Below are 56184 nucleotides of genomic sequence, written 5' to 3'. Positions count from 1 at the left end.
GGTCAGGGGATAAGGAACATCGCCATCGGCGCAACCTTGGCATTGCTTACTATCATCCTGGTGGGCATTGCCATTGCGTTCATCTATATCGCCTATGTGGCGATGGGGATCCTTCTGGCGATAGGACCGTTCTTCATCATGCTGCTCATCTTCGAGCAGACACGACGCTTCTTCGACGGATGGCTGGGCCAGATGGTGACGTTCGGTGTGCTTTTCCTGCTCGTCGCCGCCACAGCAATCATCTGCTTCGAAGTTCTTGAGCAATTCACCCGCGACGGCCACGGGGCCAACGTTGGTCAGGTTCTGAAAATCATGGTGAGTTTCTTGTGCATGATCGCTGTGATGGTGCAGACGCGCACGATCGCTTCGAGTATCGGCGGAGGCGTCGCCATGCAGACACAGTCGGCCGTTGGCCGGGTGATGAACGTCGCCACGGGCGGTGTTCGTGGCGCGGCGGGGCGCGCGGCCTCTGCGGTATCCGGCGCTGGCCGCATTGCGGGTGGGGCCTCGTCATTGGCAAGGGGCGGCACACCGGTAGCTAACCGCGCACGCCAGACTTTCAAGTAAACGTTAAAAAGGAACCTCCCATGCCAAGGACTCTGGCCACCATTGCTTTTGCGCTCGTATCGACCCTGCTGATAGCCGGTTGCTCAGGACTTCAGAAGGCGCCGCGTTGTAAGGGGACCTACCAGCCACTCAACGCGCCGGAGCATTACCTTCCCGGCAAGGGGCGCACATCGTGACCACGCGCGCGGTGGACGCGTTCGCCGACGCCTCGGCCTTCTGGGAAGCCAGCGAGGTGGCACGCTCTCGCCGTAGCGAGCGGACAGCGTGGATCTTCGCGGGCATGGGCCTGGCATGTGGACTGGCGGCCTGCATCGCGGTGGCCTTGCTGACCCCGCTCAAGACCGTCGAGCCATTCGTCGTCCGTGTCGACACCAGCACCGGTGGCGCGGACATTGTCTCCCGCCTGGACGAAACGACAGTGAAGTACGACGAGGCCATCGATCGCTATTTCCTGGCGCGGTATGTCAACTATCGTGAGGAATATTCGGGGAATCTTGCATATCCGAACTACGAAGCGGTATCCCTGATGTCCACCCGCCAGGCCGGCCAGGCCTACTACGCGGTGATCAATCCGAAGAACCCCGACTCGCCCTCTGCTGTGTACAAGAAAGAAGGCGTCGTGGAAGTCGGCATCGTTTCCATCGCGTTCCTGCCCAACCACGTCGCCCAGGTGAGATTTACCCGAACCGAGAAAATGGCGAATTCCGAACCACGTGGTTCGCACTGGATAGCCACGATCTCCTACCAGTACGTCAAGGCGTCGATGGATGCGAAATCGCGCCTGGTGAACCCGGTGGGCTTCCAGGTCACCGATTACCGACTCGACCCGGAAACCACGGCGGTAACGAAATGACCTATCTTCGCTCCTCCATCCTTTGCCTGGCACTGCTTGCCGCCGCAGGCGCCCAGGCCGAAAGCGTACCGGCTAGCGGGAACTTCGACGCTCGCATCAAGGAAGTGCAATACAACCCCTCCGACGTAGTGCGCGTGGTAGGTCATTACGGCTATTCCACCGACATCGAATTCGCTGCCGGCGAGACCATCAAGAACATCGCGCTGGGCGATACGCTTGCATGGGACGTTGCCCCGGCCGACAACCATCTGTTCGTCAAGCCCCGAGAGGACAACGCTGCCACGAACATGACGGTCATTACCGACCGGCGCATCTACCAGATTGCGCTGGACGCGCGCCGCACGGCGCGTACTGGCGGCAAGTCCAGCCACGTGTACTTCCTGGTTCGCTTCCGCTATCCGGAGGACGATGCCGCACGCATGACCGCCGAGGCGAAGGAACGCGAGACCGTGGCCCGACAGCGCCAGGTGGAATCGGCCTTGCGCAAGAAGCCCGACGTGCGCAACTGGACCTACTACGCCTGCGGCGACAAGGCTTTGTGGCCAGCCGAAGTATTCGACGATGGCCGCTTCACCTGGATGCGCTTCCCTGCTGCCCAGCAGATTCCCGCCGTCTTCGAGATCGGGCCGGGCAAGGCCGAAAGCGTTGTCGATGGCGCCATGGAGGGTGAGTACTACGTGGTGCATCACACGGCAAAGCGCTTCGTCCTTCGCCAGGGCAAGGCCGTGGCCTGCGTGGAGAACCGCGCCTACAATCGGTATGGCATTGCCACTCCCACCGGCACGCGTAGCAGTGAGATTGAACGCGTGGTGAAGAAGGTCGAGGCCAACGGGGCCGTGACGACCCAGGGCGCGCCCCGCCCAGTTATTTCGCCACCGATAAGTCCTATCGTGATTGATCCGGCGCTCATCACGCCGACAGTTCGGCCCCTCGCCGAACCGGCGCCCGACGTCGAAGCGCCCAAACCGACCCGGCAGGAACGCCTTCGCGCCCGGCAAGGAGCAACGCCATGAAGCCGGCTCCCGAGGCAACGACCGACGACGACCAGCAGGCTCGCGGTATCCCGCAGGTCGGTGGCAAAAAGAAGGGAAACCGGTGGACGACACTGCTGGTGGTAGGCGCGAGCGCAGTGTTGATCATGGCGCTGGGCAGCAAGGTTGCGATCGATCGTCTTCGCAACCGCGACCATGACGCGAACGACAAGACGCTCCAGCGCGGGCTGCCAAACCTGGCTCGTGGCGCCTTCGATGCCAACGATCTGAAGCCGCCGGTGGTGGTCAAGCCGCCTGACGAACCTGCGGCGGCCACGCCAGCTCAGGTCAAGGCGAAAGCAGTCCATGACGACCTCGCGGAGCGGCGCAAGCGAGCACCGCTGATTGCCCTGGGCGGAAAGGCAGGCGGCGCATCAGGGTATTCAGGTACGGCAAATAACCAGGGCGTAGCCGACGACAGTCGCGGTTCACTCGGTGGCGCGTTGCAGGCTACGCAAAGGGCAGCAGCGCGCGGCTACCAGTTGAGGGATCCGTCGCTAACGATTACCCAGGGTGCCTTCCTCGACTGCACGCTGGTCACGGCGATCAACAGCACGCTGCCGGGCATGACCACCTGCGTGCTCAGCCGCGACGTGTTCTCCACGGACGGCCGCACCTTGTTGCTTGAACGCGGCTCCCGTCTGGTCGGCCAGTATCAGGCCGGTCAGATACGCCAGGGAATGAAACGCATCTTCCTGCTGTGGACGCGCGTGCAGACACCCCAGGGCGTATTAGTAGATCTTGACTCACCGTCGGTGGATTCACTCGGACGCTCGGGTGTCGACGGCAAGGTCAACAATCACTTCTGGGAACGTTTCGGCTCGGCAATGCTGGTATCGGTGGTCGACGACGTCGTGCAGGCGGCCCTGCAGAATCAGCAGCAGGCCAGCAACGGCGGCACTTCGATCAGCTTCAACAACACCGGACAAGCCACGCAGAGCGCGGCGGCAGTGATTGTCCAGAACACGGTGAATATCCCACCCACACTTGATAAGGCCCAGGGCTCCCGCATCGGCGTATTCGTGGCGCGCGACCTCTACTTCGGCGATGTCTATCAGCTGCGTCAGAAGTCCGGCCTTCCATGAAACCGGACCATGCGGCAAGCACGGCGATAACTGCCGTAGAAACCTACCTGCGCCCCATCCGCCACCTGCTCGCCGGCGACGTCACCGAAGTCGTAGTCAACCGCCCTGGCGAAGCCTGGACCGAAGGACGCGAAGGCTGGCTGCGCCACGACATGCCCGAACTCACCTTCGACCACCTGCGCATGCTGGCCAAGTTGATTGCCACTTCTACCCAGCAGACCATCTCGGAGAACGCCCCGGTGGTCTCGGCCGCGCTGCCATCGGGTGAGCGCGTGCAGGCTATCGTGCCGCCCGCGGTGCCCCAGGGGACAGTGAGCCTGACCATCCGAAAGCCTTCCAGCCTTCGGCTCACCCTTGATGACTACGAACGCAGTGGCGCGTTCGAGGCGGTGGACATTGGCGACCATCGTCGCGGTGCGCATGAAACCGAACTTCTGCAGTTGCTCGATGCAGGGAATATCCGCCGGTTCCTCGAGCTCGCGGTCGCTTCGCACTTGAATATCGTGGTATCCGGTGCGACGGGCTCCGGCAAGACCACCATCATGAAAACCCTGGTGGATCTGATCCCCGCCAGCGAGCGACTGATCACGATCGAAGACACGCCGGAACTGGACATCCGCAACCAGCCCAACCACGTGCGTTTGTTCTACTCCAAGGATGGTCAGGGTGTCAGCAATGCGACGCCGAAGCTTCTTCTTGAATCGTGCCTGCGAATGAAGCCCGACCGCATCCTGCTGGCAGAGCTTCGCAGTGACGAAGCTTTCTATTTCATTCGAAACGTCAACTCCGGTCATCCGGGCTCGATCACTTCAGTGCATGCCACCAGCCCCCGCCTGGCCATCGAGCAGCTGATGCTGCTGGTCAAGGAATCGGCGGGCGGCGCGCATCTTTCGCGGGAGGACATCAAACAGCTGCTCTACATGCTGGTGGATATCGTCATTCAGTTCAGCGTGGTCGACGGACGTCGCCGCGTTACGGGAATTTATTATGAGCCAGACCGCAAGCGCGCCAGCCTGGGTTAAGGCGCTGATGGTGTTGGCCCTGCTCGCACTGGCCTGCGTGGCCTGGCTGTACCTCGCCGGCCACGCATACGTTTGGCTGGCCTTCGGCAAAGACGGCACCGAGGCGACGCTGCTGACATGGCCGCGCTACTGGATGGCCTACAGCGACCTGCCGGCAACGAAATCGCACCTACTCAAATCCGCCCTCGGAGCCACGGTAACCTGCCTGGCACCGTTGGCCATGTTTTTCATCAAGCCGCAGCGGAAACTGCATGGCGAGGCACGGTTCGCTACCCGTGCCGACGTCCGCAAGGCAGGCCTTCTCAACAACGAAGGCGACGGCGTGATCGTGGGCCGCCTCGGCAGCACTTTCCTTACTGCCGGTCTTCGCGACTATCCGCACATCATGCTTGCCGCACCCACGGGGTCGGGCAAAGGCGTGGGCGTGGTGTTGCCGAACCTGCTCAATTACAACCATTCGGTGATTGTGCTGGATATCAAACAGGAGAACTGGACCCTCACCGCCGGTTTCCGCCAGCAATGCGGCCACGAGGTGTACCTGTTCGACCCGGCATCCAGCAGTCGGCGCACTCATCGCTGGAATCCCCTGGCCTATATACGCGACGACCCGGGCCTGCGCGTGGACGATGTGCAGAAGATCGGCAACATCATCTTTCCTGATGTGCCGGGCACCGATCCCATCTGGACGGCCAGCTGCCGCTCGCTGTTCCTGGGCCTGGTGTTGTATGTGTTCGAGACGGAAGGTAAGGTGCGCACGCTTGGACAGGTAGCGCGCGAAGCTTTCGGCGACGAAAACGCGCTATCCGCCGCGCTGGCCGCGCGGTACGACGAAGGGCGACCGCTTTCGCCTGCTTGCGAAAGCGCCTTGGCCGACTACCTCAATACATCCGAGACCACGCGTACATCGATCCGCAAGACGTTCACCTCGCGTTTCGAATTGTTCCTCAATCCAATCATCGATGCCGCCACGGCCGATAACGATTTCGATCTGGAATCGCTCCGCAAGCGGCGCATGAGCATCTACATCGGCATTACCCCCGATAACCTGAGCCGTATGGCGCCCATCCTCAATCTGTTCTTTCAGCAAGTGGTTGATCTCAACACGCGCGAACTCCCCGAGCACAACAAGGCGCTGAAGTACCAATGCCTGCTGATCCTGGATGAGTTCCGGAGCCTGGGAAAACTCCCGCTGATCGTCGAAGCCATCGCCTTCCTCCGCGGCTACGGGCTGCGCCTGCTTCCGATCTTCCAGTCGCCCGGACAGGTGCGCGAGGTATACGGCAAGGATGCCGCCGAATCGTTCTTCCAGAACCACGCGCTTCGCATCAGTTATACGCCGGCGGATTTCGAGACGGCCAGCGAGATCAGCCGCGAGTTAGGTAACAACACGGTGCGCAGTGAATCGCTCTCGCGCCCCACGGCGTTCGGCCAGGGCCAGCGAAGTGTCAGCGAATCGGAGCAGTCGCGCGCGTTGCTGCTGCCCCAGGAGGCCCTGGCCCTGGGCAAGGATGAGGTGCTTTTGTTCCCCCGGGGGTTTCGCCCTATACGCGCAACGAAGATCCGCTGGTACCAGGAAGCGATCTTCAAGGAGCGCGTACTGAAGCCACCGGAGGTACCGGTGGCGCCTTTCCCGTCTCCATCCTATTCCGATGCACAGCCGGCGCCCTCTTCGACGGTATCCGCACCGGCTTAAGCCGTCGTCCTATCCACCCACTCCAGGCAAGGAAGCCTCATGACTTCGATGCACCCTTCGGCAAGCGCACCGGCCAGACTGCCTTCGGCCGGCACCGAACTTCAGCGCGAAGACCTAGCAATGGCCGAGATCGCCAATGCGGTTTATGACTCTTCGGCCACCAATGTCAAAAATGGATGGCGCAAGGTGGAGGGACGCGACCTGCATGCCTATGGCACGAACGAAAGCGAAATGCGTCCAGGCAGCGGTCTGCGTGCCGGTGTGTACACCAACGATTCTGGCCAGACGGTGGTGGCCTTCGCAGGCACCAACCCCCGCTCTGGCAAGGATCTTGCCACCGACGTGAAGCAGGAACTGGGCTTCGCCACGGATCAGTACCGCCAGGCCAAGACGCTTGTAGGAAAGGTAGCGGCGAAAATGGGTCCGAACAATGTGGTCGTGGTCGGCCACTCGCTCGGCGGAGGGCTCGCTTCCACCTCGGCGCTGGAGAACGGCGTCAATGCCGTCGTCTTCAATGCCGCGGGCGTTCACAACAACTCACTTAGCGACCCAGACCGCCTGCGTACCCGTGCCGAACAGGGTGCCGTGCGGCACTATCACGTCGACCACGAAATTCTGCAAAAAGCGAATGCCTCGTCGCCTTTTTCCCACGGCGTTCCCGGTGCGGTGATCAAACTCGAATCCACACATGGACTTCCCAATCCCGAAGCGACCATGGCGCCCCTGCAGATGCATTCAATGGATCGCGTGATCAGCGCCATGCGCACAGACACCCGATTCCTGGGGCGGCACCAGCTGGAATCGGCGCGCTTTGCCGTTTCCGGACTTCCAGCGTATGAAGGGCAGAACCCTCACCATACGGCGGCACGGGAAGAAATCCGCAACCGCGATGCGGGGCGCTCGCAAAGCTACCAGGGATTTGCGCAGCAGGCCGAACGCACACGCCTGCACGTTCGCGATACGCGCCACGCCGCTGCCGATATTTCCCACGGACGCCCCGTAGATTTCGGCATCGTCGACCGGGGCCACCGTGACCACCTGAGCAGCCAGCAGGAAGGCTCGTCTACCGGCTCACGTTTGGGCGCTGCAGGAGATTCGGAGCCGGCAGCCGTGATGCGCCAGACTGAGCGGCGTGGGTCGACGTCCATGTCGACCTCCGTGGAGAAGGCCAGCGGCTTCCTGAGCCGCTTCAAGCCGAACAAGGACAAGGGTAAGGACCGCGAGCGATGACGCGGCTTTGACCACATCGCTGCGACCGCCCAGGTCCGGCCTGGTCTGGCTTGACCTGCCAGGTCATTGCGACCCCCGCCGGTCGCTGCGAACCTCGTATCCATGCCCACTTCCCGCGCCCCCACGAATGGCCTGACCGTCATCGCCACCATGGACACGCCCAGCGTGTCGGTGCGCGATATGGTGTGCCATGGCGGTTGCGTGCATGCGAGCCCCGAGGAATGCACCGATGCCACGCACGTGGTGTTTCCTTATCGGGGTATCTACCTGCGCCATGTGGCCCGCGACCAGGCCGTGGCCGACGCCAACCACGTCCTGTTCTTCAACGCCGGCGAGGGTTACCGCGTAGCCCATCCAATACGTGGCAGTGATGCAAGCCTGTCGTTGCGGCTGGATGCGGCGGTACTGGAGGAACTCGCGCCACAGGCACTGCTCAACAAGCGCTCCGTGCAGGGATTTCGTGTGCAGCACCGTCGCATTGATAGCATGACGCAAGCCCGGGTGGCAGGAATCCGCCATCACCTGGGAAAGGACTCGACCGATCGCCTGCACATCGAGAGCCTCGCGCTTGAACTGGTGTCGCGCAGTCTGGGGCCGCGAACCTCCCAACCCTCGGACGCCACACATGGCCAGCGGCGGCTGGCCGATCGGGTAAAGGTGCTCCTGGCCAGCGATCTGTCGCGCCGCTGGACCCTGGCGGAGATCGGCGCCGGGATGGGGGCATCTCCCGTGTATCTGACCCAGGTCTTTCGTCGTGTCGAGGGCATGCCCCTCTATCGTTATCACCTGCAACTGAGGCTGGCGCGGGCGCTGGACCTCCTGGCGACGCGGCGCGACGTCTCGTCGCTCGCCGCGGACCTTGGTTTTTCCAGCCACAGCCACTTCACGGCGGCGTTTCGCCAGGTGTACGGGACCTCACCCACGACGTTCCGATGCACGCCAGGAACGCCTACCCGCTTAGCAAATAAGGATGGTCTTTATGCCGCATAGGCACACCGGGATGGATCGTCGAACCTTCATGCGTCTGGCCGCGGGTTCACTCGGCGCGGCGGCGCTTTCGGCCTGCATGCCCCAACGCATGGCCCCCGACAGGCGAGCGCGAACACTATCGTCGAATGCGTCGATGGATGCGAAGTCCTTTCATGCCTCACGGCAATATCAACAGACCCGCTTCGGCAACATCGCCTACGTCGAACAAGGCTCAGGCGAAGCAGCACTGTTCCTTCACGGCTTTCCCTTGAATGGATTCCAGTGGCGTGGCGCGTTGCCGAGACTTGCCGGTGCGCGGCGCTGCATCGCCCCGGATTTTCTCGGCCTGGGCTATACGCAGGTCGCCGACGGCCAAAGCGTGGCTCCCGCCGAGCAGGCGGACATGCTGGCGGCTTTCATGGATGGCCTGGGTATCACCCGTGCCGACATCGTGGCCAACGACAGTGGCGGTGCCGTGGCGCAGCTTCTGGCCACGCGACATCCGCAGCGTGTTCGCAGCATGCTTCTGACCAACTGCGATACTGAACACGAATGCCCGCCCGCCGCGATGTCACCGGTCATTGCCATGTCCCGCAAGGGTGCCTATGTCGACACGTGGCTGCGCCCCTGGCTACAGGACAAGGCGCTGGCACGCTCAGACAAGGGGCTTGGAGGCATGACCTTCAGTTATCCCGATCACCCTTCCGATGAAGCCATCGACATCTACCTGTCGCCCCTGGTGGCCAACGCCAGGCGCACGGAGGCGTACGCGCTCGCGCTGGAGGAGAACTCGCTGGCGGGGATCGGGGCGAAGCTGGCGGTAAGCCAGGTGCCCGTACGCATCATCTGGGGTATGGCCGACCCGATCTTCTCGCCCGCCGGGGCGGAATACCTCGACCGCGTCTTCCCGCGGTCCCACGGCGTGCATCGCATTGCCAACGGCAAGCTTTTCTTCCCCGAGGAATTCCCGGACGTCATCGCCGCCGAGGCACGACAACTCTGGGCTGCGTCATGAAACGCCGAAACTCAAGCTGGAAAAATCAGTCTCGTAGTCGGCCTCGGCATCGATCGGCAGGGCGCGCGTCCAGATGACGTTGAGCAGCCATTGGCCCGAGGTGGGGAAGGAGAACGTCGCGCCGCCGGCACCGTCGGTCACATGAACCTCCACGGGACTCTCATCGTGATCGAGGTTGGTGAGCTTCACCGTTGCCCCGGGCAGTGGACGTCCCTGGTAGAGCACCCGAAGCGGTAACGCCCCCGGATGTGGCATGGCATAGGGGTTGACCCCCGGCACGATTTCCAAAGCGAGCCCCACCGGCTTGGTCACCACCGTGGGCACGGCAGGGTCGAACGTTCCCGCCTGCACTATGACCTTGGCATGACGGCTGTAGATCTCGGTTTCATCCACGTCCATGCGGTGTTCCCGCATGCGCCGTTCCAGGGCGGGTGAAAGCCCCTCGACCTTCAAGTAGTCGTTTAAGCGTACCGAGGGCAAATGGCTTTGCGCCCGGTTGTCGGTCTCGAGCACCAGCAGGTGCGACCCCGGGGCCTGCAGGGTAAATTCCCCATCCGCTGAAAGGGCGCCAGGATGCAGGCTGCCACGCAGGTCGACGGCGCCGTCCGAAGGCCCGAAGGCCTGGAAGCGAACGATCCGTGACACGGGAATGGGCGAGCGCTGGCGATAAGGCCCATGACCCACTTGCAGGGTGAAGGGCACACGCTCGCTGGCCACCACGTGGAATGCCTGCGGCTGGACCCAGAAATCATGCGCATGCACGCGGCAAGCGATGGCAAGGAGCAACAGCGCGCACGCGTGTCGCGCTTTTGGCGATGGGCGAGTGTTCATGGCCAGGCCTATTCGAGGTGATCGGGTTGATAACCCGGGGTAACCGGGAGGAAGGACAGGCTGGCCACCAGCACGGCGATGGCGATCAGCCAGCTCGCAAATACCTTCAAGGCCAGTGCAAGCCCGGAGAACCGCCGACGCCCACGCAGGCTGCGAACGACGCAGAGCACGATCGCTATGGTTGCGATGTCCGCGCCAAGCAAAGGCCATGGACTGCCTGGGCCGGTCATGCCCCTGCTGCCCGAGCGACAAAATAAGCACCCAGAACGGCGATGCACGTACCCGTGGCACGGATCATCCGCAGCCCTTGCGGCCATCGCGCCGTCAGGCCAAGGCCGATGCCCAGCACATGCAGGAAGCCGGTCGCCAGCACGAACCCGGCGCTGTAGCCCAGTGGATCGGCTGCCGAAGGCAATTCCTTGCCATGGGCATAGCCGTGGAACAGGCCGAATACCGCCACGGTGGCCATCGCCGCCCATGCGGGCAGGCGCCACGCACCGGCAACGCACGAACCCAGTGCCAGCACGGACACCGCAATCCCCCACTCCACCGGCGGCACAGGTACGCCTGCCATGCCCAGGATGGCTCCGAACACCATCAGTCCGGGAAAGACGACAGGAAGCAGATACAACAACGGCTCGCCGAGGATCGCGCCCCAAAGCCCGACCGACACCATGGCGAGCATATGGTCGGCGCCGCTGAGCGGGTGGAGAAAACCGGCGACGAAGCCGCCGGCCAATCCCGTGCCCGCATGGGCCATCGCGGGCTCCGCAGGACCCAGCAGCAATGTCGCCGCCATCCCCAGGAAGAGGATGGCGCGACGCCGTGGACTATTCACGGTAATCATTGGCTTTGCTGGTCGACGCAGGTGCCGCGGGTACTGTGTCCGCCGCTGCAAGGAAGGGAAAGGTAGCCGTCGAATGCACGCGATCGTCGTGGTGCACGCCATCGTCGATGCCGTCAACGTTGCCCGACGCGAGAAGCGATCGGTAGATGTTGGATGCATCGTAATTGGGCGTGCGGCCGCCACAGTCGCCGGCGAGGTCCGTGCGCGCGGACAGATGGGTGAGTTCCACGGCGAACAGCGACGTGCACGTCGCCGAGGCGCTGTTCACCCATAACCGGTCGTCGGCCAGCAAGGTGGCAAGCCGGAGGTAACGCATACCCGGCGCCGCACCCATGTCCGCCAGCCATTGGTTGCCACGCACACCGTCATAGCCGTCGTACAAGCCCAGGCTGCGCTGAATGTCGGCGATGAATTGCCTGGACGTGGCAGGTTCCGCGCGGTTGTAGCGCTCCTTCAGACGTGTGCCGCGGGCCTCATCCAGCGGCGAAAGCAGGGCGTTCCCGGTTAACGGCCGCCCTGCCCGATCAATGCGCCCATGCGCCGATGCCGTCTCACCCCAGACGGCCAGCAACGGCCCTCCACCGGCGACCACGTGCAGGTCCACGGTGACCACGATGCTTGCCGGTGTCCAGCCCGCCAGGAAATTCTTTCCCGGGCCTCCGTCGGTCTGTCGCCATTGCCACTTGATGGCTTGCACCGTCTTCACGTCGAAGGAAGGAAATCCATCGGCATCGACGTTCACCCCGCGCTTCAGTGCGTTCGCTGCCACGTCGAAAGCGGCGCGTGATCCCCGTACATTGTTGAAGAAGGGATCGTCCCGGCGCCCGGCAAATACCTTCAGTCGTCCGTCGCTGGAGGAGAATCCATCCGGCGCATCCATCCATCCCTCGGCTCGCTCGTTTCCAGCTTCACAGGTGACAGCATGCGAGGCGTTGAAGCGACAGGTAATGTCGGTCTCTACGCTCGTTCGACCGAACTCCTTGCCGCTTCCGACATGAAAGGTATAGGCCAGGCTGTCCGAGAACGTGTGCCCGACGATAGTCATCGCCAGGTTCAGGCGCCGGCCGTCGACCGACGTCCAGGCATAGATGTCCCCGATATCGGCCCGGGCATCGGCCTCCACCGTCGGCGTATCCAGATGGTCCGAAGCCCGGCTTTCCAGTGTCGAGACGGCTCCAAGCAAGCCGATTCCGATGGCGAGGGCGGGCACGAAGGCGTGAGGGCGGGGAGTGTTTCGCATGAACTGCACCAGGAAGATGGGGTGGTGTGCAGTACACGGCCCATGCGCGAAGTGCGCTGTCAGAATCTTTAGCGATCAACGCCGACACAGGCTCGACCACGGAACCGATACCGGTGCAGGAGGTAAGTACTGACCATCGGGGGATGAAGATCTCCGAATGGCCCGAAGGTGACCGCCCGCGCGAGCGGCTAAGGACGCATGGCCCGCGCTCGCTATCCGACGCCGAACTGCTCGCGGTATTGATTGGCAGCGGTACCCGCGGACGCGACGCGGTGTCCATGGGACGCGAGATGATCGCCTCGGCGGGCAGCCTGGCCCGCCTGATGCAGACCATGCCGCATAGCCAGGCAACTCCGGGCATCGGCCCCGCCAAGGCGGCCCGCATTGCCGCAGCCCTGGAGATCGCCCGACGGGTGATCAACGGCGGCGTGGCCGACCGCACATTCCTGAGGGACCCGGCCGCCAGCGCCACCTACCTGAGGTCCCGCCTGGTCCACCTGCCCTACGAGGTATTCGCCTGCCTGTTCCTGGACAATCGCCACCGGGTGCTGGCCTTCGAGGAACTGTTCCGGGGTACGGTGGATGCCGCCGCGGTCTACCCCCGTGAGGTGGTCCGGGCGTGCCTGGCGCATAACGCCTCGGCAGTGATTTTTGCCCACAACCACCCCTCGGGCGTGGCCGAACCCAGCCAGGCGGACATCGCCATCACTCACGCCTTGAGCCGGGCGCTGGAGCTGGTCGGGGTAAGGGTTTTGGATCATCTGGTGATCGGCGAGGGCGAGCCGGTCTCGATGGCCCTGCGGGGCCTGCTTTAGCCCCCGCCCCCAAAAAAAACGGCGCGGTTGCCGCACCGCGCCGTTGGACCGTCATCGTGAGGGGAGAATCCGATGAATCGGCGTGTCCTTGGCAGGGGAGGTGCGTCGGACAAGGAGAATTCTGAGGGCCGCCGATGACATCGCCATGACGGCAGCACTTCTACCCCGTTGCGCAGGCCCTTCGGGAAGTTATGCACAAAGTCGATTTGGCGAGGTTGGCGGACTTATTTCGAGCCAGTCCACACCATAATCCTTCAACTCATTGATTTTGCACGACCGATTGTGTGACCGTCGCATTTCCTTGCGGCGCTGCGGCATGACACGGCGACCGGCGCATTTCTTGCCCACAGAGTTATCCACAGGCTGGGGCCGTTTCGAAAAAGGCTTTCGCCCCCGGGCTTTGGCGGCCCGGTCTGCTAGGATTGCCGGTTCCCCCAGCTACCAGCGCCCGCCGTGAAAGACCAGCTTCGGAACCTCGTGCTCAAGGCCATCGACAGCCTGAAATCGGCCGGCACCCTGCCCGCCGATGCCGCCGTGCCTGCCTTCGTGGTCGAGCGCACCCGAAGCCGCGAACATGGCGATTTTGCAACCAATGTGGCCATGTTGCTTACAAAAGTAGCAGCCCGGAAGCCGCGCGAGGTGGCCGAGGCGCTGGTTGCCGCCCTGCCCGTCGGTGGCGTGGTGGACCGCGTGGAGATCGCAGGTCCAGGCTTTATCAACTTCTTCCTGGGCCGGGACGCCTACAAGAGCCTGCTTTCGGACGTTTTTGCCCGGGGCAACGACTTCGGCCGCAGTACCTCGGGCGAAGGCCGGATGGTGGGCGTGGAGTACGTCTCGGCCAACCCCACCGGCCCTCTTCATGTGGGCCACGGCCGCAACGCGGTGCTGGGCGACTGCCTGGCACGCCTGTTGGGCGCCACCGGCCACGATGTGCGCCGCGAGTTCTATTACAACGACGCCGGCGTGCAGATCCATAACCTGGCGCTTTCCGTCCAGGCCCGGGCCCGTGGCATCGAGCCGGGCGCCGACGGCTGGCCGGAAGCGGGTTACCGCGGCGACTACATCGCCGACGTGGCCCGGGCGTATCTGGCCGGTGAGTCGGTCCAGGCCGACGGCCGTACCGTCACCGGCGCCAGGGATGCGGACAACCTCGAGGCCATCCGCGAGTTCGCGGTGGCCGCGTTGCGCCACGAGCAGGATCTGGATCTTGCCGCCTTCGGCGTCGAAATGGACGTGTACTTCCTGGAATCGTCGCTCTACAGCGGCGGCAAGGTGGAAGAAACCGTCCGCGAGCTGGTGAAGCACGGCCATACCTATGAAGACGGCGGCGCCCTTTGGCTGCGCAGCACCGACTACGGTGACGACAAGGACCGCGTGATGCGCAAGTCCGACGGCACCTATACCTACTTCGTGCCCGACGTTGCCTACCATATGAGCAAGTGGCAGCGCGGCTACCAGGACGCGGTAACGGTGCTGGGTTCGGATCATCACGGCACCCTGACGCGTGTGAAGGCCGGCCTGCAGGCGCTGGACCAGGGCATCCCAAAGGATTACCCGCATTACGTGCTGTACCAGATGGTGACGGTGATGCGTGGCGGCGAGGAGGTGAAACTCTCCAAGCGCGCCGGTTCCTACCTTACCCTTCGCGACCTTATCGACGAGGCCGGGCGCGATGCCACGCGTTATTTCCTGATCGCGCGGAAATCAGATTCCCAGCTGATCTTCGACATCGACCTTGCGCGTTCACAAAGCAACGACAATCCGGTTTATTACATCCAGTACGCCCACGCCCGCGTGAGCCGGGTGCTGGAAGAACTCACCGAGCGTGGCTACACCTACGACCGGGAAGCAGGCATGGCGGCGTTCGGCCAGCTCGACAGCGACCACGAAACTGCCCTGATGGTGGAACTGGCCCGCTACCCCGAGGTGGTGGAAACCGCAGCTACCAATCTTGAACCGCACCTAGTTGCGCAATATTTGCGCGAACTCGCTGGCGCGCTGCACAGCTATTATCACGAGCACAAGTGGATCGTTGACGACACGGGCCTTCGCAATGCCCGCGTTACGCTGGCGCTGGCCACGCGGCAGGTCCTTCGCAACGGGCTTGGCCTGCTGGGTATCAGCGCACCGGAGAAAATGTAATGGCAACACGCAACACCAAAGGCCGCGGCAAGCAGGCTGTACGCAACAAAAGCAGCGGCATGCCCGGCTGGGGCTGGGCCATCATCGGCATCCTGGCCGGTGCCGTGCTGATGGCGGTGGTGCTGAAGGGTTCCTTCCTGCCATTGCAGCGTCCCAACGGCCCCGCGCCCAACCCGCAGGCCACCGCGCAGAAGGCGTCGGATCCTGGACTGGCGGAGTCCGCACCGGATGCGGACAAGCCGAAGAAGCCCACCTACGATTTCTATTCCGTGCTGTCGGAAAAAGAAGTGCGTATTCCCGATGCGGAGATCAGCGCGCAGGCCCAGGCCGAAGCCAAGGCCCGCCAGCAGGCCGCCGCGCAGCAGCAGGCCCAGCAGAAAACCGCCGCAGCCCAGCAGGCCGGCAGCACTCCGCCACCGACGCCTGCCAACTTGCCGGCGGTGAAGACGGAAACCGTCGCTGCCACGCCGGCCGCCACGCCGACGCCGTCGCCGTCCGCCAGCGGTGGTTACCTGCTGCAGGTGGGCGCATTCCCCAGCGCCGGGGATGCTGAATCGCTCAAGGCCAAACTCGCGTTGCAGGGTTTCGTCGCCAACGTGCAAACGGTGAAGGTGGGTGGCCAGAACTACAACCGCGTGCGCCTGGGGCCGTTCAAGTCGGCCACGGAACTGGAATCGACCAAGCAGCGTTTGCAGCAGGCGGGCATCAATGCCATCGCCTTGAAGGTAGGCAGCTAACGCGGCCTGCCATGGCGCGCCTTCGCTGCGAAGGCTGCGCCTTGCCTTAAACCTTGCGCTCGCCCCGCTTGATCCGGATCAGCCCGGAAATGTCGTCGTCGCCGTAGCCTTCGCTCATCAGCTGGGCGAAGTCGGCGAGTGATTTCTCGATGACGGAACGATCGGTGCCTGCATCCACCGCCACGCCGCGCACGATGCCCAGATCCTTGTGCAACAGCGCCAGCTTGAAGCCAACGGAGAATTCGTTGCGCAACATGGTGGCGCCGCGTTTTTCCAGGAACCAGTTGCCGGCCGCGCCGGCGCCCAAGGTGGGCAACAAGGCTTCGGCGTCCAGCCCCAGGGCTTCGCCCAGCGCCAGCCCTTCGGTCACGGCCTGCGCGATGCCGGCCACGATCACCTGGTTCACCGCCTTGGTCGACTGGCCTGCGCCGACACTACCCATGTGGGTCACTTTCACTGCATAGGCTTCCAGCACGGGCCGCGCTTTTTCCAGCGCTGCCGCGTCGCCGCCCACCATCACCGACAGCTTGCCGTTGCGCGCGCCTTCCACGCCGCCGGACACCGGCGCATCGAGGAACGCGATGCCTTTCTCCGCCAGCATCTGCGCTGCGCGCAGCGCGGTGGCGGGCGCGACGGTTGAATGGTCGACCACTACGGACCCTTCGCGCAGGTGCGGCAGCAGCGCGGCCACGTTGTCCAGCACGTCCTGGTCGGCCGTGACGCACAGCGCCACCACATCGCTCATCGATGCCATGGCTTCGATCGAAGGCGCGTCCACGCCCAGGTCGCCAGCGAGGTCGTAGGCCTTCTGCTGCGTGCGGTTACCCACCGCCACCAGCAGGCCCTTCTCATGAAGATGGCGCGCCATCGACGCACCCATCGCACCCAGGCCGATGAAAGAAGCACGCAATGTCATGGGCGGATGTCCTCGGCAAGATAGGTGTAACCGGTAAGGCCGGCGTTGAGTTCATTGAACAGACCATCACCGGTGACGCCGGCCGCGGCCAGGCGGTCCCGGTACGCCTGGCGCAGGGCGGCAAGGTCGTAACCGACGTAGTCGAGCATCAGGTCGGTGGTGTCGCCACGGCGAACATGGGCGAATTCGAAGCCATCGCTGCCGGCCCGCACGTTTACCGCGTCCGTATCGCCGAACAGGTTATGGATGTCGCCCAGGGTCTCCTGGTACGCGCCCACCATGAAGATGCCCAGGCAATACGATTCGCCATCACGCAAGGTATGCAGCGGCAGGCTTACGTCCACGCCCTCGGCATCCACATAGTTGTCGATGCGGCCATCCGAATCGCAGGTGAGGTCGGCGATCACGCCGCGGCGCGTGGGTTCTTCATCCAGGCGCGCCAGCGGCACGATGGGGAAGATCTGGTCGATCGCCCAGACGTCCGGGATGGATTCGAACACCGAGAAATTCACGAAATATTTGTCGACAAGCTTTTCGTCCAGTTCATCCAGCGCCTGGCGGTGCGCACGCTCGGTGGGTAGCAGGCGCGGGCGCACGGCGCTGGCAATGGCGTAGTACATGTCGTCCAGCTGCGCGCGGTCGCGCAGGCCAAGATGGCCTTCGGCATACAGCGAAAGGCCTTCGGCGTGGTGGTGCTGGGCTTCGTGGAACAATTCCAGCGGCGGGCGCTGGCCGAGCTCTGCCCAGGTGTCGCGCAGGTGGCGCAGCACGGCCGGCTCACCTTCGCGCGGCTCCGCCACGATGCCCGCTGGCACGGCTTCCACTTCGGTCACATTCACCACCATCACCGCGTGGTGCGCGGTCATGGCGCGGCCGCTCTCGGTGACGATGCGCGGCGCTGGCAACCCCAGGCGCTCTACCGCTTCGGCCAAGGGGGTGACAATGCTGGCGGCGTACTGCTCGAGGTTGTAGTTCATCGAGTTGTAGCTACGCGAACGCGTACCGTCGTAGTCAACGCCAAGGCCACCGCCTACGTCGACGATGTCGATCGGCGCGCCCGCGGCGCGCAATTCCACGAAATAGCGCACCGCCTCGCGCATGCCGGCGGAGATGTCGCGCACGTTGGAGATCTGCGAGCCCATGTGGAAGTGCTGCAGGCGCAGGGTGTGGGTGAGGCCTTCGGCATCCAGGCGGGCGATCAACTCCAGCACCTGGCCGGGCGAGAGCCCGAACTTGCCCTTGTCGCCACCGGTGTTCTGCCATTTGCCGGCACCGATCGAGGCCAGGCGCACGCGCACCCCCAGCAGGGGCTCCACGCCTAGGGATTTCGACTCCGCCAGCACGTGTTCGAGCTCGGAAAGCTTTTCGATCACGATATGGACGGAAAGCCCGAGCTTGCGGCCGATCAGGGCCAGGCGGATGTATTCGCGGTCTTTGTAGCCATTGCAGACCACCAGGCTGCCCGGACGGGCCATCGCCAGCACGGCCATCAGTTCAGGCTTGGAGCCCGCTTCCAGGCCGAAACCGTGTTCGCCGGCGGCCACCAGTTCGCTCACCACGCCGCGCTGCTGGTTCACCTTGATCGGGTAGACGGCCGTATAGGCGGCCGGATAGCGGGAATCGGCGATGGCCTTGCCGAAGGCCGCCTGCAGGCGGGCAAGGCGATTGGCCAGGATGTCCGGGAAGCGGATCAACAGCGGCAGGCGCAGGCCCTGCGCGCGGGCGGCATCCACGATGGCCGGCAGGTTCAGTTTCGCGCCGCCAGGCCCGTGCGGTTGCATCACCAGCTGCCCGGCCTGGTCGATGTCGACATAACCATCGCTCCAATGCGGCACGGCGTAGGTCTGCCGCGCGCGGTCGATGTCCCAGGAAGTACCCATCGGCCCTCTCTCCTCGTCGTTATCGGATTCCCGGCGTGCCTTGGGCCGGGAATTTATAGCGTCGCAGCGGCGAGCCTAGACGAAACATGCCTGGCGACCGGGAGCCTCGCACGCCGCGGGGCCGTCCAGGATGTACCCGGGTTCCAGGCCCGGGCCGCTTATTGTAACGGTGCAGGATGACAACGGAATGGGATCGAAGGCCAGGTTGCGACGATTTCGACGGACAGCCTGGAGGGCATAAGCCGCTACAATGGCCGTTTTCACCCTCCTGCCCCGGGATCGCGTCATGTCGCAGCTCAGCTGGTTCACCGAAGCCCACCAGGCCTCCGGTTCCTCCATCGGTTTTCGTGTCGAGCGTCTGCTTCATGCAGAGAAAACGCCTTTCCAGACGATCGAGATCTACCAGACCACCGACTGGGGCAACCTGATGGTGATCGATGGCTGCGTGATGCTCACCAGCCGCGACAACTTCCTGTACCACGAAATGATGACCCACCCGGCGCTGTTCACCCACGCCCGTGCCAAGCGCGTGGTGATCATCGGTGGCGGCGATTGCGGCACCCTGCGCGAAGTGCTCAAGCATGAGGAAGTGGAATCGGCGGTGCAGGTAGAGATCGACGAGCGCGTCACCCGTCTGGCCGAGGAATATTTCCCGGAGCTGTGCGAAAGCAACAACGACCCGCGCGCGCAGCTGTTGTTTATCGATGGCATCAAGTACATGGCCGAGGCCGAGCCTGAATCGCTCGACCTGATCATCGTCGACTCCACCGATCCTGTCGGCCCCGCCGAGGGCCTGTTCAACTCAGCCTTCTATACCACCTGCTACAAGGCGCTCCGCCACGGTGGCATCCTGGTGCAGCAGTCCGAATCGCCGCTGGCCCATATCGAGCTGATCAAGGCGATGCGCTCGGCCATGCGTACCTCCGGCTTCGGCGCCGTGCGCACCCTGCCCTTCCCGCAGCCGTGCTACCCCACCGGCTGGTGGAGCTGCACCATGGCCCGCAAGGGCGCGGACCTGGGCGGTTTCCGCGAGCGTGGCGCGATCTCGAAGAACTTCGCCACGAAGTACTACAACGCCGAAACCCACAAGGGTGCACTGGCCCAGCCGGAATTCATGCGCGAGGCGTTGGGGGACTGACCCTCAGCTTTTCGGGCGCGCCGGCACGTAACCTGCCGGCGCCTCGGCCGGAATACCGTAGGCATTGAGCGCGGCCAGTATCACGCTCATCTCGGTACCGCCATTGCGCGCCAGCATCAGCAGCCTTTGTGCCACCGGCTTCTCGCCCTGCGCCCGCACGTTCAGCTGGGCGAAGTTCTGCATCTGCCACACCAGGTTCACCCTGGCACGGCGCGCATCGGCCTGCTGGGCGTCATCGGGCGAGAGCACCTCGCGAAGATGCAAACCCAACGACCGCCCCAACGGGCTGGAACCCCACTCAAGTACCTTGCCCAGGCGCAGGCAATCGTTTCGGATGCCTTCGTCGTCCTTGTGCGCTTCGCAATACCGCGCCGTGGCAGGGAAGGCGGGCAGCGGCTGGGTGGCGCCCAGGCCATAGACGATGGTCAGCTGCACCCCGGCACTGCCGGCGCCGGACAGCGGATCGTAGGTTTCAGGCGGCGGAGGTAGCTGGCTTACCGTGCGGGCCAGCGCCTGCAGGCTGCTGCCGAGGTAATCGTCGTAGCTTTTTGCCTGCGCCGCCCGGGTGAGGTCGGCGCGAACGTCGTCATCCCTGGCGGCAGAAAGATCACGGCCGAGCGCCAGCATCCACACCGCGGCATTGTCCGGCACCTGTTGCTTCAGGCTGGCCATGGCGTCGGCATTCGGGCAGGTGCCCGCCTTGCCATCGCAATCGGCCAGCTGGGCCCAGCTCACCGACGGCCCCGCGCCATCACCCCGGGCGGCCCGCTCCAGCAGGGTGTGATAGCTCAGGGTTTCAGGGGGCCGGGCCAGCGGCCGGGCCAACAGGGCAGCGCCCAGCAGCGGCTGGGCATCGGTGCGCAGGGCCAGCACGCTGGCCAGATCCTGCTGGAATTTAAGCAGTGCAGCCTGGCGATCCCGCGGTGCGGGCGTTTTCGCCGCGAGGGCGGCCAGGGGCAGCGCCGCAGTGGCTAAGGCAAGGGCCAGGGCAAGGGGGCGCAATCCGCGCATGGCTCTACTCCAGGGGGCAAAACCGCAAGGATACGGGTCGTTTCTGAACGGTGGGACCAGGGGGGTATCGCATATGTGAAGAAAACCCTTGCTACTATCGGGTTTCGCTCCAGGCGATGTGGGCCGCCTCCGACAATCTGAGCCCACCGTCTGCCCCACGAATCCTGCTTCAGAACAGGAGCGTTCCATGGAATCCTTTACCGCCCTCACTTCGGCATCCGCACCCTGGTTTGTCGGCTGGGGCACGCTCGCCCTCATCAATGCGGGCCTGGCCCAGGGCAAGAACCGCAGCGGCGTGCTCTGGTTCGTGCTCTCGCTGATCCTTGGCCCGGTGGCCACCCTGATCCTGGTAGTGATGCCCCGCGCGAGGGGGAAATTCTTCTAGCGCCGCGTCGAACCCGGTAGGCTTGGAGGTACCTCCTTTCCAGGCAAGGTCTATCCGATGCTGACGATGCTCGTAGCAAGCAGTAAGGGCGGTTGCGGCAAGACCACGGTAGTCACCCAGGCGGCGTCCCATTACGCCCAGGCCAACAAGCGCGTAGCCATCGTCGACGCAGACCGGCAACAGTCCAGTTACCGGTGGGCAGCCCGAAGGCCGGAGAACGTTCCCGGCGTGCTGGCAGTGGACGGCGGCCGCAAGGCACTGGAGAAACTTCCCGAAGATACCGACGTTGCCATCGTCGATACCCCTGCCGGCGTCACCGAGAAAGAACTCGAGCCCTACCTTGAACAGGCCAGCGTGCTGGTGGTGCCGGTGCTGCCATCGAGCTTCGACCTGGACGCCACCACCGATTTCCTCAAACTGCTGCACGGTATCCCGCGCGTGCGCCGTGGCAAGCTGCCGGTGGCCCTGGTGGGCAACCGCCTGAAGCCATGGACCAACGCCAGCCAGGATGCCATGGTGCAGCTGGCCGAGGCATCACCGTTCCCGGTGGTGGCACAGCTTCGCGACAGCCAGGCCTATGTGTTGCTTACCGCACTGGGTAAAGGCATCTTCGATTACCACTCCGAGAATGTCCGTGGCCACCAGGACGACTGGAGCAAGTTGTTGCGATGGATCAAGCGCAGCAGCTAAGGCACCACGCTCCCACGCAAGACGAACCAGAAGGAAAACACCATGCGTGAACTGATCCTCCTTCGCCACGCGGAAACCGAAGAGCTCTGCTCCGGTGAAAGCGACCGCGACCGACAACTCACCGAACACGGCCGTGCCGAGGCCATCGAAGCCGGCAAATGGCTGGCCGACCACAAACTCAGCATCGACCGCGTGCTGTGTTCGCCGGCCAAACGTACCCGGCAGACGGCGGAACTTGCGCTGCCGAACCTCCCCATCACCGAAGCCCTTGAGATCTACGACGCCACTCCCGGCACCCTGTTCACCCTGATCGACCAGCACCAGGACGCCATCACCCTGGTACTGGTGGGCCACAACCCGGGCATCGAGCAACTCGTCGCCCTGCTGGTGGAAGGCCGATCGGAAGACTATCGCGGCATGCCGCCCGGGGCCCTGGCCCGCCTGCGCGTGGCGGCCGGCCCGCTGGAACCGGGGTCGGCCACCCTGGAGGCGTTCTGGTCGCCATGAAGTACCTGGCGGGGCCGTTCGCGGCCCTGCTGCTCTCCGGCGTCGCGTCCGCGGCTGCCATCCACGGCCCGCTGCACATCGACGAAGCGCACTCGCGCGCGGAGTTCGGTGTGCGGCTGCTGTGGGTAACGAAAGTGACCGGCGTGTTCGAACGCATCCGCGGCACCATCGACATCGACCCCGACGACAACCGTGCCGTGGTGCAGGCGTCCATCGACGTGGAAAGCCTGCAGATGGATTCCAGCCGTTTCCGCAAATGGGTGCTGGCGCCTGAGTTCTTCGACTACACGCGCTACCCCTCGATCGGTTTCGTCTCCACCCGCATCCCCCTTGACGCCCTGGGCAACGGCGACCGCCTCGATGGCCAGCTGACCATGCGCGGGGTGACCCAGCCGGTGCACTTCACCATCCTTCGATCGGATTGCACCGCCACCCACCTGAGCGGCTGCACCCTGCAGGCCCTGGGCGCGATCGACCGCACCGATTTCGACATGCGCGGACGCCGCGGCGCCCTGGCCGACAGGGTCGAACTGGGCCTGTCGATCACCATCGGTCCGTAGACACAGCCATTGCGTCGCGCCCGGCTATGATGGCGCCCATGCGCCGCATCGCTCTCGTCCTCCTGCTGGCCACCGCTGCGTTCGCGCAGGGTTGCACGCTGTCGCACGCCAATATCCGCAAGGCCGACGCGATCGTGATGCAGGCGCAGGATGCCGTGCCCACCTGCCACCAGCCGGATAACTGCGCGGCGCCTTCCGCCCTGCTGGACCAGGCCAACGCCGAGCTTGCGTCTTCCACCGCCGATGCCCCCCACCACGCCATCGGCCTGCTCGAGGACGGCGAATCGGCCATGGTGGCCCGGCTGAACCTGATCCGCGGCGCCCGCCACAGTATCGACGTGCAGACCTACATCTGGCAGCAGGACGATGCCGGCAAGCTGATCCTGGACCAGCTGGTGGAAGCGGCCCGGCGCGGGGTGAAAGTACGCATCCTGGCCGACCAGCTGTTCGCCTTCGGCGACGCGAAACTGCTGGCCACCCTGGCGCGCACCCGTGCCAATTTCGAGGTACGCCTGTACAACCCCACCTTCCGCAAGGCCCATACACCGCCGCTGGAATTCGCCGCCGGTGTCGTGTGCTGTTTCCTGCGCTTCAACCAGCGCATGCACAACAAGTTGCTGCTGGTGGACGATGCCATCGGCATCACCGGCGGCCGCAACTACGAAGACCGCTACTTCGACTGGAACGACGAGTTCGATTACCGCGACCGCGATGTGGTCGTGGGCGGCCCGGTAGCGCGGACCATGGCGACGAGCTTCGACACCTTCTGGAACCACAAGCGCAGCGTGCCGCTGACCCACCTGCGCGACGTGAACCGGCAGATCCGCAGCGACGGGCCCGACGCGCCGCGCTGGGTGGAACCGGCTTACTCCCGGCCCGACCGGGTGAGCGACGCACTGGCCGAGGCCGCCGATCCGCAGTGGGTGCAGGAGCACCTGGTAGCCAATTCCATTCCCGTGGGCCGTGTGGATTACCTCTCGGATCTTCCCGGCAAAACGGAGAAGCCGGCCGATCGCGAGGACCGCGAGCTCACCGGCCGCATCATGGGAATGCTCAGCGCCGCACGCCGCGAAGTGGTGCTGCAGACGCCCTACCTGGTATTGAGTGACCGCGCCAAGAAGCTCTTCCGCGCACTGCACAAACGCCCCGATGCGCCGCGGGTGGTGGTATCCACCAATTCACTGGCCTCCACCGATGCCTTCGCCGTGTATGCCATTTCCTATAAGCACCGGAAGGCGTATTTCACCAAGTACGGCTTCGAGATCTACGAGATGAAGCCGCAGGTTGAAGATAGGCCCGACACCGACGAAGGCGTGAGCTACGACGTTTTCCACGCCCCGTCCGGTGGTCGGCGGAATGCTTCACCCAGCGAGGAACCGGGCCTCTTCGGCAGCCGTAACGGCCGCGGCCGTCGCAACCGTCCCGCCCCGCTACGCACCGCCGGCATGCGCATCGGCCTGCACGCCAAATCCATCGTGGTGGATGACAGCTTCGCCATGGTCGGCACGCACAATTTCGATCCCCGCTCGGACCACTACAACACCGAATCGGGCGTGGTGGTATACGACCGTCCGTTTGCCGATGCGCTGCGCGCCTCGATCATGAGCGACACCCGGCCTGAGAACGCCTGGGTGGTGGCGCCGCGCAAACCCACCATTCCGGTGCTGGGGCAGATCAGCGAAGCGCTGGGGGATGTATCGGAGAAACTGCCCCTGTTCGACCTCTGGCCCTTCCGCTACACGACCAACTACGACCTCAACCCGGGCTGCATGCCCAAGCGGCCGAACGACGCGCAGTTCTTCCAGTGCTATCACGCCGTGGGCGATTTCCCTGAAGTGAACCTGTCGCTGAAGATGATCTACACGCGGTTGCTCACCGCGTTCGGCTCGGCCTCGTCGGGCATCCTTTAGCGATCGATGGTGCGCTGTACGGGATAGGTGCGCTTGGGCATCACCGCCGGTAGTGGCGGCACGGCGGCGCGGGACATGGGCGAACGCAACGACACCCGACGGCGCTCCACCTGGGGCGGCCCGTAGGTGAGCTCGGTGAGCCATGCGGTGGCGGTGACCCCCAGCATCAGCACCAGCAGGCTGAAGCCGAAGGTAAAACGCAATGGCGGCATCACCGAAGCCACGATCTCAAGGACGTTCGAGGATGGCGGTGACGCCCATGCCGCCGGCGGTGCAGATCGAGATCAGGCCACGGCCCGAGCCCTTCTGTTCCAGCAGCTTCGCCAGGCTCGCCACGATACGCGCGCCAGTGGCGGCGAACGGATGCCCCGCGGCAAGGCTCGAGCCATGCACGTTCAACTTCGCCGGATCGATCGAACCCAGGGCCGGCCGGCCCAGTCGACGCTGGCAGTAGTCTTCCGATTCCCACGCGCGCAATGTGCACAGCACCTGGGCGGCGAAGGCTTCGTGGATCTCGTAGAAGTCGAAATCCTGCAGGGTGAGCCCCGCGCGATCGAGCATGCGCGGCACGGCCACGGTGGGCGCCATCAGCAGGCCCTCGCCATGGACGAAATCCACCGCCGCCACTTCACTGTGGGTCATGTAGGCCTGGATGGTCAGGCCGCGTTCGGCGGCCCACGCATCGCTTGCCAGCAGCACCGCCGCCGCGCCGTCGGAAAGACCGGTGGAGTTACCCGCGGTGAGCGTGCCGTGGCCGGTGGTCTTGTCGAAGGCGGGCTTCAACGTGGCGAGCTTCTCCATCGAGGTATCCGGCCGCAGGAAGCCATCACGCTTCAGGCCGCGGAAGGGCACCAGCAGGTCGTTGAAGAAGCCGGCATCGTAGGCCGCGGCGAGCTTGTGGTGGCTTTCCATGGCCAGGCGATCCTGCGCCTGGCGCTCGATATGCCACTCGCGGGCCATCAGTTCGCAATGGTCGCCCATGGATTTACCCGTGCGCGGCTCGGCCACGCCGGGAAACGAGGGCTTCAGTTCCCGGAAGGAGAAGCCGCGCGTGGCCGCACGGAATTTTTCCTTGAGGGTTTTGGCGCGATTGACCGACAGCAGGCGCTTGCGCAACCGCGTGCCAAACACGATGGGCACGTCGCTGGTGGTGTCCGAGCCGCCGGCGATACCCGCCTGGATCTGCCCGGTGGCAATCTTGTTGGCGATGATGATGGCGTTGTCGAGCGACGTACCGCACGCGCGGGCGGTGGTGATGCCCGGTGTGGTGGGGGCCAGGCCCGACGACAGCAGTGCTTCCCGGGCGAGATTCCAGTCCGACGGATGGCGGATCACCGCGCCCATCGCCACTTCGCCCAGCTCCACCCCGTGCAGGCCGAAGCGTTCGACCAGTGCACCCAACACCTTGACGGACATACCGAAATTGCCGACGTCGGCGTAGGCGGTGTTGTTGCGGCAGAAGGGAATGCGGACGCCACCGACGACACCCACGCGCGTTTGCGGTTTTTCCATGCTCAAGACGATCAGCCACCTGGGGGTCGAACATGTGTTCGACGGGGATTCCAAGGCTAACGCGGGCAAGCCCGGTGGGAAAGCCTTAAAACACTCAATGTTAGAATCGCGGTTTATTCCCGTTGGGATTGACGCTGGTGAATGACGTAGTTGCCTGCCCGGCCGTGCTGGCCCTGGAGCTGGCTCCGGGCGAGATGCCCTCGCGCCTGATGCTCACCCGTGAAGAAGCCCAGGAACTGGCCGGCCTCGTCGCCGAAGACCTGCGAAACCTGCTGCCGGGTGTGGAGACATCGCGCCTGGCCGTGGCCGGCGCGTTATTCGATGCCGTGGAATTGCTGCGCCCGGGTTTCCCGGTGCACGCCACGCTCGACGAGCTTGCCCGGCGCATCCCGCGCGTGACCGGCGAGGCCGCCGTGGTGGCCTTTGGCAGTAACCAGGGGCAGATGCCAGCGCAGCCGCTGGTGCCCGACCCCACCTACGCCGGCGGCCCGATGCGCCTGTTGCCCTGGACACTATTGGCCGAGGAAGCCCAGGCCGAAGACCTCGCCGCACGGATCGAAACCGAACTTGTCGGTCGCGGCGAAGCCGGCTCGCGCACGTCTGATTTCCTCATGCGCACCCTGGGCGTGCGCTTCGAGCACGCCCGGTACCTGAGCCGCAACGACGTAATGGCCATGACCTGCGTGCAGTACGAGCACGTGAACCTGGCCCCGCTGTGGACCCTGCTCGAGGCGGCGCTGCTTACACCCTATAAAGAAGAATCCACGCTCACCCTGCGTGGCCTGCCCCTCCGTTACGGAGCCGGCCGGGTGTCGGCGCCGCCGCTGGCCGCCTGGTTTGCCGAACAGCCCGACAACGGCACCGACGACTCCGCGCATCAACTGGCGGGCATCCTCTTCGAACTTCGCCAATACGCGGCGGTGCTCAATGCCCACGGCATCGCCTTCGGATTCGAAGGCACGGCTCCCACCGTCGGCTACGCCATGGAAGCGGTGAACGATCCCAATCCCACCTTCGGCAAACCCAGGCTGTTCGCCCACCCGGCCCGGGGACTGGGGGTGGTAGCGGTGACGGTGGCGCAAACACACGGCTCGGCCGAGCCCCGGATCCTTGCCCACGGTTTTCCGCTGGCGGCCGACGCCATGGAAACCATGCTGCACGCGCTGCATGAGCGCTACCAGCCGGAGGACACCATCACCGACCTGGGCAAGCTGTTCCTTGCACCGGGCCGGCGTTTGGCCATTCCCGCCGCATCGGTCCATTAGCCGGGCCCGCCCAAAGCAGATACGCTGCAAATATCTCAAGGGCGAGTGAAAAGCAGATCATGGGCCGGCTTCCACCCCGGGACGGGAACGATGACCTCGCGTGGACCGCCAACGACCTGACGGCCCAGGTGCTGTCAGTGCTGCCCGGCCTGGTGGCCTACCTGGATTCCGAACGACGCTACCTGTACGCCAATCCCTCGTACCGGCGCTGGATGGTGGCCGAGCCTGAGGCCATGATCGGCCGCACGGTGGCCGAGGTGATCGGCGCGGAACGCTACGCCATGGTCGAAAAGGAACTGGACCTCGCCTACGCCGGCAGGGTCGGCCGGTTCGAGCGTTACATTCCCTATGGCGATAACGAGCGCTACATCAGCGGCAGTTACACACCCGACCTTGCACCCGACGGCAGCGTGCGCGGGGTGATCGTGCTGGTGGTGGACATCACCGAGCGCCACGAACTCGAATTGCAGTTGAAGGAAAGCCAGTCGCGTTTCCAGGGCGCCTTCGAACACGCCTCCATCGGCATGGCGCTGGTGCGCCCGGACGGCGGCTTCATGCAGGTGAACGGCGTGCTGGGACGCATGTTCGGCTACACCTCCGCCGTCCTGGTGACCAAGACCTTTCAGGAAATCACCCACCCGGACGACCTGGCCACCGACTTGCAGCTGTTGGGTGAGCTCGTTGCGGGCGAGCGCGAAACCTATCAGATGGAAAAGCGTTTTTTCCATCGCGATGGGCACACGGTGCACACGATGCTCAGCGTATCGCTGGTACGTGATATCGAAGGCGATCCGCTGTATTTCGTGTCGCAGATCCAGGACATCAGCGAACGCAAGGCGGCGGAAGCGGCGTTGTTCCACGAGCGCGAGCTGGCCCAGGTGACGCTGAAATCCATCGGCGACGCGGTGATCACCACCGACCTTGACCTGCGCATCACCTCGCTCAACCCCATCGCCGAAGCCATGACCGGATGGACCCACGCCGATGCATTGGGTCTGCCGATGGACGATGTGTTCCGCATCCGCGACGTCAATACCGGCCAGCCCGCCGACAATCCGCTGCGGGCGGCGATCAAGGGCAATGTCATCGTGGGGCTGGCCAGCGACACCTCGCTGATCCATCTGAACGGCTTCGACAGCCCGATCGAAGATTCCGCCGCGCCCATCCATGACAACAGCGGACGCGTGATCGGCGGCGTGCTGGTGTTCCACGACGTGAGCGAAACACGTGCACTGGCCATGAAGATGGCGCACCTGGCCAGCCACGACACGCTCACGGGCCTGCCCAACCGCAACGTGCTGCAGTCGCGCATGGAGCAGGCCATCGCCGACGCCCTGCCGCGGCACAAGCACGTGGCGGCGCTATTCATCGACATCGACCATTTCAAGCAAGTGAACGACGTGCTGGGCCACAAGGCCGGCGATCGTTTGCTCAAAGCCGTGGCGCAGCTGATCCGCAGCGAGATCGGCGAGGACGACATCGTCTCCCGGCTGGGCGGCGACGAGTTCGTGGTGATGCTGCCGCACGTGGACAATGCAGCCCAGGCGGTGGGCCTGGCCGAGCGATTGCTTGAGCGCGTGAACGAGGCGGTGTCCACGGAAGTGGCGGATCTGTCGGTGAATTTCTCCATCGGCATCAGCCTGTGTCCGGACGATGCCACCGATGCTGAAAACCTGATCCACAACGCCGACACGGCGATGTACGAAGCCAAGCAGCAGGGCCGCAACGGCTACCGCATGTTCAGCACCAACATGCGCCATCGCGGCGCGGCGCACGCGGCCATCGAAATGGCGCTGCGCAAGGCGTTGGTGCGCAATGAGCTATCCGTGCAGTACCAGCCCAAGGTAGACGTGCGCACCGGCTGGATCGTGGGCGCCGAGGCTTTGCTCCGCTGGATCGTGGACGGCGAGGAGGTGTATTCGCCGGAGGAATTCATCCCCATCGCCGAGGAAGCCGGGCTGATCGTGATGATTGGCGAATGGGTGCTTCGCCGCGCCTGCGAGCAGGCAGAGAAATGGCGTGCGGTGTACAAGCGCGTGCCGGTGTCGGTGAACGTCTCTGCCGTGCAGTTCCAGCACACGCGCTTCTTCGAAACATTGCAATCCGTGCTGGACGACACCGGCCTGCCCCCCGTGCTTCTGGAGCTGGAACTGACCGAGCGCATGGTGATGTCCGGCCACGGCCACGTGCCCGACCTGCTGCAGCGGATCAAGCAACTGGGCGTGAAGCTGTCACTGGACGACTTCGGCACCGGCTATTGCAGCTTGTCGTACCTCAAGCACTTCCCCATCGACACCCTGAAGATCGACCGCGCCTTCATCCGCGACATCGGCGCCGACCACCAGAGCACCACCATCACCGGCGCCATCGTCGCCCTGGCCCACAGCCTGGACAAGAACGTGGTCGCCGAAGGCGTGGAAACCACCGACCAGGCCGAATACCTGCTGGCCGCCGGCTGCCCGGTGATGCAGGGCTTCCTCTACGGCATGCCCATGCCTCCCGCCGACTTCGCCCACCTGCTGGCCGCCGCCGACGACCGCAACGACGAGTACTTTTAGAAGATCTGCTCGAGCATCGCGTAATCGCAGCGTTCCATGCCGAGGCTTGCGTAGGTTGACTGGGCGCGGGTGTTCTCGGTTTCGACGTAAAGGCGTGTGCCTACTGCGCCCGCTTCCATCGCACGCTCCTTCACTGCCTCATAGAGAGCGCGGAAAACACCCCTGCGCCGAGCTTGTTCCGCCACATAAACACTCTGCACCCACCAGAAGTCCCCGTTGCGCCAGTCGCTCCACTCGTAGGTGATCAACAGGCTGCCCGCCGGGATGCCGTCGAGTTCAGCCACCAGGTAAGTGCCGCGACGCGGGTCGGCGAATATGGCTTCGGTGCCCGGGCGAAGCACGGCTTCGTCCAGGTGCTTGTGCTCGGTTTCCAAGGCCATCGCGGCGTTCCACGCCACCAGATGGTCGATGTCCGCCGGGGTAGCGGTGCGGATGGTGATGCTCATGATGCGTCCTTCGGGCGGCGCGCACGGGACGCACCGAGTTTGCGGGTGAGGGTATTGCGGCCCACACCAAGCGAGGCCGCGGCCTGCTGGCGATGACCGCCGTTGCTAACCAACGCGGCCTGCAACAGCGTCTTGTCCAACGCCGCGCGGGCGCGGGCATGGATCTCCGGCTCATTATGCAACAGCGCCGCTTCCGCCCAGCGGCGCAGGGCGTCGGTCCAGTCGCTGGGCGAGGCATCGCGATCGCCGGCGGCGCCGAGGTCCGCCGGAAGAATCTCGCTGCCTGGTGCCACCACGGCCAGTCGCCGGCAGAGGTTTTCAAGCTCGCGTACGTTACCTGGGAAGTCGCGTTGCTCCATGATTTTTTGCGCCGCACGCGACAGTCGCTTGGGCGGCAGCTTGAATTCGTTGGCCGCTGTGCCGAGGAAATGCTTCGCCAGCAGCGGAATATCCGCGCGACGCTGGCGCAGCGCGGGAAGTTCGATGCGCACCACATCCACGCGGTGCTTGAGGTCGGCACGGAAATGCCCGGAGGCCACTCGCGCATCCAGATCCTGATGCGTGGCCGCCACGATGCGTACATTGCCGCGGATCAGCTCACGGCCGCCTACGCGATAGAACTCACCCCCTGCCAGCACGCGCAGCAGGCGAGTTTGCAGGGCCAGCGGCATGTCGCCGATTTCGTCGAGGAAAAGCGTACCGCCTTCGGCTTGTTCGAAGCGGCCGGCATGCCGGCGTGCCGCGCCGGTAAAGGCGCCCGCTTCATGGCCGAAGAGTTCGCTTTCAAGCAACTCCGAAGGAATGGCTGCGGTATTCAGGGCCACGAACGGCTTGTTGCGGCGCGCGCTTTCATCGTGCAACGCACGGGCTACCAACTCCTTACCGGTGCCGGTTTCACCGGTGATCAACACGTTGAGATCGCTGGCGGCGATACGGCCGATCAGGCGGAACACCTCACGCATGGCCACGCTCTCACCCAGCAGCGCATGCGCCGCCACGGTGGTCGGTGCCACCGCTTCACTGGGGGTGGCCGCAGCCAGGGCGCGCTCCACCGCCTCCACCGCCTGGTCCAGGTCGAACGGCTTGGCGACGTAATCGGCGGCGCCCGCGCGGTACGCCGCGGCGGTGGTGGCGACATCGGTAAAGGCGCTCATCACGATCACCGGTGCCACGGCGCGGGTGTGGAGATCCGCCAGCAAGCTAAGGCCGTCTTCGCCCGGCATGCGTACGTCGGTAAGAATGAGCGCGGGCTTGCCGTCGGCAAGGGCGTCGCGCAGTGCGCTCGCGTCACCAAACTCGCGCACCGTATGGCCGGCATCGCGCAGGGCCTCGGCCAGCACGAAACGGACGCCGCGGTCGTCATCGGCGATCCATACATCAGCCATGCGGCTTCTCCATCGGAAGAAAAAGGGAAAACACGGTATCGCCAGGTTCGCTGGCGAAGCGCAATTCGCCGCCATGCTCGCGAGCGATCTCGCGCGATAGCGCAAGCCCCAGGCCCGTGCCCTCGGGGCGACCGGATACCAGCGGCTGAAACAGGTTGTCGCGTAGTGCGTCGGGTACGCCGCGGCCGTCGTCGATCACGTCGATGCGCAAGGCGCTGCGTGCGTGCGGTTCGCCCAGGCGTACGCCATGTTCGACGCGTGTGCGGAAGATGAGCGTGGTGGCACCTGCTTCCACTGCGTTGCGCGCCAGGTTCAGCAACACCTGGAGCAGGCGATCGGAGTCGCCGGAGGAATCGGGAAGGCTGGGGTCGTAGTCGTGGCGGATGCGCGGCGAGGACGGTTCGGAGGTGACCAGCACTTCGAGCCGCTCGAGCAGTTCGTGGATGTTTACCGGTGCGACGCGGGCTACGCCGCCGTGGCGTAGAAGGCGGTCGGCCAGGGCGGATAGGCGGTCCGCTTCAGCTATCACCAGCGAAGCGAGGTTCTTCAAGTCTGCTTCGGCCACGCGGCGTTGCAAAAGCTGTGCGGCTCCCCGTAGACCAGCCAGAGGGTTCTTCACCTCGTGGGCGAAGCCCCGCAAGGTGGCTGACAGCGGCGTCGGCTCGGCGATGTCGCCGATCAGGGGGTGCACCTCTATAAGGACGGTGCCCTCTGCCAGCGGCTGAAGGGCGATGTCGGCGGTGACCGGGCGGCCGCGGGCCAACACGACATGGGCGCCGCGAAGCTGGAGCACCTGTCGCTCGGCCATGGCTCGCTCGGCCAGTTGGGCCAGGGCGGGTTCGCGGACGAAGGCGTCGAGCCTCTGGCCAAGGGCACTACGGGTACCTACACCGAGCCATTCGCCCATGGCGGGATTGAGCCAGCGGACGGCGAGGCTGGGGTCCACGACCGCCAGGCCGGTGCTGATGAGGGTGGCGATTTCGGTCGCTGGTGGTGCGTGCATTGCACCAATGTAGGGATTTTGGAGAGGGTTGGGAAGTTATTTCGTGGCCGCTGCTGGTAGCCAAAACAGCACGGTCGGAGTGCTATAGCCCAACTATGGCGACCGCGGAAGCGTTACTGATGCTAAATCGGGGGGTTAAGTTATCAGAGGTCTGCACGATCGCCTGCAAAGGAGGCTTCGCACACCATAGTCGTGCCCGGAGGCCCATAGTTTCAGCACTCGCTGAAACTATGGGGATTCTAGATTTGGCATGTCCAGAAGCCCGCGAATTTGCCGGATCCGGGCCAAGAGAAGCACACTCGACGACTACTTTGGGCCGACACCGGCGAAATCCGTTCGATTCGACCCCTTGGGTTCACCCTGGCCGGTCGTCTGACCGAATGTGGTGCGCCATCCACAATAGTTTGGCCGGCTTCGCCAAACCTTGACCGACGCCCATCATGACTGTCCACCGCTGGCAGGACTGAAGTCAGGCGTACGTGTAGCCACAGCGCGTTCGAATCCCACCTCTCCGTCAGAAGTCCTCCGAAAATCCCTTGTCTATCAAGGTGTTTTCTGTTTACTGCGTCCCTAGTATGTCATCGGGCGTGCCAGGCGGTGACATGGGCGCCTCGAGTCGCTCAAGTTGACATCGAGTTCGTCAGAGTGCGCGCGCTGTGTCGGCTGCTTTTCGTGCTCCGCGCCTCGACGCTACCTCATAGAAATGGATGGACAGGGCTCACTCCTTTTCCATGATCTGTGTTTCGTCTCGGGAAGCTCGTCGTCGGCAAGCTGTAGTACAAGGCAGCAGTGGCGGAGTCCGGTAAAACTTGCTAGGCCATTTGCCGAACACCAATCCATGGCGCGTTTCGCTGCCGTAGTGCGGGCCTAACAATGAATCGTTGGCGCAATGGCCGTCCCCCGGGCGACGTCGGTTTCCGCTACGTACTGGAGGCGCCATTGACTAGACGGCTCCATTTGCGTACTGCGTCACAGCACCGAATGCGACTAAGAGTACGGTCCTCATTCTGGGGGATTACTTTGTAGTCGAGGTGCCTATAGCACCGCATCTTAATTCAAACCTCTGCGCCAGCTGGCCCTATTAAAGTGGCCGAATATGTGCGTATGTCCACGGACCACCAAAAATACTCTACGGCGAACCAGGCCGCAGCCATTCGTCTGTACGCAGCCGAGCACGGTATGGACGTGGTCCGTACATACGAGGACGACGGAAAAAGCGGGCTTGAAATTGGCCGCCGGTATGGATTGCAGGAACTTTTGCGAGACGTCCAGGGCGGTGGCGTCAACCTCGTCCGTTCAGTGACGGAGGGCGACTTCACGGAGGCGCAGTTCCGCGCCCACCAGGTGGGGACCATCGCTTGGGCTGAGAACAACGCAGCTTTGGGCAAGGCGGCCATGAATTTGGAAGTGGCTTTGCGGGACGCGGACGCACAGCTAGCCGGGGTCACGAAGATCTTCTGACGTATCTTCTGGCTGAATTGGATGCGGTGCTGAAGCCGTTGCGCGAAGAATAAGCGGCGAGTTCGCCGCGTTGCTCTGGACAGATTCCCCGGTAGTGGGTCCGAGCCTCCCCGTCGTGCACCCGCCATGGCGAATTCTGCGCTTTTCGCTCCCTCGTTTTATCTGCCTAAAGCTGTAGGTGCTTTCCTACACAATGAGTGATTATGAGCAGCTTGGTGCTGCTGACCACCTCGTGATCGCTGCACGTGCTTAGGGGCACTACCGTGCGGCCGGGGCATCTAAGAATCATCACCTCTTTAAAAGTAAGTAAGCAGCGCCCGATACGAGAAAGACGGCATACGCTACCATTGTGAGAATTACACTCGCCCGTAGCGAATCTATTCGCCTCAGTCTCCGATCGGTAGCTTCTTTGCAGAGCGATATTAACGGGGCGATCTGCCATTCGACGGCCTGCTTGCTGGAGCTGCGCAAAGCACCGTAGAGATCAAGCGCAACTAGGTCGAGAGCTCGCTGCACGTCATACATATCTGAAGGGGACGAAAGTCCGCGCCAAACCAAACTGACATAGGATGCACGAGGGTCGATAGTCGATTCAGAAGCTATATGAATTATTGGCGTTGAGCGCACAATGTACGCCTTCATTGCTCGTGTCTCCTTTCTGACGCTTCGGAGTATCTGAAGATATGAAACATTCCGCCGATGCTCAGCGATATGACTGGCTTCATATATACCGTGGTCGAGTCCAATGAGATCTAAATTTAAGTCATTAGATCTCACAAGGACCCCTCGATGAGGCCCGATCGGGCCCATTAAGGCAAAAGATACCGGCGAGTTCAGCACAGTAACCTCCTCTGTTTGCTCCGGCCTCATCTCAGGGTGATAGGGACTGGGCGGATTGTGAGAGTCGAATTTGCTCATGACATTTACCAGCCGGAGATTGTATTTGTGAGCAGGGTTTGATCGAGCGTATTCCAGTTACTGAAAATACTAGCTGTGACAGGCTTGTTAGTTAGGTTGTCCCAGAGCTTAATCTGCTCGCTAAACCAGGATTGAAGATCGACTGCATCAGGGCCGCTATTCCAAAGGTCTTTCTTGTTAAAGAGAATATGTACACGCAGAGATCTCAGGCCTTTGTTTACTATATGCCGCCGCAGTTGCTCAAGAAATTGAGAATGTTCAATTAGCCTTTCGGGCTTCATCGATTCGGTGTTGCTGTCGGCATGATCAACAAATATAAGAAGGGCGTTTGCACTATCGGTGATCTGAAACTGCTGAGAAAACTGTTGTCCGGCGGCATCAAGGATTGCAATGTATTTCTTTGACGCGCCTGGGAGCTGAACGATCATCGCATAGGGACTATCCGTTCTCGAGCCATCCGGAACTTTTGCGTTCAAGTTGTCCATGAGCGTGGTTTTCCCGACCCGGGACGCGCCCATTAATGCCACTCTGGTGACAGGTAGCTTGATTCGATCGAGATCGCTCAATGCCAATTTCTCACCACAGCAATCCGAAGCGTCGCGCTTTTTCTCAGGTAATCCTGTCGATAGCACGTAAACAATCGATGCACATAGAAACACCGTGCCGCCAATAGTTACAATAGGAATTGAAATCACCGCGCTTGCTGCAGTTATACCAAGGCTTACTAGCCCAACAATTCCCCCTGTCGAGTTTGTCGATGCGGTGATTCCCTTTCGGTAGTCCGCCCACCATTGCTTGTCCATGCATCCCCCGTTCTGTGCTTCTATTATGCACATAAGGGACTGCCTGGACGACACCAGGGTGCGCGCCATGATGGCCCCGAGGTCGCCCGCATGGCCATGGAATGAGCGCTACTCGACGGCCGGGCGATATTTCCTGGCTGAAGCTACTTGCCAGCATCGGGTTGGGCAGACGTGGCTCACATAGGTGTAGGTAGCTCGCACCTGGCACTACGATAGAAACCTGGCACAAGTTACCGATTGCTTGCTCGTCGACCCGGCGAACCGTTTCGTCCGTGGGGGCCAAGTCGCGTTGTAAAGAACGAAGAGCTGACGGGCTCCGCGGGTGCCGAAGCTACGTTGACCTCGCTTCGCGAAAAAAAGCTACGGAGCCGTCGACAAGGCTCACTTGTCCTTCCATCGGATCGTTCTTACGCGTGATATCTTTGCTTGGCAGCAGAGCGCCAATGATTAGACGATTGAAAGGACCCGCTAGCAGAGCGTCGTGATAGCGGGTCATAGCGCGGTAACCAGCGATGGCGTTCGTCAGGTCCACAGCCGCGCCGGCAATCAGGTCCGCCAACTGGATTTGCGGAAGCTGCGCAGAGTCGGCGAAGGTCAATTCGGAGATGCGAAGGGGCAGCTCCGTTGTTCGATCCCCGTAGCCGATCCGGCGGCTCGTCAGAGGCGTCATCATCAGACGCAGGAAGGCTTCATTGCGACGGAGCGGCTTCGAAATATCGTGCGTCACCTCGAACATGCCTGCGGAGTCCGCCATCCAGAAGTTGACGAGCATGATGAATAGATCAGGCATCGGATCGAAGACGGACAGATCGTCATAGCCCGTTATGAATTCGCCAAGCCGCCCCCGCGTGGCCCACAAGCCGGCCGCCTCGGAACCAAACTCACCGCCTACTGCCAGGCTTGTAGCTTCGTCAAGCACGTCATTGTAGCGCTGGAATGCGGCTCGAGAAGGATTTCGTAGCGCGGCTAATAACGCCGCCAAAAAAAGAATCCATCGCCCGTTCGGGAAAATATGTGGCCCGGCGTAATAGAACATGTGAGCCATGTTGACGTGCGCGTCGCCGGCATAGAGGTCGATACCGCGCTCATACAGCGTCGGCTCGACTATCTTGTCGACCAGATGCACCACCAAGTAGTAGCGCTTATCAGCGACGACTGCCTTGGTCGTTGCCGGCGCAATGAGATCGGATGAAAAAAGGTCAAGTAAGGCCCGTTGCCCTCGGTCCGTACCTTTTAAACGACTATACTTAGCCTCGCGTTGCCCCGATCGAAGCAACGGTGCCAGCAACGCTTGTGCTTGCTCACCAGTAAGCGACGTAGAGGCCAGCCCAGCGACCGGTTGTTCGCCGTTTAAGAGGTCCAGGCCGGTGTTGCCGGATTCGTCAAAGTAAAGTTTCAGCTTGTGCCCCCCAGCCCTGTCTCGAACGCATCTGAGATCTAACGTTAATTGACGGTCACGGCCTTTAGATCACGGTAAGCGGCGTTAAGAATACGCCCATTGCAGCATGCCAGTTGATACACAGCGTCTGCTACCAACTGCGGAGCCGCGCCCGTCATCAGGTTACAAAAATCTGCTCGGACCGTGTGGCAACCGACACTTGGACCTCCGCGCTAGCGATTCCAACGGTCAATCGCGTCGATATCCAATCGCCATACTCAGTGACCCACCCACGATGAATCCTCACTTGTACCTCGGCATATTCATGAATTTGCTGAAAATTGCGCCGCTCACTAGCTATGGCGTATAGGCATGCCCATCTATGGTGTTTTAGCCACTGGACGGAATGGCATAGGTACAAACGCACAAACTATGGTCAATGGCGTTTATTACCCGGTCAGGAGCTGAACTTAGCTGCGACTGATTGGGTAATTGCGCGGACGAACGCGAGGTTGGCCGACTGGCACTTTGACTGCCCTGCAAACCGGTACGATTGCGGTGCAGACGAGGCCCGGTTTCAACTTGGCGACGGCCGAAGCGAGCGCTGGTTCGAGCACAACTTCGGGTGCCGAAGAGAGATGTAGGGCCTTTACTCTAGGCCACGCATAAAATCGCGCGTGAAAATGATCAGCAATAGGCGTGCACCGAAACAATCTAGCGACAAGGTAGCTGCAATCACTCGTCGTCGAGAACCATGCGCTGGGCTTCAAGCAATCGAATCAATTTGCCCAGCTCCTTGGAGCCAAGCTCCCCTTGAACAAGCAGTCGGTAGCCCGTGTCCTTAGACAAGGGTCCACGAAGGAGTTCGCGCTCCCCAGCGACCACCGGAGGTTCCGCCACCAATGGCATTTCCGGTGCGGCTCCGCTCTTCTTTGCGCGGACTTCCACCAGGGTTTCAGTCATCGGAATTCCCGTAGTACTACCTTCAACGAACACCCATCTTTCTTCGTCTAAGACTTGGACGGCTCGTACTCGCCGCGCGGTGTCGAATTGCAAAACTCCTCCGCTTTCCCACTGAATCAAATCGCCGACTTCAGGGTTTCGTTCGACCAGTTCTTCAGCAGAAGGCGTTTTGACGCCCACTTCCGTCTCAATTTTACCTGAACTTTCAATTCGAGCGAAGGCCAGCGATGCCCGCAGGTTTTTGACAACTGAATCAGCCGCGCCCGACGATAAATCTCTCTGAGATACAAGATAGTGCCTAAGCGTGTGATCAGACGGCAACCCTACAGCGGCATATTTCGTAGCCAGTTCGTCAAACAACTTAGGGGTTAGGGCAGCTTTTCTAAGAGCCGCAATCCAATCTTTCGATTGCTCGTCGTGCAGCAGGATATCCAGCGCAAGCTGGCTCACCGAGACGCGTCGTGACTCCCCAAGACCTTCGTCTTTAAGCAGTCCATAGTGCACCAGGGTGGCTACGGTTTGTCGACCGCCACTGCTCTTTTCCGAATAGCCCCACGTCTTCACCGCCGAACTTACAGGGACCGGTGCCCGGCCCTCGCTTTTAAAAAACTTCCGCACACGTCCTACGGCTTCTTCCAAGTCGATATATGGGAACGACGGGCCTCGACTGGCGCCGGTCGAACCTTTCGATTGATCTTCGCTCTCAGCCATGGCCCATCCCTATTTAGATATACGGATGATATCGTGTTAGTTCAGATTGAGCAAGACTAACCCAGTCTCTTATTAGTCTCGTAGTCCTCAGAAGGATTTGACTTATTATGAGACCGGAGTATTCTGTAGGTGTGAACAGGGGTTCAACCGTCGGTCGCGTATTCCCTTGCGCACAAAAAAAGCCCAAGACCGGGGGGTCGATGGGCTTTGGTACAACGGCAAGGAAGTTGAGCGTCCCTCTACCGACTGCACGTCTTTGCGAGACACCTCATTGTACCAACTCTGAGGAGTGCAGGCAACAATCGCTCTTGATTTGCAAGGAGAAATGCGATGATTGCACTGCCGATCAAGCGCAAGAACGTCTTCGTGCGAGCTTACCTCCGCTTCCGCTTCGGCAAGTTGGAATTCGTAACTCAGCACTTCCGTTCTTCGCCGCACCAGTACGTGTTGTTCGCTTAAAAGGAGAGGCGCGCCTTCGAGCGCGCCCTTCCCTACCGTTCTCGGCATCCGTTCTGGGATGACCCGGGCTCTCGCCAGCCCTCCCGTCGGCACATTCCCGTACGAGTGAGAGTCTTTCTGGCGGCGCTTGAAACTGCCTTGTCGGCCGGGCCTTGAGATGGCGGTGAAACACCCTGCTGAGCAAACGCTTTCGCGATCGCATGATACTTTTAAGCATGTATCCAAGCTAATTAGCGATTCATAGTATCTTCCTCTCTTCGTAAAGTATGTCCGTCGCATAGATCAACCCGAGCGGGAATGACACCGCCTTCGTGGGTTTCACGCCACGCGACGTCGACTAACTTACTTTCACGAAGGAAGAGCCATGAACGCCTTACTCCAGCTTCTCGCCAAATCAGGTCTGTTGAAGAAAGACCTCGACTACTACCTGCTTCGTGCAGCCATGGTCGTCATCTTCGCGTGGTTCGGATACGACAAGTGGTTCCAATCAGAAATTACTGCACTCGCACCTTTGATCCAGCAAGGGCCGCTGATCTTCTGGACGATCCCAATGCTGGGCATTCACGGGACGGCCATTCTGCTTGGCACCGCCGAGTGGACATTCGGATCACTTTTGCTACTGGGTTTCTGGAACAAAAAGCTTGGCATACTGGGTGCCCTTGGATCCATCGCAACGTTCGTCTCTACCCTTACCATTCTCCCGTTCGTACCTGATGGCTGGGATGCCGGCGCGGGTGGCTTTCCCGCTATGGCAATGAATGCGGCGTTTCTTCTGAAAGACCTGGTCTTGCTGGTGGTCTCGATCTACCTACTGAGGGCGGACGTGCTCCGCTCGCTCAACCGGCAATGCGAGATCTAAGGCGCGTCAAGGTCGAAGGATTCATTCGTTCGACCTTGAAACCACGCGTATCGGCCGCGTCCCGATCCTCGCCCCGGTAACTTCATCGATGGCCACAGCCTTGATCTCCGTGCCCGTCTCCGCGTCAAGGAAGCGCGTCATCTCCCCGCCGCCACGGTGTTGACGTCCCCAGGCGCCGATCATGAAGAGCACGGGCAGGAAATCCCGGCCGGCCGGCGTCAACAGATATTCCTCGCGAGGGGGATGCTCGGAGTAGCGGTTTTTCTCCAGCAGCCCTCCTCGGTCAGCAGAGGAACTTTCAACATTCGCGTTGGTGCCGAGCTCCATCGAAAGGACACGCGCCCGAGAACATATCGCGGGCCGTGTTTAACGCGGCCTTTCGTTTGAATGGGCGACTCTCCCGTGACAGTCCCTTGGGAGGGTTCCACATGAGCTACGTCGATGGTTTCGTCTTACCGGTACCGCTGGACCGGCTGGCCGATTACAAGAAGATGGCCCGGAAGGCCGGCAAGATCTGGATGGAGTACGGTGCGCTGGCTTACAGCGAATGTGTCGCCGACGACGTCAAGCCAGGTAAATCCACCTCGTTTCCCCAGTCCGTAAAGCTAAAGGAAGGCGAGACCGTGGTGTTCTCCTGGGTGGTCTATGAGAACAAGCGCGCCCGCGATCGCATCATGAAGAATGTCATGGAAGATCCGCGACTTGCCGAATTCATGGATCCCAAGACCCTGCCTTTCGACGGCAAGCGGATGTTCTTCGGCGGGTTCAAGCCCATCGTCGAATTCTGACGCAGCGCTGCGAGAACAGGGGTGCCTTCATACACTTAGTCAGAAGTCACCCCTCAAACCGCCCCGTACAACCCCCGCGCATACTCATACTCCGCCAACATTTCCTCGAAGCTCAATGCACGCGTCCAGATCGCGGCATAGCGAGTAAGGATCGCGCCCTGCTCGGCCGCATCGCCGCCGTCCTTCCATGCGTTGATCAACACCTTGCCGTTGAGCGGTCGGTTGGCGAGGCCAGCGTATGTCTCCTCGCGTAGCGCTTCTTCATAGCTGGGGCAGAGGAAGCGCACGCTGCCTGTGGTCGCGTCAATCGAAACGATGGCGAAGCGGGGCTTGTAGCGTGTGTCCACCGCCTGGGCGGGCCCGCTGGTGACAGCTTTCTCGCTGCCAGTGACGGCCAGGCGGAAGCTGGTGAGTTCCGAGTTGGCCCGTGCCGTATCGTATTCATGCTGCAGCGCGGAGCCTGCCTGATGCGGACTGAAGCCCTGGTAGGTGCTCACCGCACGCCCTGCGTTGATCGACGGCCCCACACCGTAAGGGCTGCTGAAGATGGCCGCGAAGGTGATGCTGGCGGTCTCGTCGATGTCGGTCTGGAAACCCTGCGTGTTGTTCGCCGACTGCACCCCCGACGCGGTGAAGCTGGGCCGGCCGATCAGGGTGAGTGCGGCGCTGCCGCTGCCGGACTGGTCGATGATATCGCTGCGAGCATTGCCGTTGAAATGCCATTCGCCCGCGGGTTGAACCCGACCAACCCAGCCCAGCGCGACGTCGGCGACCAGCGCGTAATTATGCATCGGCCGCTTGGAACCATTGCTGGCCACATAGAAGTCGGCCTCGCCGGCACTGTCGCGGATGTTGCTACGCGGACCAGCCTTGCGACCGGCCAGGGAGGCCGGCTCCGCGGGATCACCCCAACCCAGTGTGACCTTCGCCGCGGTGTCCGGCAGCTCAGTCTTGAGAGACACCTGCAAGGTATCGCTGGCGACTACCCGCACCCCCGCGATGAGATTGTTGTCACCGGGACCTGCCGGCACCAGCTTGTTGTTAGCGTCGCGCACATCCAGGCCGTAGTTGCGCGTCGGTGCAACCCAGCTGGTGTCGAGGGTCAGTACGCCGGCGGGCACGTTGAAGACCAGGTTGATCGTGGTGGCGTTGACCTTGACCGCCGTCAGCATGTCCAGCGCCGGGTTGCGCAAGGCGACCCCCGCCGAACGGTCCTGGATCAGCTGATAGAGCGCGCGCGCGAAATAGCGTCCCTGCCAGCGATGGCTTTCGTTGTTCAGATGGAGCATCGGCTGGCCGCGCGATGATTCGTCGAAATAGTCGAACATGTACTGCGGATTGACCATGCGCATATAGGGGCTGGCCAGGCAGGCATCGCGCTGGGCCAGCGCGATGAACGGATTGCAGAAGGCCAGGCTGGTGGCGCCGTAACTGTTATGGCTGCAGACCTGCGCGATCATCCACAACGGCCGCCAGCTTTGCTCGGGAAGGTACACCTGGCAAAGCTTCAGCCAGTGCGCACGCTCCAGCGCGGTGAGCTTGGTCTTGTAGGTGGCGCGTGTCTCCGAAAGCCCGGTGGAATCGGCTTCGCCCTGTTGCCAGGTGGTTGCCAGCCAGCCGATGTTGCTGCCGTCCTTCTGGCCTTCGGCGCGCATCAGCGCCAGCATCGAGGTAAGGCGAAGCTTGCTGTCGTCCCAGCCCTGGTAACCCCCGGGATTGCTGTCCTCAAGGAAAGTCGCGAAATACCCGATCGGCCTGCCGCCCTCGCCGCTGGTGAAGGCACTGTAGCGACTGTACTGCGCCGAAGCCGGCACACCACTCAAGGTGGCGATGTATTCCACGAGACCGTCGGCGCAGGCATTGGTACCCACTTCGCCACCCGTGCCATGGCCGCCGTCATATTCCACCAGCGGCACCAGGCTCGTCATCGCGCTGGCATCGGTGCCAGGCCGCACGCCGCCATTGAAGGTGACGTTGGCATAGATCTGCTGCAGCGTAAGTGCCGGGCTGCCACCGGTGCCGACCGCGTTGGACTGGCCGTGGAACATGATCAACTCGCGCCGCGAACGAATGATCGTTTCGGCCGCATGAATGACAACGTCGCCTGTGGGGACAACCGTAGCCGCTGCCGCGGAGCCGTTCCATAGCCAGGACAACCCCAGGGTACCGGTGACACTCGCAAGTCCCAGGCCACCGGCACCGACGGCACTGTGCCGAAGAAACTGGCGTCGCGAAGGGTTCAGTTCCATTGGGCCTGCCGCGTCCACTGTGTTGCGCCATGGGCGAAGGTCGAGACTGCCATCCTCGCGACGTACGTGGAGGGAGACACGGTGGAAAATCCAATGCTTTTTCATCGGCATGCACTCCCCTTCGCCGCGCGAACGCGCGGTCAGGTCAACCAGGCTGTGGGTTGTGTGCACCTCACTGAGGAGCGCGTCGATGAAACGGCGAACTCTGGATGAGCTGCCAACACGATGTACCACGCGAGCCGGTCAAAATGTCCATTTGCCTCCGGCGAAAACCACGTTCAGCGTGCTTTTGTGAGCTACTAAGCAATCCGGTATGACAACCGCTTCGCAATTCCCACCTTTGGTGAAATCGCTTTTTGCGGAAAGAGTGCGTAGGCGCTTCAGCTATTTACCAGATCGGCGTAGCTGTCGATGCTCAAGAAGACGGGGACCGGATCCTTCACGGGCAAGCCGGTCACCAGGATTGCGCAGCGGGCAACGTTCCAACGAAAGGCACCCGCAGCCGATGCAATCGACGAACTGATCTCGAAGTTGCGTCAGACGGCGGATGCGTTCTTCCACATCCTCACGCCATGCCTCCGCTAACCGCTGCCAGTCTTCGCGCGACGGCACACGATTGTTGGGGAGGGTCGCCAGCACGGCCTGGATTTCGCCCAAAGAGACACCAGCCTGCTGCGCTACACGTATGAACGCGATGCGACGCAACACACCGCGGCGGTATCGGCGCTGGTTACCAGGGCTGCGCCAACCGCTGATCAGGCCCTTGGCCTCGTAGAAATGAATCGTGGAAACCGCCACCCCCGACCGCCGGGCGACGTCGCCGACACTTAGTTCCTGGGGAGGGGAATTTACCGCCATGGCCATTGACGCAGGCTAGCAGAAGAAATTGCTTGACCTCAAGTAAACATGAGGTTTTAGCATGCGGTTTCCCACCCATGGAGCATTGCCCGATGTCTACGTTTGATTCGAAGCCACTGTTCAGCATCAATGTCTTTACGCCCAAGCCCGGTCGCCTGGACGACTTCATAGCCGCTCAGTTGGACGCCGTCCCCCGGTTTGGCGGAGTCGACGGCTTGTCCGAATCTCGTCTGTATCGAGCCGAAGACGGATCGCGCGCCATCCTCGTGGCAAGGTTCGAGAGCATCGACGCTTTTCATAAATTACAGAACAGGCCCGCGTTCCAGGCTGAGCGGGCCAGGCTCTTGCCGTTGCTTGAGGGCACGCAACCCGGCTTCTATCGCCTAATCCGCGAGGTCACTTATTGATCAATACACTCAAGGGCGAATCCTGCGTCCGTCTTCTGCGAACTTACGCCACGATGGTGGAGTGCTTTGGACTCGGTTATATCGGTTGTCCCGCCGGCACAGGCCGTCTCAAAGTACGTGCGCGAAATACTCTTTCAGGCGATCCTCGTTTACGCCCATCTCACCGTTCCACCAACACGCCGGGTAGGGCATGTCTACGAAACGACGATGGGGCTCTGGGCGGTTATCAGCTGGAATGAAGACATCTGAAAAACCGGGGTGAGTAGAATTCGCCAGTACGTCGCAGAACCCGAGAATGGCAACGATGATATCCCGCTCGCTTTTGTTTGCTTTAAGAGACTCAGGAAATCGAGAGTGCAAGGTTGAAGCCGTCGTCATGGCCGCCGAGCTCCGTATACGCCCAATCAGCTCCTGGAAAATCATGATGTCCTCGGTAGTGGGCGTCGGCGCAGGACCCTCGGCAAAGAGACTCAAATCCATCACGGCATACACGAGATCCCGATGACGCACACCACCCCACTTCATTCTTTCGAAGTTGAGCACGTTGAAATCGTGCTCGTGGCCATTGAAATAGAACCCGCATAACGTACAAGATTTCCCAGACCCCTGAGCTTCATGCGGAATAAAATGCTGGAATACCGAGTAGCTTCCCATGACGGAGCGCCAGTCAAGCCTTCTGGTAGACAGGCTCGAAAGAAATGCGTCGACGACAGTGCGTCTGTCAAGACGATCCACAAGCGCACACGTCGTATTGGCCGCTTGATCGTGATCCATGTACACGGGGTCGAACATCACGCCCTTCGCCTTGGCGTACATTAAGTCATCCGCCGATATAACGCGCTCGGAGTCGCGCTTCCAGCCGGCGGACGACCAGAACGTGTTGTGCAGTATCTTCATTGCCCGCGGATCGACGATGTCGCTCATGGCCAAAGTCACTGGTTAGACTTGCAGGCGGTAACATACATCGCGGCGACCTTTATGGCTCGCCCGGTAGTTCACCACTCCAGGGGGGAGACCAGGTCATGCGTCCAGCCATCGTGGCTCTTGCAGTTTCCGTATGTATCGCCGGTTGCGCGTCTCCATCGTCGCCGAAGGCGGACACCGGTCGCCATATCGACATCGTCACCAGCCCGCCGGCTGCTCCAGACAGTGCCTTCTATGCCATGGACGACGACGGCCAGAAGGTCGTCCACGCCATGCAGATGGTCCAGGACGGCAAGATCCAGGCGGCCATCGACGGCCCGATCAACGACGTGATCGCCAAATACGAAAAGGAGTATGCCGGCAAGCAGGTGTACTCCGCGCGAGGCGGCGCAGAAGGCATCTTGTACGGGCTACTTGGAGCCGCCGACGCGGCCAAATCAAGTACCAAGGCCAGGGCGCATATCATCGTGATCGGCCCCTCCTGGGCCATGGCGTACTGGGCACGATCTTATGCATTGACCGAGATGAACCGCACGACGGAGGCTGAAGCCGACCTTCGCAGGGCCCTGGCGCTCTCGCCGATGGACAGCCAGTTCAAGAACGAACTGGCTTACCTGCTCATGCGTCGCGGCGAGATATCGGAGTCCCTGACGCTATTCCAGGAAGCCGAGGCCAATGCCGAGCTAACATCGCCGTACCCTGTCGATATCAAGTGCGTTGCCCTGCGCGGACAGGGCTATGTCCTGGTCGAGCTTCATCGCCTGGACGACGCGGAGGCCGCCTATCGAAAATGCATGGCGCTGGTGCCGGACGAGCCCAAGTCCAAAGCCGAGCTTGGCTACATTGCCGAGCAGCGCAAGAAGGCCGCGAGCAAATAGTCGAGACGAGGCGCTTCAGACGATAGCGACGTTGATATGGACGAGCGCCTTCAACGGACTCCACACACCCTACTCCGACAAGGCGCGAGACCCGATATACCCGCGAATCCGCTCCGCATCCTCAGCCATCGGGTTGTACACGATCATCCCCAGGTCCGGCCGCCCATCAACGGCGAACGCCGAGAACTCCATATCCAGCACGCCCAACTCCGGATGATGCAACCGCTTCATCCCCTCGCCATACGCATGGACATCATTGGCAAGCCACATCTCCCTGAACTCGGGGCTTTGAGCGGACATGTCCTCCACGAACTGCCCGATCTCGGCAGCGGCGCCTGTGCGCACGGCGTCCGCACGAAACGCACCCACGACGAAACGGGCCATGGCATACCAGTCCTCCTGTGCAGCCCGTACCCGCGCATTGGAAAAAATCAGCCGAAGAATATTCCGCTCGGCGGGAGGCAGCTTGCTGTAGTCGGTAAGAAGTGCCGCGGCGGCGCGATTCCAGGCAACCACATCCCATAGGGCGTTCTTCACGATCGCAGGGCTTATTTCGAACGCATCAAGCACGCGCTGAAGCCGCGGCGTCACTCCCTCGGTGGGCTTGAAATGCACCTCCGGCAGATGGCCCAGACCGATCATGAAGAGGTGCTCGCGTTCGGGCTCCGTCAGCATCAGCCCTTCGGCGATGCGGTTGAGGACCTCCGCCGAGGGCGCGCCGCCGCGGCCCTGTTCCAGCCAGGTGTACCAGGTGGGGCTGATGTTGGCGCGCTGGGCTACTTCCTCGCGGCGCAGTCCCGGCGTTCGCCGCCGGCCGCCCGTGAATCCGAAAGTCGCCGGATCGAGCCGGGTGCGGCGATCCCGAAGGTAGCTTCCGAGCATGTTTCCGGCGGGGGTGGGCATGGCGATCCTGTTGGTTTCTATACCACGATAACGTCACTACTTTACCAGTATGAACTGGCCGATATCGTAGTTACAACCATCACCACGGGAACCTCTCATGCGCATTTTCCTTACCGGCGCGACCGGCTTTATCGGCTCGAAGATCATCCCGGAGTTGCTTGCAGCCGGGCACACCGTGCTGGGCATGACGCGATCAGACGACGGCGCACGAACGCTTGAAGCCATCGGCGTCGACGTTCATCGCGGGACACTGGAAGAACCGGATACCTTGCGCGATGGCGCCGCCAAGGCGGATGCCGTGATCCATACCGCCTTCGACCACAACTTCGCCAACTTCGCGGCGATTTGCGAGAAGGATCGCCGGGCGATCAGGGCGATGGGTTCGGCGCTGCGCGGTTCTGACCGTCCGCTGCTGATCACTTCGGGTACGGGCATGGGTTCCACGCCGGGCAAACCCGCCACCGAGGACGTGTTCAATATCGAACATCCCAATCCACGGAAGGCGTCGGAGATGGAAGGGGCCGAGCAACTGAACGCCGGCGTCGCTGTGTCGGTGGTGCGGCTGCCCCAGGTGCACGACACCTTCCGCCAGGGGTTGATCAGCCCGTTGATCGCGGTGGCCCGCGGTAAAGGCGTGTCGGCCTATATCGGAGATGGCCAGAACCATTGGCCCGCGGCGCATGTACTGGATGTTGCCCGGCTCTACCGCCTGGCCATCGAGCACTGCAAACCAGGCACGCGCTACCACGCTGTTGCCGAGCAAGGCATCTCAGCTCGAGATATCGCCGAAGTGCTGGGTAAGGGTATGGGGCTACCGGTGAAGTCGATCCCGGCGAGCGAGGCGGCCGATCACTTCGGATGGCTTGCTGCGTTCGTCGGTCTGGATATGCTGGCGTCGAGCGATTGGACGCAAAAGGCGCTGGGTTGGCACCCAACCGGACCGACGTTGCTGCAGGATCTCGCACGAATGGATTATTCGAGCCCGCACCTACCGTACGGCAATTAATCCGTAGTGGAAGGGGCAGCTTGCCGTCAGGTCCACGGGATATACGTGCAGGAACCCTGCCTCCGATAGCCACCGCCCGCATTGCTGTGGCGTCGGCCGAATGGACGCCGGCGGGCCTCGCGGCGTCGGAACATCGGTCCGCCAGTGCATGATCGATATCCGCCCTCCCGGCTGGAGAACCCGGCGAGCCTCAAGCAGCAACGCCAGGGGCCGCTCCAGATGCAGGAGGTTGAACACGAGAGCATCGGTCTGACTGGCGGACGGTAGCCCGGTGCCGGCGGTGACGAAATCGCGCTGCAACGCTTGCAAATTCACCAGGCCGCTGCGGACAGCCTTGCCCTGCGTGGCGGCAACCATCTCAGGCTCGATATCCAGTGCGGTAACGCGGCCACTCGCGCGACGCGCGAGGGCCACCGTGAACGTGCCATAGCCACACCCGAATTCGACAGCCTGGCCGACCGGCCGATCAGCGCCCAGGAACGTATTCATCGCCCTTCCGGCGTCGAAGAAAGGCGTCCAGTCAGCTTCAGCGGGCATTCCGCTTTCCCGCACTTTCATCGCCTGGCTTGCCTATCGATGCTCCTCGGCATCAATATCTCCTCTAACTCCATAGCGGGCGGCGTCCCACGGAAGGCATGACCATCATCCCGAAGCAGGCTACATCCAAGTGAATGGCGGCAACAGCGAAGGGCGTCGCGCGCGCCATGGATGAAGGCGGTTCGGGTTCAAGATGGGCCATTGCCGTCCTCGTGGCCGTGCTCGCACTGGGCACCGTGGCCGCCTTTTATGCGCTGCGCCTGGCGCGCCCCACGGTGGGGCCCGTCGTCGCGCTCCCAACCCCGTCCATCGCACCGACCGTCGAACTGTGGCTGAGCACGGCCGATCGCCGACTGAAGCTGGCGCGGCAGCCCGACATCGCGATGGTCGAACGCGGCTCGCTGCACGCCGATATCGTTATCGATGTCCAGAAGACCTATCAAACCATGGACGGTTTCGGGGCGGCGATGACGGACTCTTCCGCCTGGCTTCTCCAGAACAAGCTCAATGTGCTGCAGCGCGCTGCCTTGTTACACGAGCTATATGGGCCGCCGCCCAACCTCGACCTGAACATGATGCGCCTGACCATCGGCGCTTCGGATTTCTCGCGTGAGATCTACACCATGGACGACATGCCCTTCGGGCAGGTCGATCCGCAGCTCGAACACTTCAATGTCGCGCCCAACAAAACCTACTTGATACCCACGGTGCGCGAAGCTCTCGCCATCGATCCTGACCTGCGCATCATCGCCTCGTCATGGACGGCGCCGGCGTGGATGAAGGACAACGGGAATCTGCTTGGCGGGACCTTGCTGGAAGAGTACGAAGGCGCGTACGCGGACTACCTGGTCAAGTATCTCGACGCTATCCGAAGCTACGGCATCCCGATTTTCGCGTTGACTGTGCAGAACGAACCCAACTTCGAACCACTCACCTATCCGGGCATGCGGTTGAGCGCGGAGCAGCGGGCGCGCCTCGTCGCGCAGTACCTGGGCCCGAAACTGGCCAAGCGCAAATCGGCCACACGCATCCTGGAATGGGACCACAACTGGAACCATCCCGAGCAGCCCACGAGCGTGCTGTCCAACCCTGATGCCGCGCGCTATATCGATGGTGTTGCCTGGCATTGCTATGAAGGCAGCCCTCATGCGCAGGGCGCTGTACACCGCCAGTTTCCCGACAAGGATGTCTATATCACGGAGTGTTCCGGAGGCGATTGGGCATCGGGCATCAACGGCGAGCTGATCTGGTTTTCCCGTGACCTCTTGATCGCCGGGATCAGGCAGTGGGCTCGCGCCGTGGTGTACTGGAACCTGGCGCTCGACGAGAATTACGGTCCGCATTTCGGCGGATGCGCCCTGTGCAAGGGCATTGTCACCATTGACTCGATCACGGGGGCGGTAAGCCGCAACGACGAGTACTACGCCATAGCGCACTTCAGCCGCTTCGTCTTGCCCGGCGCCGTCCGGGTAAATTCCACCGCGACCGACAAGGGCATCGACAATGTGGCATTCCAGAATGCTACCGATGGATCGACCGTGCTGGTGGTGGTGAACAGCGACGAAAAAGCGCGCGATGTTTCAGTGGCAGAGGGCAAGACCCGTTTCCAGTACACGATGCCCCCGCGAAGCGTGGCGACCTTCGTATGGAGCCCGGACCAGGCAATCGCATTGGTGCGACGTGCGCTCTGGTGGTTGAAGAAGGCCTGGTAGCGCGAAGAAGCCTTGGGCGCACTTCCATGCCAGCCCGGCTCAGCTACCCTTACGGCGTCGCCTGCGGATGAAAGCTTCCGCGATAAGAACAATGCCAAGAGCCGCCAGGGTGAACCACGACTGCTGCGGCACCACGATGTGCCTGGTGGATGGGAACTGCGCAAGTATCCACTGAGTCGCTTCCAGTAATGCTGCCGCTATGACAACACCCGCGGCCGCGCCGAGCAGTGAAAACCTTCGCCGCTTATCCGCCTCCGGATCGAAGCGATCAATCAGTTCACCCTTGACGATGCCCTTCATGGCGACCTCCGCGATCGCAATTGCGTGTCGATCTTACATCGGAGAGTGTCGGGTAATGCACCCTAACGGCACGTGCCCGGGGGCAAGAAACTACGAATTGTCGAACGCCTCCGGTGCTACCAGGCTTGCCTATTTGCGTTCCCCGGCATCAATATCACCGCTAGAGCCCACCGCGGGATGCTCCATGGATGGCGAATTGATGACGACGCGTGCCGCGCACATCTCCACCTCCCGGATCCTATGCTGCTTCCTGGCACTGGTCGCAACCGTCACGTTCGCAAGATCGAGCGACCGGGACCAGCCGATGAAAGTTGCAAGCCACTACTTCTCGGGATTCCCGGCGCCGAATTCAAAGTCCGTGATAAAGGGAGCCGTAACGGTCACTCAAGGCACGCTGAAAGCAACGGGTATCTATGCTGAACTTTATACCGACGCAGATAGTGCTATCGACCGAGTAGTTCTTACCGGAACGCGCGCGCATGTTGAGGAAATAGGCGACGACGGCAAGCTTACTCGAGCCGACGCCGACCGAATTGACTACAACATCACCGCTGGAGTCGCCGTGCTAACGGGAAACGCGACCACCTTCAAGGCGGACAGCGGCAACGCCTCTGCCGATAAGATCACCTATAACCTCAATACAGGCGAACTGCACGGCACCAGTGCTCTCGATGGGCTGGTTCACATGACCATCATTCCGAAGCAAGCAATACACACACCTGATCCGACAACGCAGCCGCCGCCCTCAAAACCGGATAACCAGAAATGACCATTCCAGACGGCGCAGAGAGGGCTCGCCCCGTCCTGGGCGAGCGGACATACCACGCCACAAATTGAGCGTTAGAAGTGCCTTCTGCGAAGGCGCGCGCTATATTCCGCTGGAAAACAGGGGACAAGCGAGGGCGGCATGATCTGGTTCTGGCGCAGGGGCCCGCTGCTGGGCGAGGAGCTTACGGCGGCGCAGTTCGAGTGCTTCGCCTGGCTATTGAGGCACACCGGCGGCTACAACGATTTTCGCCAACGGGTTCTGGTGGTACCGAGCAGCAAGTTCTTCCGAACGACCGGCCAGACTGGCCACGGGTTGGCCGCAGCGCTGTTTGAGCAGACTCGGCGCCATGCCGTCATGGCCGACTGGCCCTGTACGATTGAACCGCAAGAAGACGATCCAGAAACAAGGGTATCCAGATACGCGTTCGTCCAGGATGCACCACAGGGACCCGCAGGCACGTTCCGTCGCAACGACGACGGCGTCTTGATCACATACCACCCAAAGAACGTGGGCGACGCGATGAGCTTGATCGCAACATTCGCGCACGAACTGGCGCATTACCGCACGGCAAACTTCCCAGAACCACCGCCTGGCGGATGGGAAGTATGGGAGCCGGCCACAGACTTGGCGGCCGTCTTCCTGGGGTTCGGCATCTTCCTTGCGAACACGCGCTTTCAGTTTTCGCATTTCACGTCGGCTGACTCGAGCGGGTGGAGGTGGAAGCAGCAAGGCTATGTGAGCGAAGCGGAGATCCTGCAGATGCACGCGATCTTCTGCGTGCTGCTCGAGCTGTCGCCGAAGGAAACGTTGGCGCATTTGAAACCGGCGCTGCGCGGGATATTCAAGCGTGTGTACAAGGAAGTCGTGGCTGATACAGCGCACGTGGCATACCTTCGGGAAATAGGTTCTACTTACACGCCGTGATCTCGGAAGCGAGGTCATTGCAACTGGCAGGGCGTTGGCGGCGGCTACCGGGAAATCGATTTGACCGACAAGGATTTAGAACCCGCACCTGCGTTGAAGGAAATCTTTAACGCCAAGCGCATCCGCCACATTGCGGACGAGGCGGGACAGGTTTCACCCGCCTTTAATCGGCGACGGTTTCTCGCCTACTGCATGGGCGACCTGGAACAGCTGTCGTTGATGGCACGTTTGCGCCGCGTGGCCGAAGGCCTGCATGCAGCGCTGCCAGGCGATTACCGGTCAAACATTCGGGTACTTCGTCAGTTGGCGCCGCGTTTGAACAACGGTTTCGTCACCATGGCCTTGCCGGAGTACGTCGCGCTCCATGGCACTGATGATTTCAAGACATCCATGGATGCGCTGAAGTTCTTCACGACATTCGGCTCATCCGAGTACGCGGTTCGTCACTTCCTCAGGCGCGATATGGCACGCACGCTCGCCGTCATGCAAACGTGGGCCCAAGACAAGAACGAACATGTCCGCCGCCTGGCCAGCGAAGGCAGTCGCCCGCGTTTGCCATGGTCGTTCCAGATCAAGCCGCTGATGCACGACCCATCGCCTATCGAACCCATCCTTGATGCCCTCAAGGCCGATCCCAGCCGGTATGTGCGGCGGTCCGTCGCCAACAGCCTTAACGATATAACCAAAGACAACCCATCCTGGGCGCTTGATCGAATCGAGCGCTGGCCTCTCAATAATGCCGGCACCGCCTGGATAGCCAAGCATGCGCTTAGGAACCTGATCAAGAAAGGTGACCCCCGCGCCTTGACGGTGATCGGCGCTGGTAAACCTGCGCGGGTGAAGCTCCGCGCACTTGGCATCTCGCCGAGCGCCATTACGCTGGGGCAAACGATCACGATTGCGTTCAAGCTCGCCTCGACCTCTGACGAAACCCAGCGTCTCGTGGTCGACTATGCAGTGCACTACGTCAAGAAATCGGGCGGCGTTGCCGCCAAAGTCTTCAAGTTGAAGACCCTGGAGTTGGCGACGGGAGCCGTTGAGCTAGTCCAGAAGAAGCAGTCGATCACGAACTTCACGACCCGTGTCCATTATCCCGGGCGGCATGAGGTCGAGATCTTCGTTAACGGCAAGGTCCACGGGCGTGCGGCGTTTGAGTTGCTTGCCGGCTAGCGCTATCCCTTGTCGCTGGCGTACTTGGCAATGTACTGGAGCACATCATTCGCGCCCTCGTCCGTCAGTAGGAGATCCAGCGGCGCCTGGTTACCTAGATATAGGTTCCGCGTGACCGCCCATTTGAAGAAGGCGCTGCGCGTCTTGCACACAGGAAGGGCAGCGTCGATCACTTTGGCCAGAAGGTCTGGGCGACCGTACCAAGATTCTGGTTTCGTAATAGCTTTCCGCTTCCCCTCTACTGAACGTGGCAGCTGGGCGGCCCGCAGGTCTTGTTCGTCTATAAATCCACGCGTCCAATGCGCTACACCGGAGAGGTCGGTGTTAGGTTGCCTAAGGACACCTCTTTCTCTCGGATTGGGAGCTGGTACCACCAGGCCGATGACGACGTCAGTCCGCTTCCTGATGAGTTGAAGCGCCGGTGCGATGTCAGTGTCGTTCGAGACGACAACGACCTGATCGACAGATCCTTGAATAGCGTCGTCGTAGAGCTGCAGGGCGATGTTGACGTCGGTCTGCTTCTCCTCGAGTTTCCAGACAAGGACCTTCTGGCAATCACGAGGCCACCTTCTGGGGTCACTTTGATCCACTGACCGCTGCGTCACCGCAGTCAGCGAGTAATAGCCTTTTATCACCTCGATCTGGCTACCCAGATGAGCTCGTAGCGCCGAGTGATAGATCATTTGCGAGGACACTGAGTCCGCTGCCTTCGCGGCCTTCTCCATGATTGTCGCCGTGAAGTATTTGACGCCGGCGTCGGTAAGTAGCTCAACGCCAGGTACGGTCTTGTGACCGGCAGGAATGTAACCGATGGAAGGGAGAATCCTTGACCCGAATAGCATCACTGGGTCGAGCCACTTATAGGGCGTCTTTCGCAAACGTCCGTAGTAGAGGTTATAGCCGTCGATATAGACGCGTGTCCGTAAGATCAATTTCCTTCCTTGGAAATGAAAAAACCGGCGCTAGGCCGGCTTTTTCCCCCAAGGGTCAGGAGGCTATACCTCAACGGATCCAAGGGTTAGTTGTTGGGGCAAATTATACGCTTGCCCGCTTCCTGATGCAACAGAACTTCCCACCAAGTGCTGACGTTCGCTCACGTCGTTCTAAGGGATTTGTTGGGGCGATCCGCGTGGATGGCGCGACGTCAAGTCCACCCTAGCGTGCCGAGACCTCGACATTTTCAATCGCCCTGATCGGCGGAACCGCCGGCACCTGCACCTGACCATCCAGTGCCTTTACCCGCAGTTCCAGCACAATGACCCAGGCCGGCGCGTCATCACAGATCTCGCGCATATGTCCGATCTCCGACTGCCATCGCCCAAGCTCCTCAGGCGAGCAAGCCACACGCAGAACGTTGTGGACCAGGTCATTCCGGCGCCGCCGAATCCGTCCCAGTCGCCGCAGCCAACGCCGAAATTCCACCAGGATGGGGTCGTGTCGGTCATACAGTAGCTGCGACACCTCGTGCAGAGTCGCCAGCTGACTGGTGAATTTCAGCCGCCTTAATACCGTCTGCGAATAGTCAACGTTTACGTGAGGAAGGCAGGCGGCGATGCACGATTCCAAACAGGACTCCACGCGTGCGGACATCACCATGACTTCGCCGACCAGGGCGTAGAGTTCGCTTTCATCCGTGACTTGCATCGATGCTCCGGGACCGTGGCCACCCCCGTGATTGGGGGTGGCGGCATGCCGGGCTCGAAAAACCGTGATGGTCGAAACGGTTCGGGCAAGGCCCGCACCGGCACGCCGCCATAGGCGACAAACGGAGCGCCGCGAATTGCTCGCGGCGTCCGCCAACCATCAAGCGGGTTTTCGAGACCCGGTTACCCCGACTGAGGTAACCCTGCAATGGTGCCGTTCGCGACGCTGGCAGTCGATAGTAAGCGTCTCAAAGTTCGCCGACATCTTCTATCGAAGCTTGCTCAATCTCCCGGTTCGATCTGCAGCGCAAGGAGCTAACT

The 56184-nt window shown here is 62.0% G+C and carries 55 protein-coding genes (1 of these 55 only partly in view); 31 read left to right on the top strand and 24 right to left on the bottom strand.

All coding sequences use genetic code 11. From position 1 onward, the window contains the following. The 9 genes from VGM61_RS16525 to VGM61_RS16485 all read left to right on the top strand — a co-directional run. Positions 1–567, top strand: partial view of a type IV secretion system protein gene (locus tag VGM61_RS16525; protein ID WP_331523980.1) — the 3' portion only. The gene continues 414 nt to the left of window position 1, outside the view; 567 of the gene's 981 nt are visible here — the last part of the coding sequence; the start codon falls outside the window, past its left edge; the stop codon is at positions 565–567. Positions 568–739: 172 nt separating this feature from the next. After that, positions 740–1420: a virB8 family protein gene (locus tag VGM61_RS16520; RefSeq protein ID WP_331523979.1), complete on the top strand. Its 681-nt coding sequence runs from the start codon at positions 740–742 to the stop codon at positions 1418–1420. Then, the gene (gene virB9, locus VGM61_RS16515; protein WP_331523978.1) at positions 1417–2433 is read left to right on the top strand and encodes a P-type conjugative transfer protein VirB9; all 1017 of its coding nucleotides are present in this window, start codon (positions 1417–1419) and stop codon (positions 2431–2433) included. The genes VGM61_RS16520 and virB9 overlap by 4 nt, the downstream gene beginning before the upstream one ends. Then, positions 2430–3536: a type IV secretion system protein VirB10 gene (gene virB10, locus VGM61_RS16510; protein ID WP_331523977.1), complete on the top strand. Its 1107-nt coding sequence runs from the start codon at positions 2430–2432 to the stop codon at positions 3534–3536. Before virB9 ends, virB10 begins: the two co-directional genes overlap by 4 nt. Next, positions 3533–4558, top strand: coding sequence for a P-type DNA transfer ATPase VirB11 (virB11, locus tag VGM61_RS16505; protein WP_331523976.1), 1026 nt, complete (start codon positions 3533–3535; stop codon positions 4556–4558). Before virB10 ends, virB11 begins: the two co-directional genes overlap by 4 nt. Further along, on the top strand, positions 4524–6251 hold the full coding sequence (locus tag VGM61_RS16500; RefSeq protein WP_331523975.1) for a type IV secretory system conjugative DNA transfer family protein: 1728 nt from the start codon (positions 4524–4526) through the stop codon (positions 6249–6251). Before virB11 ends, VGM61_RS16500 begins: the two co-directional genes overlap by 35 nt. Positions 6252–6290: 39 nt before the next feature. Then, positions 6291–7481 carry a hypothetical protein gene (locus VGM61_RS16495; protein WP_331523974.1) on the top strand — a complete coding sequence of 397 codons (1191 nt, stop codon included), beginning with the start codon at positions 6291–6293 and terminating at the stop codon, positions 7479–7481. Between the two features lie 102 nt (positions 7482–7583). After that, on the top strand, positions 7584–8471 hold the full coding sequence (locus tag VGM61_RS16490) for an AraC family transcriptional regulator (RefSeq protein WP_331523973.1): 888 nt from the start codon (positions 7584–7586) through the stop codon (positions 8469–8471). A 10-nt stretch (positions 8472–8481) separates the two neighbouring features. Next, positions 8482–9465, top strand: a complete 984-nt coding sequence (locus tag VGM61_RS16485) for an alpha/beta hydrolase (RefSeq protein WP_331523972.1) — start codon at positions 8482–8484, stop codon at positions 9463–9465. Here the strand turns inward: VGM61_RS16485 and VGM61_RS16480 are convergent. Genes VGM61_RS16480 through VGM61_RS16465 form a run of 4 tightly spaced genes read right to left on the bottom strand, consistent with a single transcriptional unit; the run spans position 9460 to position 12383 of the window. Then, positions 9460–10296: a DUF4198 domain-containing protein gene (locus VGM61_RS16480; RefSeq protein ID WP_331523971.1), complete on the bottom strand. Its 837-nt coding sequence runs from the start codon at positions 10294–10296 to the stop codon at positions 9460–9462. The two genes, VGM61_RS16485 and VGM61_RS16480, sit on opposite strands and share 6 nt — an antisense overlap. An 8-nt stretch (positions 10297–10304) precedes the next feature. Further along, the gene (locus VGM61_RS16475) at positions 10305–10526 is read right to left on the bottom strand and encodes a hypothetical protein (RefSeq protein ID WP_331523970.1); all 222 of its coding nucleotides are present in this window, start codon (positions 10524–10526) and stop codon (positions 10305–10307) included. Next, positions 10523–11143 (bottom strand): HupE/UreJ family protein, encoded by a 621-nt coding sequence (locus tag VGM61_RS16470; RefSeq protein ID WP_331523969.1) that lies wholly within the window; start codon positions 11141–11143, stop codon positions 10523–10525. Before VGM61_RS16470 ends, VGM61_RS16475 begins: the two co-directional genes overlap by 4 nt. After that, positions 11127–12383, bottom strand: a complete 1257-nt coding sequence (locus VGM61_RS16465; protein ID WP_331523968.1) for a hypothetical protein — start codon at positions 12381–12383, stop codon at positions 11127–11129. The genes VGM61_RS16470 and VGM61_RS16465 overlap by 17 nt, the downstream gene beginning before the upstream one ends. 143 nt (positions 12384–12526) lie before the next feature. Here VGM61_RS16465 and radC point away from each other — a divergent pair, with 143 nt between their 5' ends. The 3 genes from radC to VGM61_RS16450 all read left to right on the top strand — a co-directional run bounded on the left by radC (position 12527) and on the right by VGM61_RS16450 (position 16077). Further along, on the top strand, positions 12527–13198 hold the full coding sequence (gene radC, locus VGM61_RS16460; RefSeq protein ID WP_331523967.1) for a RadC family protein: 672 nt from the start codon (positions 12527–12529) through the stop codon (positions 13196–13198). 453 nt (positions 13199–13651) lie between these two features. Further along, complete coding sequence (gene argS, locus VGM61_RS16455; RefSeq protein WP_331523966.1) at positions 13652–15340, top strand: arginine--tRNA ligase; 1689 nt, start codon at positions 13652–13654, stop codon at positions 15338–15340. After that, the gene (locus VGM61_RS16450) at positions 15340–16077 is read left to right on the top strand and encodes an SPOR domain-containing protein (RefSeq protein ID WP_331523965.1); all 738 of its coding nucleotides are present in this window, start codon (positions 15340–15342) and stop codon (positions 16075–16077) included. Before argS ends, VGM61_RS16450 begins: the two co-directional genes overlap by 1 nt. A gap of 46 nt (positions 16078–16123) precedes the next feature. Here VGM61_RS16450 and VGM61_RS16445 read toward each other — a convergent pair whose 3' ends face one another. Both VGM61_RS16445 and speA read right to left on the bottom strand, forming a co-directional pair. Continuing rightward, complete coding sequence (locus VGM61_RS16445) at positions 16124–16993, bottom strand: NAD(P)-dependent oxidoreductase (RefSeq protein ID WP_331523964.1); 870 nt, start codon at positions 16991–16993, stop codon at positions 16124–16126. After that, positions 16990–18873: a biosynthetic arginine decarboxylase gene (gene speA, locus VGM61_RS16440; RefSeq protein WP_331523963.1), complete on the bottom strand. Its 1884-nt coding sequence runs from the start codon at positions 18871–18873 to the stop codon at positions 16990–16992. The genes VGM61_RS16445 and speA overlap by 4 nt, the downstream gene beginning before the upstream one ends. Before the next feature lie 286 nt (positions 18874–19159). Here speA and speE point away from each other — a divergent pair, with 286 nt between their 5' ends. Next, the gene (gene speE / locus VGM61_RS16435) at positions 19160–20011 is read left to right on the top strand and encodes a polyamine aminopropyltransferase (RefSeq protein ID WP_331523962.1); all 852 of its coding nucleotides are present in this window, start codon (positions 19160–19162) and stop codon (positions 20009–20011) included. 3 nt (positions 20012–20014) lie between these two features. Here speE and VGM61_RS16430 read toward each other — a convergent pair whose 3' ends face one another. Then, positions 20015–21022 carry a hypothetical protein gene (locus tag VGM61_RS16430; RefSeq protein WP_331523960.1) on the bottom strand — a complete coding sequence of 336 codons (1008 nt, stop codon included), beginning with the start codon at positions 21020–21022 and terminating at the stop codon, positions 20015–20017. A gap of 187 nt (positions 21023–21209) precedes the next feature. Between VGM61_RS16430 and VGM61_RS16425 the strand changes: the two genes are divergently transcribed. Genes VGM61_RS16425 through VGM61_RS16405 form a run of 5 tightly spaced genes read left to right on the top strand, consistent with a single transcriptional unit; the run spans position 21210 to position 25074 of the window. After that, positions 21210–21407 carry an antitermination protein NusB gene (locus VGM61_RS16425; protein ID WP_331523958.1) on the top strand — a complete coding sequence of 66 codons (198 nt, stop codon included), beginning with the start codon at positions 21210–21212 and terminating at the stop codon, positions 21405–21407. Positions 21408–21464: 57 nt separating this feature from the next. After that, positions 21465–22097, top strand: coding sequence for a ParA family protein (locus VGM61_RS16420; protein WP_331523957.1), 633 nt, complete (start codon positions 21465–21467; stop codon positions 22095–22097). Between the two features lie 42 nt (positions 22098–22139). After that, positions 22140–22604, top strand: a complete 465-nt coding sequence (locus tag VGM61_RS16415; RefSeq protein WP_331523956.1) for a histidine phosphatase family protein — start codon at positions 22140–22142, stop codon at positions 22602–22604. After that, positions 22601–23164, top strand: coding sequence for a YceI family protein (locus tag VGM61_RS16410; RefSeq protein ID WP_331523955.1), 564 nt, complete (start codon positions 22601–22603; stop codon positions 23162–23164). Before VGM61_RS16415 ends, VGM61_RS16410 begins: the two co-directional genes overlap by 4 nt. A 38-nt stretch (positions 23165–23202) precedes the next feature. After that, positions 23203–25074, top strand: coding sequence for a phospholipase D family protein (locus tag VGM61_RS16405; RefSeq protein WP_414694906.1), 1872 nt, complete (start codon positions 23203–23205; stop codon positions 25072–25074). Here VGM61_RS16405 and VGM61_RS16400 read toward each other — a convergent pair. Together VGM61_RS16400 and VGM61_RS16395 are read right to left on the bottom strand one after the other, a co-directional pair. Next, the gene (locus tag VGM61_RS16400) at positions 25071–25286 is read right to left on the bottom strand and encodes a hypothetical protein (RefSeq protein WP_331523954.1); all 216 of its coding nucleotides are present in this window, start codon (positions 25284–25286) and stop codon (positions 25071–25073) included. The two genes, VGM61_RS16405 and VGM61_RS16400, sit on opposite strands and share 4 nt — an antisense overlap. Before the next feature lie 16 nt (positions 25287–25302). Further along, a complete protein-coding gene (locus VGM61_RS16395; RefSeq protein WP_331523997.1) occupies positions 25303–26586 on the bottom strand; it encodes an acetyl-CoA C-acetyltransferase in 1284 nt (427 codons plus the stop codon). A 137-nt stretch (positions 26587–26723) separates the two neighbouring features. Between VGM61_RS16395 and VGM61_RS16390 the strand changes: the two genes are divergently transcribed. Next, positions 26724–27851 carry a hypothetical protein gene (locus VGM61_RS16390; protein WP_331523953.1) on the top strand — a complete coding sequence of 376 codons (1128 nt, stop codon included), beginning with the start codon at positions 26724–26726 and terminating at the stop codon, positions 27849–27851. A gap of 59 nt (positions 27852–27910) precedes the next feature. Beyond that, positions 27911–30409: a sensor domain-containing protein gene (locus tag VGM61_RS16385; protein ID WP_331523952.1), complete on the top strand. Its 2499-nt coding sequence runs from the start codon at positions 27911–27913 to the stop codon at positions 30407–30409. On the opposite strand, the gene VGM61_RS16380 is transcribed toward VGM61_RS16385, so the two are convergent. From VGM61_RS16380 to VGM61_RS16370, 3 genes are read right to left on the bottom strand one after another with little or no spacing between them, the layout of a single operon-like run. After that, a complete protein-coding gene (locus VGM61_RS16380) occupies positions 30406–30855 on the bottom strand; it encodes a GNAT family N-acetyltransferase (protein WP_331523951.1) in 450 nt (149 codons plus the stop codon). The two genes, VGM61_RS16385 and VGM61_RS16380, sit on opposite strands and share 4 nt — an antisense overlap. Further along, positions 30852–32240, bottom strand: a complete 1389-nt coding sequence (gene ntrC, locus VGM61_RS16375) for a nitrogen regulation protein NR(I) (protein WP_331523949.1) — start codon at positions 32238–32240, stop codon at positions 30852–30854. Before ntrC ends, VGM61_RS16380 begins: the two co-directional genes overlap by 4 nt. Further along, a complete protein-coding gene (locus VGM61_RS16370) occupies positions 32233–33243 on the bottom strand; it encodes a two-component system sensor histidine kinase NtrB (RefSeq protein ID WP_331523948.1) in 1011 nt (336 codons plus the stop codon). The genes ntrC and VGM61_RS16370 overlap by 8 nt, the downstream gene beginning before the upstream one ends. A 1086-nt stretch (positions 33244–34329) precedes the next feature. Between VGM61_RS16370 and VGM61_RS16365 the strand changes: the two genes are divergently transcribed. Beyond that, a complete protein-coding gene (locus VGM61_RS16365; protein WP_331523947.1) occupies positions 34330–34704 on the top strand; it encodes a recombinase family protein in 375 nt (124 codons plus the stop codon). A gap of 923 nt (positions 34705–35627) precedes the next feature. On the opposite strand, the gene VGM61_RS16360 is transcribed toward VGM61_RS16365, so the two are convergent. The 3 genes from VGM61_RS16360 to VGM61_RS16350 all read right to left on the bottom strand — a co-directional run bounded on the left by VGM61_RS16360 (position 35628) and on the right by VGM61_RS16350 (position 39477). Next, positions 35628–36425 carry a GTPase domain-containing protein gene (locus VGM61_RS16360; RefSeq protein ID WP_331523946.1) on the bottom strand — a complete coding sequence of 266 codons (798 nt, stop codon included), beginning with the start codon at positions 36423–36425 and terminating at the stop codon, positions 35628–35630. A 331-nt stretch (positions 36426–36756) separates the two neighbouring features. After that, on the bottom strand, positions 36757–37824 hold the full coding sequence (locus VGM61_RS16355) for a DUF3800 domain-containing protein (protein WP_331523996.1): 1068 nt from the start codon (positions 37822–37824) through the stop codon (positions 36757–36759). A 714-nt stretch (positions 37825–38538) separates the two neighbouring features. Beyond that, positions 38539–39477: a hypothetical protein gene (locus VGM61_RS16350; protein ID WP_331523945.1), complete on the bottom strand. Its 939-nt coding sequence runs from the start codon at positions 39475–39477 to the stop codon at positions 38539–38541. Between the two features lie 330 nt (positions 39478–39807). Between VGM61_RS16350 and VGM61_RS16345 the strand changes: the two genes are divergently transcribed. Beyond that, positions 39808–39936: a hypothetical protein gene (locus tag VGM61_RS16345; protein ID WP_331523944.1), complete on the top strand. Its 129-nt coding sequence runs from the start codon at positions 39808–39810 to the stop codon at positions 39934–39936. 364 nt (positions 39937–40300) lie between these two features. Continuing rightward, a complete protein-coding gene (locus tag VGM61_RS16340) occupies positions 40301–40795 on the top strand; it encodes a YkgB family protein (protein WP_331523943.1) in 495 nt (164 codons plus the stop codon). 21 nt (positions 40796–40816) lie between these two features. Here the strand turns inward: VGM61_RS16340 and VGM61_RS16335 are convergent, their stop codons facing one another. Further along, positions 40817–41122 (bottom strand): winged helix-turn-helix transcriptional regulator, encoded by a 306-nt coding sequence (locus VGM61_RS16335; RefSeq protein WP_331523941.1) that lies wholly within the window; start codon positions 41120–41122, stop codon positions 40817–40819. Positions 41123–41223: 101 nt separating this feature from the next. Here VGM61_RS16335 and VGM61_RS16330 point away from each other — a divergent pair, with 101 nt between their 5' ends. Further along, complete coding sequence (locus VGM61_RS16330; protein ID WP_331523940.1) at positions 41224–41583, top strand: DUF1428 domain-containing protein; 360 nt, start codon at positions 41224–41226, stop codon at positions 41581–41583. 53 nt (positions 41584–41636) lie between these two features. Here VGM61_RS16330 and VGM61_RS16325 read toward each other — a convergent pair whose 3' ends face one another. Both VGM61_RS16325 and soxR read right to left on the bottom strand, forming a co-directional pair. Next, the gene (locus VGM61_RS16325) at positions 41637–43937 is read right to left on the bottom strand and encodes a twin-arginine translocation signal domain-containing protein (RefSeq protein ID WP_331523939.1); all 2301 of its coding nucleotides are present in this window, start codon (positions 43935–43937) and stop codon (positions 41637–41639) included. Between the two features lie 279 nt (positions 43938–44216). Next, positions 44217–44690: a redox-sensitive transcriptional activator SoxR gene (gene soxR, locus VGM61_RS16320; RefSeq protein WP_331523938.1), complete on the bottom strand. Its 474-nt coding sequence runs from the start codon at positions 44688–44690 to the stop codon at positions 44217–44219. Positions 44691–44782: 92 nt separating this feature from the next. On the opposite strand from soxR, the gene VGM61_RS16315 reads away from it, so the two are divergent. Next, positions 44783–45097, top strand: a complete 315-nt coding sequence (locus tag VGM61_RS16315; protein ID WP_331523937.1) for an antibiotic biosynthesis monooxygenase family protein — start codon at positions 44783–44785, stop codon at positions 45095–45097. Positions 45098–45205: 108 nt separating this feature from the next. Here the strand turns inward: VGM61_RS16315 and VGM61_RS16310 are convergent, their stop codons facing one another. Further along, a complete protein-coding gene (locus VGM61_RS16310) occupies positions 45206–46021 on the bottom strand; it encodes a hypothetical protein (protein ID WP_331523936.1) in 816 nt (271 codons plus the stop codon). Positions 46022–46119: 98 nt separating this feature from the next. Here VGM61_RS16310 and VGM61_RS16305 point away from each other — a divergent pair, with 98 nt between their 5' ends. Beyond that, positions 46120–46899, top strand: a complete 780-nt coding sequence (locus VGM61_RS16305; RefSeq protein ID WP_331523935.1) for a tetratricopeptide repeat protein — start codon at positions 46120–46122, stop codon at positions 46897–46899. A gap of 69 nt (positions 46900–46968) precedes the next feature. Here VGM61_RS16305 and VGM61_RS16300 read toward each other — a convergent pair whose 3' ends face one another. Further along, entirely contained in the window at positions 46969–47802 is an 834-nt protein-coding gene (locus tag VGM61_RS16300) for a helix-turn-helix transcriptional regulator (RefSeq protein ID WP_331523934.1), read from the bottom strand. 97 nt (positions 47803–47899) lie between these two features. Here VGM61_RS16300 and VGM61_RS16295 point away from each other — a divergent pair, with 97 nt between their 5' ends. Further along, a complete protein-coding gene (locus VGM61_RS16295; RefSeq protein WP_331523933.1) occupies positions 47900–48808 on the top strand; it encodes an SDR family oxidoreductase in 909 nt (302 codons plus the stop codon). Here the strand turns inward: VGM61_RS16295 and VGM61_RS16290 are convergent. Further along, on the bottom strand, positions 48791–49345 hold the full coding sequence (locus VGM61_RS16290; protein WP_331523932.1) for a class I SAM-dependent methyltransferase: 555 nt from the start codon (positions 49343–49345) through the stop codon (positions 48791–48793). The two genes, VGM61_RS16295 and VGM61_RS16290, sit on opposite strands and share 18 nt — an antisense overlap. Positions 49346–49479: 134 nt before the next feature. Between VGM61_RS16290 and VGM61_RS16285 the strand changes: the two genes are divergently transcribed. Continuing rightward, positions 49480–51057 carry a glycoside hydrolase family 30 protein gene (locus VGM61_RS16285; RefSeq protein ID WP_331523931.1) on the top strand — a complete coding sequence of 526 codons (1578 nt, stop codon included), beginning with the start codon at positions 49480–49482 and terminating at the stop codon, positions 51055–51057. A 39-nt stretch (positions 51058–51096) separates the two neighbouring features. Here VGM61_RS16285 and VGM61_RS16280 read toward each other — a convergent pair whose 3' ends face one another. Beyond that, on the bottom strand, positions 51097–51357 hold the full coding sequence (locus tag VGM61_RS16280; RefSeq protein ID WP_331523930.1) for a hypothetical protein: 261 nt from the start codon (positions 51355–51357) through the stop codon (positions 51097–51099). A gap of 184 nt (positions 51358–51541) precedes the next feature. Between VGM61_RS16280 and VGM61_RS16275 the strand changes: the two genes are divergently transcribed. The 3 genes from VGM61_RS16275 to VGM61_RS16265 all read left to right on the top strand — a co-directional run bounded on the left by VGM61_RS16275 (position 51542) and on the right by VGM61_RS16265 (position 54220). After that, positions 51542–52126: an LptA/OstA family protein gene (locus VGM61_RS16275; RefSeq protein WP_331523929.1), complete on the top strand. Its 585-nt coding sequence runs from the start codon at positions 51542–51544 to the stop codon at positions 52124–52126. A 138-nt stretch (positions 52127–52264) separates the two neighbouring features. Continuing rightward, a complete protein-coding gene (locus VGM61_RS16270) occupies positions 52265–53050 on the top strand; it encodes a hypothetical protein (protein WP_331523928.1) in 786 nt (261 codons plus the stop codon). Between the two features lie 60 nt (positions 53051–53110). Continuing rightward, complete coding sequence (locus VGM61_RS16265; RefSeq protein ID WP_331523927.1) at positions 53111–54220, top strand: DNA alkylation repair protein; 1110 nt, start codon at positions 53111–53113, stop codon at positions 54218–54220. Positions 54221–54222: 2 nt separating this feature from the next. Here the strand turns inward: VGM61_RS16265 and VGM61_RS16260 are convergent, their stop codons facing one another. Together VGM61_RS16260 and VGM61_RS16255 are read right to left on the bottom strand one after the other, a co-directional pair. Then, positions 54223–55152: an NYN domain-containing protein gene (locus VGM61_RS16260; protein WP_331523926.1), complete on the bottom strand. Its 930-nt coding sequence runs from the start codon at positions 55150–55152 to the stop codon at positions 54223–54225. Between the two features lie 223 nt (positions 55153–55375). Next, positions 55376–55864, bottom strand: coding sequence for a hypothetical protein (locus VGM61_RS16255; protein WP_331523925.1), 489 nt, complete (start codon positions 55862–55864; stop codon positions 55376–55378). Between the last annotated feature and the right edge of the window lie 320 nt (positions 55865–56184).

It is taken from the genome of Pinirhizobacter sp., from assembly GCF_036499745.1.
Classification (GTDB): Bacteria; Pseudomonadota; Gammaproteobacteria; order Xanthomonadales; family Rhodanobacteraceae; genus Pinirhizobacter.
This window is presented reverse-complemented; position numbering and strand designations above follow the sequence as displayed.

Bases quoted from the DNA above. Each gene is read 5' to 3' on its own strand.
- virB9 (WP_331523978.1), top strand. From the start codon at position 1,417: ATGACCTATCTTCGCTCCTCCATCCTTTGCCTGGCACTGCTTGCCGCC.
- virB10 (WP_331523977.1), top strand. From the start codon at position 2,430: ATGAAGCCGGCTCCCGAGGCAACGACCGACGACGACCAGCAGGCTCGC.
- virB11 (WP_331523976.1), top strand. From the start codon at position 3,533: ATGAAACCGGACCATGCGGCAAGCACGGCGATAACTGCCGTAGAAACC.
- VGM61_RS16500 (WP_331523975.1), top strand. From the start codon at position 4,524: ATGAGCCAGACCGCAAGCGCGCCAGCCTGGGTTAAGGCGCTGATGGTG.
- VGM61_RS16495 (WP_331523974.1), top strand. From the start codon at position 6,291: ATGACTTCGATGCACCCTTCGGCAAGCGCACCGGCCAGACTGCCTTCG.
- VGM61_RS16490 (WP_331523973.1), top strand. From the start codon at position 7,584: ATGCCCACTTCCCGCGCCCCCACGAATGGCCTGACCGTCATCGCCACC.
- VGM61_RS16485 (WP_331523972.1), top strand. From the start codon at position 8,482: ATGGATCGTCGAACCTTCATGCGTCTGGCCGCGGGTTCACTCGGCGCG.
- VGM61_RS16480 (WP_331523971.1), bottom strand. From the start codon at position 10,296: ATGAACACTCGCCCATCGCCAAAAGCGCGACACGCGTGCGCGCTGTTG.
- VGM61_RS16475 (WP_331523970.1), bottom strand. From the start codon at position 10,526: ATGACCGGCCCAGGCAGTCCATGGCCTTTGCTTGGCGCGGACATCGCA.
- VGM61_RS16470 (WP_331523969.1), bottom strand. From the start codon at position 11,143: ATGATTACCGTGAATAGTCCACGGCGTCGCGCCATCCTCTTCCTGGGG.
- VGM61_RS16465 (WP_331523968.1), bottom strand. From the start codon at position 12,383: ATGCGAAACACTCCCCGCCCTCACGCCTTCGTGCCCGCCCTCGCCATC.
- radC (WP_331523967.1), top strand. From the start codon at position 12,527: ATGAAGATCTCCGAATGGCCCGAAGGTGACCGCCCGCGCGAGCGGCTA.
- VGM61_RS16450 (WP_331523965.1), top strand. From the start codon at position 15,340: ATGGCAACACGCAACACCAAAGGCCGCGGCAAGCAGGCTGTACGCAAC.
- VGM61_RS16445 (WP_331523964.1), bottom strand. From the start codon at position 16,993: ATGACATTGCGTGCTTCTTTCATCGGCCTGGGTGCGATGGGTGCGTCG.
- speA (WP_331523963.1), bottom strand. From the start codon at position 18,873: ATGGGTACTTCCTGGGACATCGACCGCGCGCGGCAGACCTACGCCGTG.
- speE (WP_331523962.1), top strand. From the start codon at position 19,160: ATGTCGCAGCTCAGCTGGTTCACCGAAGCCCACCAGGCCTCCGGTTCC.
- VGM61_RS16430 (WP_331523960.1), bottom strand. From the start codon at position 21,022: ATGCGCGGATTGCGCCCCCTTGCCCTGGCCCTTGCCTTAGCCACTGCG.
- VGM61_RS16425 (WP_331523958.1), top strand. From the start codon at position 21,210: ATGGAATCCTTTACCGCCCTCACTTCGGCATCCGCACCCTGGTTTGTC.
- VGM61_RS16420 (WP_331523957.1), top strand. From the start codon at position 21,465: ATGCTGACGATGCTCGTAGCAAGCAGTAAGGGCGGTTGCGGCAAGACC.
- VGM61_RS16415 (WP_331523956.1), top strand. From the start codon at position 22,140: ATGCGTGAACTGATCCTCCTTCGCCACGCGGAAACCGAAGAGCTCTGC.
- VGM61_RS16410 (WP_331523955.1), top strand. From the start codon at position 22,601: ATGAAGTACCTGGCGGGGCCGTTCGCGGCCCTGCTGCTCTCCGGCGTC.
- VGM61_RS16405 (WP_414694906.1), top strand. From the start codon at position 23,203: ATGCGCCGCATCGCTCTCGTCCTCCTGCTGGCCACCGCTGCGTTCGCG.
- VGM61_RS16400 (WP_331523954.1), bottom strand. From the start codon at position 25,286: ATGCCGCCATTGCGTTTTACCTTCGGCTTCAGCCTGCTGGTGCTGATG.
- VGM61_RS16395 (WP_331523997.1), bottom strand. From the start codon at position 26,586: ATGGAAAAACCGCAAACGCGCGTGGGTGTCGTCGGTGGCGTCCGCATT.
- VGM61_RS16385 (WP_331523952.1), top strand. From the start codon at position 27,911: ATGGGCCGGCTTCCACCCCGGGACGGGAACGATGACCTCGCGTGGACC.
- VGM61_RS16380 (WP_331523951.1), bottom strand. From the start codon at position 30,855: ATGAGCATCACCATCCGCACCGCTACCCCGGCGGACATCGACCATCTG.
- ntrC (WP_331523949.1), bottom strand. From the start codon at position 32,240: ATGGCTGATGTATGGATCGCCGATGACGACCGCGGCGTCCGTTTCGTG.
- VGM61_RS16370 (WP_331523948.1), bottom strand. From the start codon at position 33,243: ATGCACGCACCACCAGCGACCGAAATCGCCACCCTCATCAGCACCGGC.
- VGM61_RS16360 (WP_331523946.1), bottom strand. From the start codon at position 36,425: ATGGACAAGCAATGGTGGGCGGACTACCGAAAGGGAATCACCGCATCG.
- VGM61_RS16350 (WP_331523945.1), bottom strand. From the start codon at position 39,477: ATGGCTGAGAGCGAAGATCAATCGAAAGGTTCGACCGGCGCCAGTCGA.
- VGM61_RS16345 (WP_331523944.1), top strand. From the start codon at position 39,808: ATGATTGCACTGCCGATCAAGCGCAAGAACGTCTTCGTGCGAGCTTAC.
- VGM61_RS16340 (WP_331523943.1), top strand. From the start codon at position 40,301: ATGAACGCCTTACTCCAGCTTCTCGCCAAATCAGGTCTGTTGAAGAAA.
- VGM61_RS16335 (WP_331523941.1), bottom strand. From the start codon at position 41,122: ATGGAGCTCGGCACCAACGCGAATGTTGAAAGTTCCTCTGCTGACCGA.
- VGM61_RS16330 (WP_331523940.1), top strand. From the start codon at position 41,224: ATGAGCTACGTCGATGGTTTCGTCTTACCGGTACCGCTGGACCGGCTG.
- VGM61_RS16325 (WP_331523939.1), bottom strand. From the start codon at position 43,937: ATGAAAAAGCATTGGATTTTCCACCGTGTCTCCCTCCACGTACGTCGC.
- soxR (WP_331523938.1), bottom strand. From the start codon at position 44,690: ATGGCGGTAAATTCCCCTCCCCAGGAACTAAGTGTCGGCGACGTCGCC.
- VGM61_RS16315 (WP_331523937.1), top strand. From the start codon at position 44,783: ATGTCTACGTTTGATTCGAAGCCACTGTTCAGCATCAATGTCTTTACG.
- VGM61_RS16310 (WP_331523936.1), bottom strand. From the start codon at position 46,021: ATGAGCGACATCGTCGATCCGCGGGCAATGAAGATACTGCACAACACG.
- VGM61_RS16305 (WP_331523935.1), top strand. From the start codon at position 46,120: ATGCGTCCAGCCATCGTGGCTCTTGCAGTTTCCGTATGTATCGCCGGT.
- VGM61_RS16300 (WP_331523934.1), bottom strand. From the start codon at position 47,802: ATGCCCACCCCCGCCGGAAACATGCTCGGAAGCTACCTTCGGGATCGC.
- VGM61_RS16295 (WP_331523933.1), top strand. From the start codon at position 47,900: ATGCGCATTTTCCTTACCGGCGCGACCGGCTTTATCGGCTCGAAGATC.
- VGM61_RS16290 (WP_331523932.1), bottom strand. From the start codon at position 49,345: ATGCCCGCTGAAGCTGACTGGACGCCTTTCTTCGACGCCGGAAGGGCG.
- VGM61_RS16285 (WP_331523931.1), top strand. From the start codon at position 49,480: ATGGCGGCAACAGCGAAGGGCGTCGCGCGCGCCATGGATGAAGGCGGT.
- VGM61_RS16280 (WP_331523930.1), bottom strand. From the start codon at position 51,357: ATGAAGGGCATCGTCAAGGGTGAACTGATTGATCGCTTCGATCCGGAG.
- VGM61_RS16275 (WP_331523929.1), top strand. From the start codon at position 51,542: ATGGATGGCGAATTGATGACGACGCGTGCCGCGCACATCTCCACCTCC.
- VGM61_RS16270 (WP_331523928.1), top strand. From the start codon at position 52,265: ATGATCTGGTTCTGGCGCAGGGGCCCGCTGCTGGGCGAGGAGCTTACG.
- VGM61_RS16255 (WP_331523925.1), bottom strand. From the start codon at position 55,864: ATGCAAGTCACGGATGAAAGCGAACTCTACGCCCTGGTCGGCGAAGTC.